The sequence below is a fragment of the Kitasatospora sp. NPDC101183 genome (assembly GCF_044767945.1).
In the GTDB taxonomy this organism is placed as follows: Bacteria; Actinomycetota; Actinomycetes; order Streptomycetales; family Streptomycetaceae; genus Kitasatospora.
The window spans coordinates 55,349-109,787 of sequence record NZ_JBIWOW010000015.1; the positions used below are offsets into that span (position 1 = coordinate 55,349).

51 protein-coding genes and 1 pseudogene (2 of these 52 cut by a window edge) are annotated in these 54,439 nt (G+C 73.3%); 19 read left to right on the plus strand and 33 right to left on the minus strand.

What is annotated here, in order from left to right; genetic code table 11:
- The 4 genes in view from ACIRRS_RS21910 to ACIRRS_RS21925 are tightly spaced (at most 2 nt apart) and all read right to left on the minus strand, a layout consistent with a single transcriptional unit that may run on beyond the window.
- Positions 1-1,635, minus strand: partial view of a glycoside hydrolase family 36 protein gene (locus ACIRRS_RS21910; RefSeq protein ID WP_402973085.1) — the 5' portion only. 90 nt of this gene lie to the left of the window's left edge; the window shows 1,635 of its 1,725 coding nt (coding positions 1-1,635); the start codon lies at positions 1,633-1,635; its stop codon lies beyond the left edge, outside the window.
- Positions 1,636-1,637: 2 nt separating this feature from the next.
- On the minus strand, positions 1,638-2,468 hold the full coding sequence (locus ACIRRS_RS21915) for a carbohydrate ABC transporter permease (RefSeq protein ID WP_402973087.1): 831 nt from the start codon (positions 2,466-2,468) through the stop codon (positions 1,638-1,640).
- On the minus strand, positions 2,465-3,385 hold the full coding sequence (locus ACIRRS_RS21920) for a carbohydrate ABC transporter permease (protein ID WP_402973089.1): 921 nt from the start codon (positions 3,383-3,385) through the stop codon (positions 2,465-2,467). Before ACIRRS_RS21920 ends, ACIRRS_RS21915 begins: the two co-directional genes overlap by 4 nt.
- Positions 3,382-4,722: an ABC transporter substrate-binding protein gene (locus ACIRRS_RS21925; RefSeq protein WP_402973091.1), complete on the minus strand. Its 1,341-nt coding sequence runs from the start codon at positions 4,720-4,722 to the stop codon at positions 3,382-3,384. Before ACIRRS_RS21925 ends, ACIRRS_RS21920 begins: the two co-directional genes overlap by 4 nt.
- 299 nt (positions 4,723-5,021) lie before the next feature.
- Between ACIRRS_RS21925 and ACIRRS_RS21930 the strand changes: the two are divergent.
- Positions 5,022-5,114: pseudogene (locus tag ACIRRS_RS21930) on the plus strand (DUF397 domain-containing protein); the annotation flags it as partial.
- A gap of 1,043 nt (positions 5,115-6,157) precedes the next feature.
- Here ACIRRS_RS21930 and ACIRRS_RS21935 read toward each other — a convergent pair.
- The 3 genes from ACIRRS_RS21935 to ACIRRS_RS21945 form a co-directional block, all read right to left on the minus strand.
- Entirely contained in the window at positions 6,158-6,736 is a 579-nt protein-coding gene (locus tag ACIRRS_RS21935; RefSeq protein ID WP_402973093.1) for a hypothetical protein, read from the minus strand.
- Between the two features lie 101 nt (positions 6,737-6,837).
- A complete protein-coding gene (lysA, locus tag ACIRRS_RS21940; protein ID WP_402973095.1) occupies positions 6,838-8,175 on the minus strand; it encodes a diaminopimelate decarboxylase in 1,338 nt (445 codons plus the stop codon).
- 26 nt (positions 8,176-8,201) lie between these two features.
- On the minus strand, positions 8,202-8,384 hold the full coding sequence (locus ACIRRS_RS21945) for a hypothetical protein (protein ID WP_402973097.1): 183 nt from the start codon (positions 8,382-8,384) through the stop codon (positions 8,202-8,204).
- A 304-nt stretch (positions 8,385-8,688) separates the two neighbouring features.
- On the opposite strand from ACIRRS_RS21945, the gene kdpB reads away from it, so the two are divergent.
- Positions 8,689-10,899 carry a potassium-transporting ATPase subunit KdpB gene (gene kdpB, locus ACIRRS_RS21950; protein ID WP_402973099.1) on the plus strand — a complete coding sequence of 737 codons (2,211 nt, stop codon included), beginning with the start codon at positions 8,689-8,691 and terminating at the stop codon, positions 10,897-10,899.
- Between the two features lie 172 nt (positions 10,900-11,071).
- The gene (locus tag ACIRRS_RS21955; protein WP_402973101.1) at positions 11,072-11,557 is read left to right on the plus strand and encodes a universal stress protein; all 486 of its coding nucleotides are present in this window, start codon (positions 11,072-11,074) and stop codon (positions 11,555-11,557) included.
- A gap of 96 nt (positions 11,558-11,653) precedes the next feature.
- Here ACIRRS_RS21955 and ACIRRS_RS21960 read toward each other — a convergent pair whose 3' ends face one another.
- On the minus strand, positions 11,654-12,778 hold the full coding sequence (locus ACIRRS_RS21960) for an alpha/beta hydrolase (RefSeq protein ID WP_402973103.1): 1,125 nt from the start codon (positions 12,776-12,778) through the stop codon (positions 11,654-11,656).
- Positions 12,779-13,089: 311 nt separating this feature from the next.
- On the opposite strand from ACIRRS_RS21960, the gene ACIRRS_RS21965 reads away from it, so the two are divergent.
- Positions 13,090-13,539 (plus strand): hypothetical protein, encoded by a 450-nt coding sequence (locus ACIRRS_RS21965; RefSeq protein WP_402973105.1) that lies wholly within the window; start codon positions 13,090-13,092, stop codon positions 13,537-13,539.
- Positions 13,540-13,565: 26 nt separating this feature from the next.
- On the opposite strand, the gene ACIRRS_RS21970 is transcribed toward ACIRRS_RS21965, so the two are convergent.
- The 7 genes from ACIRRS_RS21970 to ACIRRS_RS22000 all read right to left on the minus strand — a co-directional run bounded on the left by ACIRRS_RS21970 (position 13,566) and on the right by ACIRRS_RS22000 (position 22,590).
- Positions 13,566-14,195: a hypothetical protein gene (locus ACIRRS_RS21970; protein WP_402973107.1), complete on the minus strand. Its 630-nt coding sequence runs from the start codon at positions 14,193-14,195 to the stop codon at positions 13,566-13,568.
- A 155-nt stretch (positions 14,196-14,350) separates the two neighbouring features.
- Positions 14,351-14,800 carry a hypothetical protein gene (locus ACIRRS_RS21975; RefSeq protein WP_402973110.1) on the minus strand — a complete coding sequence of 150 codons (450 nt, stop codon included), beginning with the start codon at positions 14,798-14,800 and terminating at the stop codon, positions 14,351-14,353.
- Between the two features lie 99 nt (positions 14,801-14,899).
- Complete coding sequence (locus ACIRRS_RS21980) at positions 14,900-16,237, minus strand: nitrate/nitrite transporter (RefSeq protein ID WP_402973113.1); 1,338 nt, start codon at positions 16,235-16,237, stop codon at positions 14,900-14,902.
- Positions 16,234-16,632, minus strand: coding sequence for a nitrite reductase small subunit NirD (nirD, locus tag ACIRRS_RS21985; protein WP_402973115.1), 399 nt, complete (start codon positions 16,630-16,632; stop codon positions 16,234-16,236). The genes ACIRRS_RS21980 and nirD overlap by 4 nt, the downstream gene beginning before the upstream one ends.
- 32 nt (positions 16,633-16,664) lie before the next feature.
- The gene (gene nirB, locus ACIRRS_RS21990; protein WP_402973118.1) at positions 16,665-19,262 is read right to left on the minus strand and encodes a nitrite reductase large subunit NirB; all 2,598 of its coding nucleotides are present in this window, start codon (positions 19,260-19,262) and stop codon (positions 16,665-16,667) included.
- Complete coding sequence (locus ACIRRS_RS21995; RefSeq protein WP_402973121.1) at positions 19,259-20,512, minus strand: NAD(P)/FAD-dependent oxidoreductase; 1,254 nt, start codon at positions 20,510-20,512, stop codon at positions 19,259-19,261. The genes nirB and ACIRRS_RS21995 overlap by 4 nt, the downstream gene beginning before the upstream one ends.
- Complete coding sequence (locus ACIRRS_RS22000; RefSeq protein WP_402973606.1) at positions 20,509-22,590, minus strand: molybdopterin oxidoreductase family protein; 2,082 nt, start codon at positions 22,588-22,590, stop codon at positions 20,509-20,511. Before ACIRRS_RS22000 ends, ACIRRS_RS21995 begins: the two co-directional genes overlap by 4 nt.
- Before the next feature lie 201 nt (positions 22,591-22,791).
- On the opposite strand from ACIRRS_RS22000, the gene ACIRRS_RS22005 reads away from it, so the two are divergent.
- Both ACIRRS_RS22005 and ACIRRS_RS22010 read left to right on the plus strand, forming a co-directional pair.
- Positions 22,792-23,925: a uroporphyrinogen-III synthase gene (locus tag ACIRRS_RS22005; RefSeq protein WP_402973123.1), complete on the plus strand. Its 1,134-nt coding sequence runs from the start codon at positions 22,792-22,794 to the stop codon at positions 23,923-23,925.
- On the plus strand, positions 23,925-24,578 hold the full coding sequence (locus ACIRRS_RS22010) for a sirohydrochlorin chelatase (protein WP_402973126.1): 654 nt from the start codon (positions 23,925-23,927) through the stop codon (positions 24,576-24,578). Before ACIRRS_RS22005 ends, ACIRRS_RS22010 begins: the two co-directional genes overlap by 1 nt.
- Before the next feature lie 12 nt (positions 24,579-24,590).
- Here ACIRRS_RS22010 and ACIRRS_RS22015 read toward each other — a convergent pair whose 3' ends face one another.
- Entirely contained in the window at positions 24,591-25,472 is an 882-nt protein-coding gene (locus ACIRRS_RS22015) for an alpha/beta fold hydrolase (protein ID WP_402973129.1), read from the minus strand.
- A 57-nt stretch (positions 25,473-25,529) separates the two neighbouring features.
- On the opposite strand from ACIRRS_RS22015, the gene ACIRRS_RS22020 reads away from it, so the two are divergent.
- From ACIRRS_RS22020 to ACIRRS_RS22050, 7 genes are all read left to right on the plus strand, one after another.
- On the plus strand, positions 25,530-26,126 hold the full coding sequence (locus ACIRRS_RS22020) for a TetR/AcrR family transcriptional regulator (RefSeq protein WP_402973132.1): 597 nt from the start codon (positions 25,530-25,532) through the stop codon (positions 26,124-26,126).
- A 516-nt stretch (positions 26,127-26,642) separates the two neighbouring features.
- Positions 26,643-27,533, plus strand: coding sequence for a peptidase S1 (locus tag ACIRRS_RS22025; protein ID WP_402973135.1), 891 nt, complete (start codon positions 26,643-26,645; stop codon positions 27,531-27,533).
- 244 nt (positions 27,534-27,777) lie between these two features.
- Entirely contained in the window at positions 27,778-28,848 is a 1,071-nt protein-coding gene (locus tag ACIRRS_RS22030; RefSeq protein ID WP_402973138.1) for a serine hydrolase domain-containing protein, read from the plus strand.
- On the plus strand, positions 28,848-29,609 hold the full coding sequence (locus tag ACIRRS_RS22035) for a MerR family transcriptional regulator (RefSeq protein ID WP_402973141.1): 762 nt from the start codon (positions 28,848-28,850) through the stop codon (positions 29,607-29,609). Before ACIRRS_RS22030 ends, ACIRRS_RS22035 begins: the two co-directional genes overlap by 1 nt.
- Before the next feature lie 112 nt (positions 29,610-29,721).
- Positions 29,722-30,039: a hypothetical protein gene (locus tag ACIRRS_RS22040; protein WP_402973144.1), complete on the plus strand. Its 318-nt coding sequence runs from the start codon at positions 29,722-29,724 to the stop codon at positions 30,037-30,039.
- Positions 30,039-31,388 carry a hypothetical protein gene (locus ACIRRS_RS22045; protein WP_402973147.1) on the plus strand — a complete coding sequence of 450 codons (1,350 nt, stop codon included), beginning with the start codon at positions 30,039-30,041 and terminating at the stop codon, positions 31,386-31,388. Before ACIRRS_RS22040 ends, ACIRRS_RS22045 begins: the two co-directional genes overlap by 1 nt.
- A 1-nt stretch (position 31,389) precedes the next feature.
- Positions 31,390-31,902, plus strand: a complete 513-nt coding sequence (locus tag ACIRRS_RS22050; RefSeq protein ID WP_402973150.1) for a hypothetical protein — start codon at positions 31,390-31,392, stop codon at positions 31,900-31,902.
- Positions 31,903-31,942: 40 nt separating this feature from the next.
- On the opposite strand, the gene ACIRRS_RS22055 is transcribed toward ACIRRS_RS22050, so the two are convergent.
- On the minus strand, positions 31,943-32,872 hold the full coding sequence (locus tag ACIRRS_RS22055; protein WP_402973152.1) for a tectonin domain-containing protein: 930 nt from the start codon (positions 32,870-32,872) through the stop codon (positions 31,943-31,945).
- Between the two features lie 105 nt (positions 32,873-32,977).
- Entirely contained in the window at positions 32,978-33,343 is a 366-nt protein-coding gene (locus ACIRRS_RS22060) for a hypothetical protein (protein ID WP_402973155.1), read from the minus strand.
- 447 nt (positions 33,344-33,790) lie between these two features.
- On the opposite strand from ACIRRS_RS22060, the gene ACIRRS_RS22065 reads away from it, so the two are divergent.
- Positions 33,791-35,857: a PQQ-binding-like beta-propeller repeat protein gene (locus tag ACIRRS_RS22065; protein ID WP_402973158.1), complete on the plus strand. Its 2,067-nt coding sequence runs from the start codon at positions 33,791-33,793 to the stop codon at positions 35,855-35,857.
- A gap of 71 nt (positions 35,858-35,928) precedes the next feature.
- Here the strand turns inward: ACIRRS_RS22065 and ACIRRS_RS22070 are convergent, their stop codons facing one another.
- Complete coding sequence (locus ACIRRS_RS22070) at positions 35,929-37,437, minus strand: purple acid phosphatase family protein (protein WP_402973160.1); 1,509 nt, start codon at positions 37,435-37,437, stop codon at positions 35,929-35,931.
- A gap of 374 nt (positions 37,438-37,811) precedes the next feature.
- Here ACIRRS_RS22070 and ACIRRS_RS22075 point away from each other — a divergent pair, with 374 nt between their 5' ends.
- The gene (locus ACIRRS_RS22075; protein ID WP_402973163.1) at positions 37,812-38,459 is read left to right on the plus strand and encodes a transglycosylase family protein; all 648 of its coding nucleotides are present in this window, start codon (positions 37,812-37,814) and stop codon (positions 38,457-38,459) included.
- Positions 38,460-38,514: 55 nt separating this feature from the next.
- On the opposite strand, the gene ACIRRS_RS22080 is transcribed toward ACIRRS_RS22075, so the two are convergent.
- From ACIRRS_RS22080 to ACIRRS_RS22120, 9 genes are all read right to left on the minus strand, one after another.
- Positions 38,515-38,970, minus strand: coding sequence for a DUF5360 family protein (locus tag ACIRRS_RS22080; protein WP_402973166.1), 456 nt, complete (start codon positions 38,968-38,970; stop codon positions 38,515-38,517).
- A 7-nt stretch (positions 38,971-38,977) separates the two neighbouring features.
- Positions 38,978-39,520: a TetR/AcrR family transcriptional regulator gene (locus ACIRRS_RS22085; protein WP_402973168.1), complete on the minus strand. Its 543-nt coding sequence runs from the start codon at positions 39,518-39,520 to the stop codon at positions 38,978-38,980.
- A gap of 181 nt (positions 39,521-39,701) precedes the next feature.
- Positions 39,702-41,639 (minus strand): amino acid transporter, encoded by a 1,938-nt coding sequence (locus ACIRRS_RS22090; protein ID WP_402973171.1) that lies wholly within the window; start codon positions 41,637-41,639, stop codon positions 39,702-39,704.
- A gap of 271 nt (positions 41,640-41,910) precedes the next feature.
- Positions 41,911-43,527 carry a multicopper oxidase family protein gene (locus ACIRRS_RS22095; RefSeq protein WP_402973174.1) on the minus strand — a complete coding sequence of 539 codons (1,617 nt, stop codon included), beginning with the start codon at positions 43,525-43,527 and terminating at the stop codon, positions 41,911-41,913.
- Between the two features lie 90 nt (positions 43,528-43,617).
- Complete coding sequence (locus ACIRRS_RS22100; protein ID WP_402973177.1) at positions 43,618-44,058, minus strand: hypothetical protein; 441 nt, start codon at positions 44,056-44,058, stop codon at positions 43,618-43,620.
- Positions 44,059-44,121: 63 nt separating this feature from the next.
- The gene (locus tag ACIRRS_RS22105; protein ID WP_402973180.1) at positions 44,122-45,162 is read right to left on the minus strand and encodes a VanZ family protein; all 1,041 of its coding nucleotides are present in this window, start codon (positions 45,160-45,162) and stop codon (positions 44,122-44,124) included.
- Positions 45,163-45,316: 154 nt separating this feature from the next.
- On the minus strand, positions 45,317-45,529 hold the full coding sequence (locus tag ACIRRS_RS22110; RefSeq protein ID WP_402973182.1) for an acyl-CoA carboxylase subunit epsilon: 213 nt from the start codon (positions 45,527-45,529) through the stop codon (positions 45,317-45,319).
- On the minus strand, positions 45,526-47,097 hold the full coding sequence (locus ACIRRS_RS22115; protein ID WP_402973185.1) for an acyl-CoA carboxylase subunit beta: 1,572 nt from the start codon (positions 47,095-47,097) through the stop codon (positions 45,526-45,528). Before ACIRRS_RS22115 ends, ACIRRS_RS22110 begins: the two co-directional genes overlap by 4 nt.
- Entirely contained in the window at positions 47,094-47,369 is a 276-nt protein-coding gene (locus ACIRRS_RS22120; protein WP_402973188.1) for a DUF6059 family protein, read from the minus strand. Before ACIRRS_RS22120 ends, ACIRRS_RS22115 begins: the two co-directional genes overlap by 4 nt.
- Positions 47,370-47,546: 177 nt before the next feature.
- Here ACIRRS_RS22120 and ACIRRS_RS22125 point away from each other — a divergent pair, with 177 nt between their 5' ends.
- Positions 47,547-47,996 carry a nuclear transport factor 2 family protein gene (locus ACIRRS_RS22125; RefSeq protein WP_402973190.1) on the plus strand — a complete coding sequence of 150 codons (450 nt, stop codon included), beginning with the start codon at positions 47,547-47,549 and terminating at the stop codon, positions 47,994-47,996.
- 64 nt (positions 47,997-48,060) lie between these two features.
- On the opposite strand, the gene ACIRRS_RS22130 is transcribed toward ACIRRS_RS22125, so the two are convergent.
- Genes ACIRRS_RS22130 through ACIRRS_RS22145 form a run of 4 tightly spaced genes read right to left on the minus strand, consistent with a single transcriptional unit; the run spans position 48,061 to position 50,468 of the window.
- Positions 48,061-48,183: a hypothetical protein gene (locus ACIRRS_RS22130; RefSeq protein WP_402973193.1), complete on the minus strand. Its 123-nt coding sequence runs from the start codon at positions 48,181-48,183 to the stop codon at positions 48,061-48,063.
- A 21-nt stretch (positions 48,184-48,204) separates the two neighbouring features.
- Positions 48,205-49,122, minus strand: coding sequence for an MBL fold metallo-hydrolase (locus tag ACIRRS_RS22135; protein ID WP_402973195.1), 918 nt, complete (start codon positions 49,120-49,122; stop codon positions 48,205-48,207).
- A complete protein-coding gene (locus ACIRRS_RS22140; RefSeq protein WP_402973198.1) occupies positions 49,119-49,652 on the minus strand; it encodes a flavin reductase family protein in 534 nt (177 codons plus the stop codon). The genes ACIRRS_RS22135 and ACIRRS_RS22140 overlap by 4 nt, the downstream gene beginning before the upstream one ends.
- 27 nt (positions 49,653-49,679) lie before the next feature.
- The gene (locus ACIRRS_RS22145; RefSeq protein WP_402973200.1) at positions 49,680-50,468 is read right to left on the minus strand and encodes an SDR family NAD(P)-dependent oxidoreductase; all 789 of its coding nucleotides are present in this window, start codon (positions 50,466-50,468) and stop codon (positions 49,680-49,682) included.
- Positions 50,469-50,639: 171 nt separating this feature from the next.
- Here ACIRRS_RS22145 and ACIRRS_RS22150 point away from each other — a divergent pair, with 171 nt between their 5' ends.
- The 3 genes from ACIRRS_RS22150 (at position 50,640) to ACIRRS_RS22160 (ending at position 53,774) form a co-directional block, all read left to right on the plus strand.
- Positions 50,640-51,107 carry an SRPBCC family protein gene (locus ACIRRS_RS22150; protein WP_402973203.1) on the plus strand — a complete coding sequence of 156 codons (468 nt, stop codon included), beginning with the start codon at positions 50,640-50,642 and terminating at the stop codon, positions 51,105-51,107.
- 166 nt (positions 51,108-51,273) lie between these two features.
- The gene (locus ACIRRS_RS22155; RefSeq protein WP_402973205.1) at positions 51,274-52,404 is read left to right on the plus strand and encodes a hydrolase; all 1,131 of its coding nucleotides are present in this window, start codon (positions 51,274-51,276) and stop codon (positions 52,402-52,404) included.
- A 146-nt stretch (positions 52,405-52,550) separates the two neighbouring features.
- Positions 52,551-53,774 carry a cytochrome P450 gene (locus ACIRRS_RS22160; RefSeq protein ID WP_402973208.1) on the plus strand — a complete coding sequence of 408 codons (1,224 nt, stop codon included), beginning with the start codon at positions 52,551-52,553 and terminating at the stop codon, positions 53,772-53,774.
- Between the two features lie 145 nt (positions 53,775-53,919).
- On the opposite strand, the gene ACIRRS_RS22165 is transcribed toward ACIRRS_RS22160, so the two are convergent.
- Positions 53,920-54,439, minus strand: the 3' portion of a protein-coding gene (locus ACIRRS_RS22165; protein WP_402973210.1) for a hypothetical protein. 8 nt of this gene lie beyond the right edge of the window; 520 of the gene's 528 nt are visible here — the last part of the coding sequence; the start codon falls outside the window, past its right edge; the stop codon is at positions 53,920-53,922.

Below are 54,439 nucleotides of genomic sequence, written 5' to 3' on the forward strand. Positions count from 1 at the left end.
CCCGCGGGCGTCCCGCACGGTCGCCGTGGCCGCCCCGTGGGCGCCGGTGAGCCGGACGTCCGGGTCGGTGTCGGCGTTGGCCACCAGCAGGGTACGCCAGCCGTCGCCGGAGGCGTCCACCGGCAGAGCGGCGTAGCGGGCCACCACGACGGTGTCGGCTCCGCGCGCGACGACCATCGGGTAGCCGAGGTCGGGGCGGGCCGGGAGCAGCTCGCCGAGTTGCAGGGTGGCGGCGTGCTCGCGGAAGACGCCGAGCCAGAAGGCGATCGCCTCGCGCTGGCCCTCGCTCTGCGCGGCGAGGTCGACGGAGATCTGCGGGACGGAGAACAGCACGTTGATCAGGTGGCAGGCGACCTGCTCGGGCGGCTCGGCGGAGTGCCACATCAGCATGTCGGCGTGGACCGGGACGGGCCCGGCGGCGAGCCGCACGTCGATCGTCCGCTGCCGGTTCTCCTGCGGGCTGAGCGGGCAGTCGGTGGCGCGGATCATGGTGACGAACGGCCACAGGCCGGGGCCGACGTACGGCTGGCGGTGCTCGATCATCGCCTCCGGGTTCGCGGCGGTGATCCGGTCGCGGACGGCGGCGAGGAGGCGCTCGACGCCCTCGTCGACGCTCGCGCAGTCCGCGCCGGGGCCGGCCTCCGGGACGTCCTCGCGCTCGGCGGCTCGGGCGAACCAGTCGACGAAGTCGATCTTGAGGCCGTCCATGCCCCACTCCTCGACGGCGCGGGCGAGCCGGTCGGTGAGGAACGCGCGGACCTCGGGGTGGCGGGGGTCGGCGACGACGGCGCCCATGTGGGGGACGTCGGCGAGGGCGTGGTGGCCGATCCGCCGGTAGGCGGCGCTGTCCTTGCCGATGAACGGCAGCGCGTACCAGAGCAGGTAGCGCACGCCGAGGTCGTGCACCCGCTGCACGTGGTCGGCGGTGCCGGGCAGGGAGACGGGCTCCCAGTCGCCGCAGTGGGCGTAGCCGCGGGTGCGGTCGGCGGTCATCCAGCCGTCGTCCACGATGACGACGTCCATGCCGAGCTCCTTGCCGAGCGCGGCCTGGAACTCGACGCCCTCGGGCGAGACGTCCTGGTGCATGGAGTACCAGGTGGAGTAGGCGGGGCGGCGGGCGGCCTCGGGGATGTCGAGCGTCAGGCCCTCGCCCCACCAGGCGGCGAGGTCGGCCAGGGCGCGTCCGAAGTGCCGGCGGGAGGTGTCGATCCGGACGGTGAGCCGGTCGGCGGCCTGGGCCCAGAACCGGAACTCGCCGGTCTCCTCGACGACTCCGGCCCCGACCAGCACGTCCGGACGGCCGGCGGCGAAGGCGCAGAGCGCGACGTCCCCGGTGCCGACCAGCGCGGCGATCGGCGCCCCGAGGGCCGGTCCGGTGCGGCGCGGGGCGCTCCAGGAGGCGGGCAGCCAGCCGGTGCCGCGCGGCTCGGGCGTCCAGAGGGCGGTGGCGTCGACGCAGGGGAGGCGCCATTCGATCCGTACGTCCCCGGCGCCCGCGGCCGTCACCTCCAGGACGCCCTCGGCCACCGCGCGGGTCGTCCCGTTGCCGCTGACCCGCAGGTCCAGGCCCTCGGCGGGGAGCGGGCGCAGGCCGCCGGCGGTGGTGGGGGCGTGGGGTTCCCATACCTCGGTCATGCTCAGCCCTTCGTGGCGCCGGCCAGCAGGCCGGAGATGAACTGCCGTTGGAGGACCAGGAAGAGGACCACCATCGGCAGGGTGGACAGCGCCGTCCCGGAGAGGATGGCGCCGTAGTCGGTGTTGCTCTTGTTGCCGTGCAGGGTCGCGAGGGCGACCGGCAGGGTGTGCATGTCGGGGCTGCGCAGGGCGATCAGCGGCCAGGCGAACTGGTTCCAGGAGCCCAGGAACAGGAAGATGGACAGGGCCGCCAGCACCGGCCGCATGACGGGGACCACCACGCTGAACAGGACGCGGAGTTCGCCCGCGCCGTCGACCCGGGCGGCGTCCAGGAGTTCGTCCGGCAGGCTGCTCAGCGACTGCCGCATCAGGAAGATCGCGAACGGGACGCACAGGCCGGGCAGGATCAGCGCCTGGTAGGTGTTGAGCAGGCCGAAGTCCGTCATCATCGTGAACAGCGGTACCAGCACCACCTGTTCGGGCACCACGAGGGTGGAGAGCAGCAGCCCGAACAGCAGGGTGCGGCCGCGGAAGCGGAACTTGGCGAAGGCGTAGCCCGCGAGCAGAGCGACGACCAGCGCCCCGATGGTCTGGACTCCGGCCACCAGCAGGGAGTTGCCGACGACCCGGAGCAGGCCGATCTTGTCCTGGAGGTGGCTCAGGTTCTCGCCGAGGCTGCCGCCGGGCAGCAGGGCGGGCGGCCAGTCGAAGACCTCCGTGTCCTTGCGGGTGGCGGAGACCACCAGCCAGTAGAAGGGGGCGACGGACAGGCCGGTGACGCCGGCCAGGAGGAAGGTCAGCGGCCAGCCGCGCAGCTTCTTGAGTCGGGTCATCGCTCGCGCTCCCCCATCAGACGCATCTGGGCCGCGCCGAGCACCGAGACGATCAGGGTGAGCGCGTAGGCGACGGCGGAGGCGTAGCCGAAGTCGAAGTACCGGAAGCCGTTCTGGTACAGGTACATGGAGACGGTCAGGGTGGCGTTGTCCGGGCCGCCGCCGGTGAGCACGTAGGGCTCGTCGAAGAGCTGGAGCGTGCCGATGGTGGAGAGCACGACGGTGAACAGCAGCAGCGGGCGCAGCGCGGGGACGGTGATGGAGACGAAGCGGCGGATCGGTCCGGCGCCGTCGACCATCGCGGCCTCGTACAGCTCGGCGGGGATCGACTGGAGGCCGGCCAGATAGATGACGGCGTTGTAGCCGGTGTAGTGCCAGGTGAGCACCAGGACGACGGCCATCCGGGCCCAGAAGGGCTGGCCCATCCAGTCGACGGAGGGCAGTCCGACGGCGCTCAGCAGGCGGTTGACGACGCCGTCGTCGGTCTTGAGCAGGTAGGCGAACATCACGCCGGTGGCGACCAGGCCGGTGACGGAGGGCATGAAGACGCCGAGCCGCCAGACCGTACGCCCGCGCACGAAGAGGGAGTTGATGCCGACGGCCGTCAGCAGCGCGAGCCCGAGCATCAGCGGGACCTGGACGAGGAGGATCTCGCCGGTGTTGCGCAGGGCCGTCCAGAACAGCGGATCGTCCAGCAGGCGGCGGTAGTTGTCGAGGCCGGCGTCACGGGTGGCGGCGCCGGCGCCGGTGGTGAAGGACAGCCGCAGCGAGTCGAGGACCGGGTAGGCCTTGAACAGGCCGAAGGTCAGCAGGGCCGGGGCGAGCAGCAGGTACGGCAGGGCGGTGCGGCGCCACCGGCGGGGCCGGGGCGGCCGTTTCGCGAGGCGGCCGGGTCGGACGGCGGTGCTCACGCTCATGCGATCCCGCGCCCGGTCTGCTGGGCGAGCTGCTTGGCGGCGTCCTGGAGGACGGCGGCCGGGTCGGCGTCCTTGAGCAGGACCTTGACCTGGGCGTCGCTGACGAGCTTGAGGGCGCGGGCGTAGTCGCTGGAGTAGTTGGTGGGGTCGCCGCCGTCGCGGGCGAGGTCGGCGAAGGTCCTGAGCACCGGCTGGCCGCCGTAGTAGGCGCTGGTCGCGGAGTACAGCGGGTCGGACAGCGCCTCGGTGAGGGCGGGGAAGACGCCGCCGGCGGTGAACATGGCGTTCACGGAGGCGGGGCGGGTGACGGCGTACTCGACGAACTTCCAGGCGGCGCGGCGGCGCGGGCTGGAGGCGGCGACGGCGAGGTGGGTGGAGTTGACCAGGGCGGTGCGCTTCCCGCCCGGGGTGACCGCCGGGGGCTTGGTGAGGCGCCAGTTGCCGCTCTGGTCGGGGAACTTCTTCTCGAGGTAGTGCGCGACCCAGGCGGGCATCGCGGCCGCCCCGAGCTTGCCGGCCTTCATCACGGGCACCCAGTTCTGGACGCCGGGGGTGTCACCGACCAGCCCGGCCCCGTCCAGCCGCTTGATGATGCCCAGGGCGCGCACGGCCGCCTCCGAGCCGACGGTGATCTTCCCCTGGAGGTCGAAGTAGAAGGCCCCCTGGAGCTGCATCAGGCCCTGGAGGAAGTCGAGGTCCGGGGTGGGGTTGGCGGCCTTGTTGATCCCGATGACGGCGACGCCGGGGTTGGCGGCCTTGAACCGGTCGGCGACGGCGATGAGGTCGTCCCAGGTGGCGAGGACGGTGGGGTCGATCCCGGCCTTGTCGAAGTAGTCCTTGCGGTAGAAGAACCCGAGCGGGTTGACCTCCCAGGGCAGGGCGTAGGCGTGGCCGTCCTTGCCGGTGACGACCGGCCACAGGCCCTTGGTGAACTTGTCCTTGTGGGCGTCGGCGCCCAGCGCGCTGAGGTCGGCGAGGCCGCCGGGGAACTTCTCCTGGTAGCCGGGCAGGTAGTCGCAGCCGATGTGCAGGACGTCGCCGAGGCCCTGGCCGCCGGCCGCCATGCCGACGGTGATCTTGTCCCAGATGGCGGGCTCGCCGATGTCCTGGACGTCGACCTTGATGCCGGGGTTGTCCTTCTCGAAGGCCGGGACGATGCCGCGCAGGGCGTCGGCGGCGGTGGCCCAGGACCAGACGGTGACGGTGCCGGTGTCGGCGTCCCCGCCGGTGGCGTTCCCCGAGCCGGAGCCGCAGGCCGCGAGGGCCCCGCCTCCGGCGAGGGTGAGCAGGCCCGCTCCTGAGGCGCGGAGCAGATCGCGTCGTGAAAGGTGTGACATTGCATTCCTCTCGATGGGACGGCGCCGGAGGCAAGGGGGATGGGGTGGCGCTCGCGGATTTGAACGTTCAAATGCACAAAACAGAGCAGAACCAAACAGGTTCCAACGAGCGGGGAACAGCAAACGCCCGCCCTCCCCGTGCCGTCAAGACCTCGGCACGGGGAGGGCGGGCTCCGCAATCGTTCCGTTACCAGCCGGGCGCGCGGCGGTCTTCCTGATCGCTCGACAGGGATCGATCGACAGGAGCACCGCCACCCGGTCACTCGGGAGCCGCCCGACGCACGTAGGTTCGGGACTCCAAGGACCCCGAGGGACCGATCCTCACCTTCCCCGCCGAGGCGTGGTCCCGCTTCATCTCCGCCGTCAAGGCCGACGAGATCGCCTCTGTTTGACCGGTCGGCCCTCCCGGAATCCGGGAGGGCCGACCTCAACTCGCCCTACCACTCCGGGCACACGCGGCCGTCCCCACCGTTGGCCCCGAACCCCGCCAGGATTCCGAGCAGTTCCGTCCCGTCCCCCATGACCGTGCGAGAAGTCGACGGGGCGACTCTGCTGGCGAAGTAGCTCATCCGTCCGCCAACCCGCCCCACTCCCCTGCGCACCCACAATCCCGTGCACGAGAAGTCGGCCCCGCCGACTTCTCGTGCACGGATCACCACCCCGGCAACGGGCCCAACCCTTGTCTTCGGGCGGCCCGGCCACGTGTTGGCCGGGCCGCCCAAAAACTGCAGGAATCCAGTTTTGGGGGCCCGAGTGCCAGCGCCCAGGCCCGCCCAAGCACCCTCGCCGAAGCCGCAACCAGCCTCTCCTCGCCCCGGTCCACCCGTTCCGCGCAGGAAGTCGGCCAAGCCGACTTCCTGCGCGGGATGAGGAATCCTGCGGTCCTGCCGGGATCGATGCAGTTCCCTTTCGTCGCCCGCCGGAGGGTTCCGGCGGGCGACGGGACAAGAGCCCTGTGGCACATCAGGGGCGACAGGTCGGAATGCCCCCGAGACACGTGGCGGTGAACGAACCCCGGGCCCTGATGGTGGCGGTGACGATCCCGGTAGCCCAGTAGCCCAGTGGACGGTTGCGGAGCCGGGGCGGCGGCGCTTCGAGGTGGTTGGGGGGTGGAGGCCGCAGCCTCGCATTCTGTGGGTGCCTCAGGGGTGCGGTTGGGGTGGTGATCCGTGCACGAGAAGTCGGTGGGGCCGACTTCTCGTGCACCCGCAGGACGCGGGGTGGCAGCGGCGAGCGGGTTGGCTGTGGTTTCGGCGGCCCCGGCCATCTCTGGCCGGGGCCGCCGTCGCCGCGCGTTTCCGGAGAGGGCCCGCGGGCTGGGTACTCTCTGCGCTCGGGTGGCCTGCCCCGGGTTTCCACTTGTTCCAGCCACGGCTACCACGACAACAGCGTGAGAAGTCGGACGGGCCGACTTCTCACGCTGCGCGGGCGACCGTCAGAGCAGGCCGTCCTCGCTGCTGCACGTGAAGGAGCCGCTGGCCTTGCCCTGGGCGCCCAGCAGCTGGGCGGCCGGCAGGTTGGTGAACTTCACCGTGGTCGCGGTGCGGGTGGCGCCGGAGCCGACGTCGCCCTGCGCCGTCCAGACGGTGGCGCCGGCGCCCTCGCCCTGGGTCAGCACCATGCTCATCTTGCCCGCGCCGTCGAAGGTGACGATGACGCCACCCTTCTTCCCGCTCTTGTGCGACGCGGTCAGCACCAGCTTGCCGCCGGCAGCCTTGTCCCCCAGGCAGGCGCCCTCGCCGAAGGAGTAGGTGCCACCGCTGGGGCCGGTGACGGTCACGGTGTTGGCGCCGTCGGCCGCGCCGTCGGCCGCCGGGGCCGCGGCGCTGGGGGCGGCCGAGGTCGGGGCCGCGGCGGCGGGCGTGGTCGGTGCGGCAGCGGCAGGCGTGGTGGGAGCTGCGGCGGCCGTGGTGGGCGCGGCGTTGTCGGCCTTCGAGGAGGACGAGTCGTTGTTGCAGGCAGTGAGCAGGAGCGCGGAGGCACCGACGAGCGCGACGGCACACACACGGGTCATTCGAATCATGGTCAGACAGTAATGCTTTTGTGTGACAGCCCGATCCGCATTTACCGACGGCTCAGTCCCGATCCCGCAACAGTTGGAAAACGGAACTGACTCTACCGCCCGACCTCCCGCAGCCGGAAGTCCTCCACCGTCTCGCGGCGCAGCAGCAGCCGTGCCCGCCCGTCCCTCACCGCCGCGACGGCCGGACGGCCCACCAGGTTGTAGCCCGAGGCCATCGACAGCTGGTACGCGCCCGCCGCCGGGACGGCCAGCAGGTCGCCGGGGCGAAGGTCCGCCGGGAGCACCGCGTCGCGCACCAGGACGTCGCCGGCCTCGCAGTGCCGCCCGACCACGTCGACCCGGGCCGCGCCCGCCTCGGAGCGGCGGCCCACCAGGCGTACGGAGTACGGCGAACCGTACAGCGCGGGGCGCGGGTTGTCGCTCATGCCGCCGTCCACGGCCGCGAAGCAGCGCCCGTCCGCCGTGTGCTTCACGGAGAGCACCCGGTACACGGCGACGGCCGCCGGTCCGGCGATCGCCCGCCCGGGCTCGACGATCAGGCGCGGCACCTCCAGGTCGTGCTCGGCGCAGCGCACGGCGATCCGGTCGGTGAGGCGGACGGCGAACTCCGCGAGGTCCAACTCCCCGTCGCCGGGCAGGTAGCGGATGCCGTGCCCACCGCCGAGGTCGAGTTCGGGCAGTTCGACGCCGTGCCGGTCGCGGACCTGGGCGAGCAGGCGCACCAGCGCGTCGACGGCCTGAAGGAACGGCTCGGTGTCGGTGATCTGCGAGCCCAAGTGGCAGTGCAGGCCGGCCAGTTCCAGGCCGGGCTGGTCGAGGACGCGGGCGATCGCGTCGGCCGCGTCGCCGCCCTCGATGGGGAAGCCGAACTTCTGGCCGCCGACGCCCGTGCGCACCGCCGCGTGGTGCCCGGCGGCGATGCCGGGGACGACGCGCACGAGCACCTTCTGCGGGGTGTCGGCGGCGACCAGGGCCGCCAGGCGGGCGATCTCGGCGGGGCCGTCGATCACGATCCGCCCGACCCGCAGGCGGCGGGCGAGCCGCAGCTCCTCGGGGGACTTGGCGTTGCCGTGCAGCAGGATGCGGTGCGCGGGGAAGCCGGCGGAGACGGCCAGCCAGAGCTCGCCGGAGGAGCAGACGTCCAGGCCGAGGCCCTCCTCGGCCACCCAGTCGGCCATCGCGCTGCACAGGAACGCCTTGGCGGCGTACAGGACTTCGGCGTGCGGCAGGGCGCGGCGGTACGCGCGGGCGCGGGCGCGGACCTCGGCCTCGTCCAGGACGTACAGCGGGGTGCCGAACCGTTCGGCGGCCTCCGCCAGCCCGACCCCGCCGACCAGCACGTCGCCGCCGGGGCCGGGGCGCGCGGAGGCGGGCCAGGGGCCGCCGAGGGCGTCGGTACGGGTCTCGTCCTGGGTGATGAGCTGGGTCATGTCGGGGTCTCCCGGGGAGGTGGTGGTCAGTCCTCGAAGTGCATCGCGATGCGGCAGTGGGCCGGGCGGGTGCGGGCCCGGTCGGTGTCGGCGGCCGCCGGGGCGGGACGGGGCGGCTCGGGGGCGCCCTCGCCCGGGGTGACGAGGCGGACGGCGCGGCCCGACGGGCGGGCGGTGTCGATGTCGATGACGGCGGTGGCGGTGGTCACGGCGGGCTCCTGGGGCGCGGGGGCGTTCGGCCTTCTCTCCCAGTGGAACGCGCCCGGGGCCGCCCCGGACCGGGCCTTGACGCACGGCCTACGCATCGGGGGCGTACCTTGACGGCCTCCTGACATGCCACTCATCCCCATGTCAGGGAACTGTCAAGGATCGCCCGCCGGACGCCAAGCGCGCGTCAATACCGGCATGGCGCGGGTGGGACGGGTGGTGGGCTGAGGGCCGTCCCCGTCGACACCGAACTCGCCGCCCCCGCCCGTACCGGCGACGCGGGCGGCCCGGAAGGTCCCCGAGACGATGCGCCGTTCGGCCCTCACCCCACCGGATGCCACACCGGTCGCCACACCGGATGCCACCACCGAAGACCGGCAGAACTGGTTCCGACGCCCGGAGCCCTCACCGGCAGAGCCACCGCAGCAACCCCGCCACCGGCCCGGCCCCTCGACCGGCCGCCGCCGCCTCATCACCCGGGAGCAGCTGACCGAGGCACTGCCCGCCGCCGTGCGCAAGCTGCACCCGCGCACCATGCTCCGCAACCCCGTGATGATGGTGGTCGAGACCGGCTCGGCGCTCACCACCCTCACCGCCGTCCTGCACCCGAGCGTCTTCGCCTGGGTGATCTCCTTCTGGCTCTGGCTGACGGTGCTGTTCGCCAACCTGGCCGAGGCCGTGGCGGAGAGCCGGGGCAAGGCGCAGGCCGAGTCGCTGCGCCGCGCGCAGTCCGCGACCACCGCCCGACGCCTGCTGCACTGGCGCGTCGGCACCCGCGACCACCGCCACGAGGTGCTGCCCGCCGAGGAGTTGATGCTGCACGACATCGTGCTGGTGCCCGCCGGGGAGGCGATCCCCCGCGACGGCGAGGTGGTCGAGGGCGTCGCGACCGTGGACGAGTCGGCGATCACCGGGGAGTCCGCGCCGGTGATCCGCGAGTCCGGCGGCGACCGCACGGGCGTCACCGGCGGCACCCGGGTGCTCTCCGACCACCTCGTGATCCGGGTGACCTCCCGGCCCGGGCAGAGCTTCGTGGACCGGATGATCGCCCTGGTCGAGGGCGCGAACCGGCAGAAGACGCCCAACGAGATCGCGCTGAACATCCTGCTCGCCTCGCTCACCATCGTCTTCCTGCTCTCCGTGGTCTCGCTCCAGCCGATGGCCATCTACGCGCACGCGCCCCAGACCACGATCGTGCTGGTGGCGCTGATGGTCGCGCTCATCCCGACCACGATCGGCGCGCTGCTCTCCGCCATCGGCATCGCCGGGATGGACCGGCTGGTGCAGCGCAACGTGATCGCCCTGTCCGGCCGCGCGGTCGAGGCCGCCGGGGACGTGGACGTGCTGCTGCTCGACAAGACCGGCACCATCACGTACGGCAACCGGCGGGCCGTCGCCCTGCACCCGCTGCCGGGCGCGACCACTGAACAGCTGGCCGAGGCAGCCCAGTTGGCCTCTCTCGCGGACGAGACCCCGGAGGGGCGCTCGCTCGTGGAGCTGACGAACCGTCAGTACTGGGTGCCGCCGAGGGAACCCGGCGAGCTCGGCGAGCAGCGGCCCGTCCCGTTCAGCGCGCACAGCCGGATGAGCGGCGTCGACCTCAGCTGGCCGGACGGCGCGAGCTGCCTGATCCGCAAGGGCGCCGCCTCCGCCGTCGCCCGCTGGGTGGTGGACGGCGGCGGACGGATGCCGATGGAGGCCGAACCGCTGGTGGACCGGATCGCCGCCGCCGGCGGCACCCCGCTGCTCGTCGCCGTCCACGACCGGCACGGCGCGCGGGCGCTGGGTGTGGTCGAGCTGAAGGACGTCGTCAAGGAGGGCATCGCGGAGCGCTTCGCCGAGCTGCGGCGGATGGGCATCCGCACGGTGATGGTCACCGGGGACAACCCGCTCACCGCCCGGGCGATCGCCGAGGAGGCCGGGGTCGACGACTACCTCGCCGAGGCCACCCCCGAGGACAAGCTCGCCCACCTCCGCCGCGAGCAGGCCGCCGGGAACATGGTCGCCATGACCGGCGACGGCACCAACGACGCCCCCGCCCTCGCCCAGGCCGACGTCGGCGTGGCGATGAACTCCGGCACCCCGGCCGCCAAGGAGGCCGGGAACATGGTCGACCTCGACTCCAACCCGGCGAAGCTCATCGACATCGTCCGCGTCGGCAAGCAACTCCTCATCACCCGGGGGGCGTTGACGACCTTCTCGATCACCAACGACGTGGCGAAGTTCTTCGCGATCATCCCCGCGATGTTCGCCCACGCCTACCCCGGGCTGCACCACCTCAACATCATGGGCCTGCACAGCCCCACCTCGGCGATCGCCTCCGCGATCGTCTTCAACGCGCTGATCATCGTCGCCCTCATCCCGCTCGCCCTGCGCGGCGTGCGCTACCAGCCCGCCTCGGCCACCGACCTGCTGCGGCGCAACCTGCGGGTGTACGGGCTCGGCGGGCTGATCCTGCCGTTCCTAGGCATCAAGGCGATCGACCTGCTGATCCAGTTCGTGCCCGGGCTGGGGTGATCCCCACGGCTGTCAGGAGGCCGTCAAGAAGTGCGCGGACGGCGTCATGACGGTGTCAGAGCCGGTACGGACGGGGCGGTTCCGGGGTTCACTGGAGGCATCCGAAGCGAGGAGCACCCGAACCGGAGCAGGCACACCGGCGTGCCCGCCGGAGAGACGGAGGCGAACGGCCATGAGCGGGACGACCCGAGTGATCGTCGGCCTGAGCGGATCCCTGAGCAGCCTGGCCGCCCTCTACCACGCCGTCGGCGAGGCGGCCCGCCACCAGGCCGTCCTGGTGCCGGTCGCCGCGTGGACGGCGGGCGAGCGGGACGGGCTCCGGCCGCTGTCCGAGCTGGAGCACGCCGCCCGGCGGCGCCTGGACATCGCCTTCGAGCAGGCCTACGGCGGCTTCCCGTCCGGGCTGGTCATCCACCCGGTGGTGGTCAACGCCGAACCGGGCCCGGCCCTCGTCGCCACCGTCACCGGCCCGGAGGACCTGCTGGTCATCGGCACCGCCACCCGCCGGCGCCTCGACCGGCTGCGGCACAGCACCGTCGCCCGGCACTGCCGGCACCGGGCGGGCTGCCGGGTGGTGGAGGTCTCCCCCTCCGCGCTGCTGACCCGGCTCGAACTGCCCGCCCGGACCGGGGCCCCGCTGCCGCTGCTGGCCCGCTGAAGCAGCCCTGCGGCGCGCTCGGGCCGGCATGCTCGGGTCGGCATGCTCAGGCCGGGGCGCTCAGGCCGGCGCGCCCCGGTCGGATCAGGTGAGCGCTCAGGCCGGATCGCCCAGGTGAGCGCTCAGCCAGCTCAGCGAGGGCGGCAGCAGCCGGTTCCAGGTGGTGAAGTTGTGGCCCCCGCTGTCCACCGTCGCCTGGGCGACGACCAGCGGCGGACGGGCGGCCGCGGCGAAGGCGCTGGAGTCGGCGTACGTGCCGCCGTCCTCCTTGCTGTCCGCGAGCAGCACCGACAGCGCGGGCACCGGCAGGTGGGCCAGGCGCCAGTTCAGGTCGGCCAGTTGGCGCCGCTGGGCGCTGCCCGCGAAGAGGTCGCCGGTGGTCACGTCCTCGGCCGCCTTGAAGTAGCCGGAGAGGGAGACGGCGGCGGCGAAGGTCTGCGGGTGCGTCATGCCGAGCTTGACGGCGCAGTAGCCGCCCGTCGAGTCGCCGATCACGCCGAGGGCGTTCCCCCCGTCGAGGACGCGGTAGGAGGCGCGCAGGTCGGCGGGGACGTCGGTGGCGAAGTACGTCTGCGCCTGCGGCCCGCCGGGGACGTCCTCGCACTCGCTGTCGCGGGGCATCGAGGGCGAGGGGCGCATCAGGACGAGGACGGTGGGCTTCATCGCGCCCGTGCGCAGCAGGTCGAGCTCGTGCGCGGGGTAGCGGAGCTTGCCGACGAGGTTGGCGGCGTCGCCGGGGAAGCCCGTGAGCACCAGGACGGCCGGGAAGCGCCTGGCCTCGTTGCCGGGCTGGAAGTACTGCGGGGGCAGGTAGACGTACCCGTCCGTGCTGAGGCCGGTCGTCGTGCCGGGCAGGCGGACGCGGTCCAGCCGCCCGACCTGCGCCCGGTCCCGGCTCGCGGAGGCGGCGCCGGTGACCTCGGCCGTGCCGAGCACCTGCACGCCGGGCGGGGCCCCCGGGCCGGCTCCCTGGATGACGGCGGTGCCGCGCTCGTGGCCGAAGAGGTCGGACCAGCTGCTGTAGAAGACGAAGTAGTCGTTGACGGCGAGGCCCAGCGTGGCCAGCAGTGCCAGCTGCGTCACGAGGACGGTGCCCAGCCGCAGGAACATCGCGGGCCAGCTGCGGACGGCCAGCCTGGGCCAGACCCAGAGCGTGCCCAGCACGGTACCCACGGCGAGCAGCGCCAGCAGGGCGAGCAGCTTGTGACTGGTGAGTCCCATCGGTACGGCCTCCCCCACCACTGTGGACCACCTGCGGCATCCGTGCATCGAACTTCTACACGACTGTCGAGCACATGCCATCCCCGGAGTTATGCTGGCCCGAGCCCCGACCCCGGACCGGGGCGCACCCGACCGCGCCCGCCGCCCGGCCCCTCCGGAATCACGCCGGCCGTGAACCCTCTACCCGCATACGTGTTCTGACGCCACGTCAATTCGCTACGTGCCCCGGGCCGCCCACGGCCGTTGTACCGGAGGTGAGTCGCCGAGCCCGTCCGCAGCCGCCGGTCACCCGGCCGAGGAAGAGGTCCCGCATGTCGACATCCCGGTTCCGGTTCCGCCCGCGGCCCGGCGAGGCGGTCGCACTGATCAGCGCGCTCGGGCTGCTCCTGACGGAGGAGATCGCCCTCGGGCTGGCCGAGGAGGAGGACCGCCCGGTCATCGGCGCCTTCCTGGTCGCCGCCTCCGGCGCGGGGCTCCTGATCGCCGGCGCCGTCCTGGTCCTCCGCTGGCTGGACGTCCGCCGCCCCCTGCCCCTGCCCCCGACCGGCCCCAACGGACGCGAGTACAGCGCCCGCGCCCTGGAGGACTTCCCGATGGACGCCGTGCGGCCGCTACTGCTGGGCGAACAGGCGCCGCAGCTCGGGCAGTTGTACTCCGCCTGGATGCTCGCGCGGGCCGGCCGCCCCGCGCCCTGGATCGCCCGGCGCCTCGACATCCCGCTGGACGCGGCCCGGCTGCTGGTCGAGGCGGCCCGGGGCTGAGCCACCTCGGGGCGGAGGCGGCGGCCTCAGCGGCGCTGCTGGCCCGGGAGGGCGTTGGCCTGCGACACCAGGTACGGGACCAGGCCGCGCTCGGCGAGGGCGAGGCGCCAGTCGTCGCGGGCCCGGGCCACCTCGCCCGCGCCGCCGTTCCCCTCGGCCGCCTCGGCCTCCCGCTCCCGCGAGGCCGCGCCCAGCAGGCCCAGGCCGCCCACCAGCAGGCTCACCGCCGCCACGCCCGCCGCGATCCAGCCGGCGGCCACCAGGGCGTCGCCGAGCACCTCCAGGTCCTCGGCCAGCCCGAAGACGTACCCGAGCACCAGGAAGATCGCGGCGGCGGCCCCGGCGATGATCGGCACTATGACCCCGAGCACGCCCCACAGGCCCGACACCCGGCCCCCGCCCGGCGCGTCCACGGGCAGCCGCGACACCGCGTCCGCGTCGGCGCGCATCGTCGCGTACCGCTCGTACTCGGGCGCGGCGGCGGCCAGTACGAACTCGGCGTTCTCGCGCGCGCTCCGGCGCAGCCGCTCCGCGCCGCGCCCGTCGTCCCCGCCGTCCCGCAGCGCCGCCCGCACCTGCGGGCCGGCGAGCGCACGCCCGAGTTCCGTCTCGAAGTCGGCCCGGTCCTGCTGCGGCAGTCGAAGCGGCCTGTCCATCCTGCGTCCCCGTTCGCTGATCACCTGCGGGCCAATGTTCTACAGCACTGTAGAACAAAGGGCCAGACCGGAGCAGCCCCGGGATGGCAGCAGTCGCCGGTACGCACGCGCCCGGCGCCGCGCGGGGCGGCGCCGGGCGGTCAGGGGCGGGGCCGTCAGGAGGCCGCGAGCTTGGAGCGGCGGGCGTCGGCGGCGGCGGGCGGGGTGGCGCCGATGTTGGTGACGGTGGCGGTGAGGACGGCGTCGGCGCCGGGGATCCAGTTGACGGTCTTGGACTGGACCGTGATCTGCCGGTGCTGTGGCGTGCCGTCGCAGACGACGTCGGCCTCGGCGGTGCGGCTGGAGCCGAAGGCGCGCGAGGAGGAGTCCTCCGGGTCGACCTGGTCGACGGAGACGGTGAGGGAGCGGGCCTCCTCCGCGATCGGGCAGGTGTAGTCGACGTCCACCCGGACCTTGCCGGGGATCTTCGGGTCGATGCGGGCGTCACCCAGGGTGACCACGGTGGCCGCCGGGGCCGGGTCGTCCGCCGGGGTGAGGGCCTGGGCGGGGGCGGCGAGGCCGACGAGGGCCCCGGTGAGAACCGTCAGGGTGAACCAGCGCTGCACTGCAACCTCCGAGGTCAGGGACGTGTTGCGGCCGACGCTAACCGGACGGCCCGGCCCCCGCGCGCCGGGCCGTCCGATCGTCGTACTCCGCACCCCGCGTCACCGTCGGCGCAGCCACACCGCCCAGGTGAGCGCCGAGCAGCACGCGTACGCCGCCAGGAAGCCCCAGTAGGCCGCCTCCCCGTCGTGGCCGGACAGGAAGGACTGCCGGAAGGCCAGGTTCACCAGCACGCCCCCGAAGGCCCCGATCGCCCCGGCGAGCCCGATCAGCGCCGCGGTGCGCCGCCGTGCGTCGGTCTCGGCGGCGGCCGGGTCGGCTCCGGCGGCGACGGCCCGCCGGGCCACGTCCTGGTAGCGCGCGGGGATCATCTTGTACGTCGAACCGTTGCCGATCCCGCTGAGCACGAACAGCGCGACGAATCCGGCCAGGAACAGCGGCAGGGACCCGGCCCGGGAGGCGGCGAGGACGACGGCCGTCCCGGCGGCCATCCCGGCGAAGGTGCACAGCGTCACCCGCGCGCCCCCGTACCGGTCCGCGAGCCGCCCGCCGACGGGCCGCAGCAGCGAGCCGAGCAGCGGCCCGAGGAAGGTGAGGGCGGCGGCCTTGACCGGGGTGTCGAAGCGCTCGTGGAACTGCACCTGGAGCACCTGGCCGAAGGCGAACCCGAAGCCGATGAACGAGCCGAAGGTGCCGACGTACAGCGCGGACACCGCCCAGCCGTACGGGTCGCGGGCCACCTCGCGCAGCATCCGCCGCTCCCCCGCGCCGCCGCGCGGCAGTGGCAGGTCATCCATCCGCAGCCACGCGCCCGCCGCCGCCAGCGCGATCAGCGGCAGGTAGAGCAGCGGCAGCAGCCGGGGGTGCGCGGCGCCGGCCGTGGCGAGGACGAGGAGGCCGAGCAGCTGCACGGCGGGCACGCCGAGGTTGCCGCCGCCCGCGTTGACGCCCAGCGCCCAGCCCTTGAGCCGGTGCGGGTAGAAGGCGTTGATGTTGGCCATGGAGGAGGCGAAGTTGCCGCCGCCGACGCCCGCCACGCAGGCCACGGCGAGCAGCGTCCCGTAGGAGACGCCGGGCTCCAGGACGAGGGCGGCGAGCGCGGTGGGAACGAACAGCAGCAGGGCGCTGACCACCGTCCAGGTGCGCCCGCCGAAGCGGGCGACGGCGAAGGTGTACGGCAGTCGCAGCAGCGCGCCGAGGGCGGTGGGCAGGGCGGTGAGGGTGAACTTGTCGGCGGGGTCGAGGTGGTACTCGGGGCCGAGGAAGAGCACCAGGACCGACCAGAGGCTCCAGACGGAGAAGCCGATGTGCTCGGAGAGGACGGAGTACACGAGGTTGCGCCGGGCGATCCGGGCGCCGGAGCGGGCCCAGAACTCCTCGTCCTCAGGGTCCCAACTCGTGAGCGGCGGCGTCGACTTGTGGTCGAGGACGGTGGTCACGCGGCGGCCTCCTCGGGGGCCAGGCGCACCGGCCAGCGGCGCAGGACGGCGGGGGCGCCGTCCGGGGTGGTGTCCTCGTCCAGGCAGCGGCCGTCGGTGAGGTCGTAGACCTGCTTGTACATCGGGGAGATGAGCGTCGGGCGCTCCCCCCGGCTGCCGAGCAGGCCCCGGGAGAGGACGGGGGCGCCGCTGAAGGGGTCGAGGTTGTCGACGGCGTGCAGCGCGCCGGCGCGGTCGCGGAAGAGGGCGACCTGGGTGGCGTCGGGCATCAACACGGCGACGCCTCGGCCGGGTTGGAGGTCGGCGAGGTCGCAGACGCTGCGCCAACGGTCGCCGTCGTGGATCTGCACGTCGCGTGCCTGCACGTCGTGGATCTGCACATCCTGTTTCTGCACGTCGCGTTTTTGCACGTCGTGTTTCTGCGCGGTCATGGGGTGAGCACCTCCAGGCGGGCCCCGGCGACGAGCACCGGGGCGTCGAGGGTGCGGCCGGCCTCGCCGGGGCGGGCGGGGCGGATCTGGCCGCGTTCGGGGACGAAGGTCACGGCGGGGTCGGGGGCGCCGGGGGCGTTGACGAAGGAGGAGAAGCGGCGCAGCCGGTCGGGGTCGGCGAGGGTCTCGGCCCATTCGTCGCGGTAGGCACCGATGTGACGGGCCATCAGGTCGTCGAGCTCGGAGGCGATCCCGAGGGAGTCGTCGAGGACGACGGCCCGCAGGTGGTCGAGGCCGCCCTCGATCCGCTCCAGCCAGACGGAGGTGCGCTCCAGGCGGTCGGCGGTGCGGATGTAGAACATCAGGTAGCGGTCGATGGTGCGGATGAGGGTGTCGCGGTCGAGGTCGGCGGCGAGCAGGTCGGCGTGGCGCGGGGTCGTGCCGCCGTTGCCGCCGACGTAGAGGTTCCAGCCGGCGGAGGTGGCGATGACGCCGAAGTCCTTGCTCTGCGCCTCCGCGCACTCGCGGGCGCAGCCGGAGACGGCGGCCTTGAGCTTGTGCGGGGAGCGCAACCCCCGGTAGCGCAGCTCGAGTTCGATGGCCAGGGTGGTGGAGTCCTGGACGCCGTAGCGGCACCAGGTCTCGCCGACGCAGGACTTGACGGTGCGCAGCGCCTTTCCGTAGGCGTGCCCGGACTCGAAGCCGGCGTCCACCAACCTGCGCCAGATGGCGGGGAGTTGGTCGACGGTGGCGCCGAAGAGGTCGATCCGCTGGCCGCCGGTGATCTTGGTGTAGAGGCCGTGGTCGCGGGCGATCTCGCCGATGACGATGAGCCCCTCGGGGGTGATCTCGCCGCCGGGCACCCGGGGGACGACGGAGTAGGAGCCGTTGCGCTGGAGGTTGGCGAGGAAGTGGTCGTTGGAGTCCTGGAGGGCGCCCTGTTCGCCGTCCAGGATGTGGCCGTTGCCGAGGCTGGCGAGGACGGAGGCGACGGTGGGCTTGCAGACCTCGCAGCCCTCGCCGCCGGTGCCGTGCGCGGCGAGGAGTTCGGAGAAGGTGGACAGGCCGGTGACCCGGGCGATCTCGTACAACTCGGCTCGGCTGTGGGCGAAGTGCTCGCACAGGCCGGTGGAGGTGGAGACCCCGGCGGCCGCCAACTCCTCGGAGACGACCGTGCCGAGCTGCTTGAGGCAGCTGCCGCAGCCGGTGCCGGCGCGGGTGCACTTCTTGACGGCGGCGACGCTGTCGCAGCCCTGGTCGCGGACGGCGGCGCGCACGGCGCCCTGGGTGACGTGGTGGCAGGAGCAGAGCACCGCCTCGTCGGGCAGGGCGACGGGGCCCGCGTCGGTGAACCCGGCGGGCAGCACCAGCTGTTCGGGCGGGACGGTCAGCGGCTTGCCCGCGACGGCGAGCGGGCGCAGGGCGCCGTAGCCCTCGGTGTCGCCGACCAGGACGCCGCCGAGCAGGGCGCCGTCCGCGCCGATGACGAGCTTGCGGTAGACGCCGGTGCGGCTGTCGCTGTAGAGCACGTCGAGGGCGCCCTCGGCGCTGCCGTGCGGGTCGCCGAAGCTGGCGACGTCGACGCCGAGCAGCTTGAGCTTGGTGGAGGTGTCGGCGCCGGTGAAGCCCCCGCCGCCCTCGCCCCGCTCGGCCGCGAGGGTGCGGGCCGCCGTCTCGGCCATCTGGTAGCCGGGGGCGACCAGCCCGTACACCCGACCGTCGGCTGCCTGGGCGCACTCGCCGATGGCGAGGACCGCCGGGTCGGCGGTGCGGCAGTGGGCGTCGACGACCACACCGCCGCGCTCGCCGACGGGCAGGCCGCAGTCCCGGGCGAGCTGGTCGCGGGCGCGGACGCCGGCGGAGAACACCACCAGGCCGGCGGGCAGTTCGCGGCCGTCGGAGAGGCCGAGCGCCCGCACCCGCCCGTCCGCCCCGGTGAGCACTCCGGACGCTCCGGCGCTGGTGTGCACGGTGACGCCGAGGTCCTCGATCTTGCGGCGCAGCACGGCCCCGCCGCCCTCGTCGACCTGGACGGCCATCAGCCGGGGTGCGAACTCGACGACGTGGGTCTCCAGTCCGCCGGCCCGCAGGGCGCCCGCGGCCTCCAGGCCGAGGAGCCCGCCGCCGACCACCACGCCGATGCGGGCTCCGGCGGCGTCGGCGCGGATCGCGTCCACGTCCTCGACGGTGCGGTAGACGTGGCAGCCGGGGGCGTCCTTGCCGGGCACGGGCGGCACGAAGGGCACGGATCCGGTGGCCAGCACCAGGGCGTCGTACCGGAGTTCGGCGCCGGAGCGGGTGCGCACCGTGCGACTGTCGCGGTCGATCGAGGCCGCCGGGTCGCCCAGGCGCAGGTCGATGCCGTGCTCGGCGAGGAAGCCGGGCGGGCAGAGCGAGAGGTCCTCCGGCGTGCTGCCGTCGAAGAGGGAGCTGAGGTGGACGCGGTCGTACGCCGGCCGGAGCTCCTCCGCGAGGACGGTGATCCGCCAACTCCGGTGGCCCTGCTGATCGGTGAAGGCTTCCAGGAAGCGCTGCCCGACCATGCCGTGGCCGATCAGGACGAGGTCCCGGACGGTGCGGTCCTCGTGGGTCATCGCGCGTCTCCAGTCATTGCGGCTCCTAGGGTTCCGGTTCCGGTTCCGATACCGATTCCGGTTCCGGTTCCGGTCAGCAGGTGCAGGGGGTGGCCGGTGACGGCGCCGTCGGCGGCGAAGGCGCCGGCCAGCGCGTCCACGGCGGCGAGGTCGCCGAGCAGGATGGCGCCGACGAGCCGGTCGCCGCGCAGGACGAGCTTCTTGTAGCTGCCGCGCGTGGCGTCGGTCAGCCGCAGGACGTCCAGCCCGGGGCCCTCCTCGACGGTGCCGAAGGCGGCGTACTCCAGGCCGCCGGTGCTGAGCCGCGCGCGGGGGCGCCAGCCCGGGTAGCGGGCCCCGGGGTCGGCGCCGGAGAGGCGGCGGGCGAGCACGTCGGCCTGGTCCCAGGCGGGGGCGGCCAACCCGGGTACGGCGCCCCGGTGTTCGGCGCAGTCGCCGATGGCGTGGACGTGCGGGGCCGCCTCCAGCCGGTCGTCGACGAGCACGCCGGTGGCGACGGCGAGACCGGCGGCGTGGGCGAGCGCGGTGCGCGGGCGGGTGCCGCAGGCGAGGACGACGAGGTCGCAGTCGAGCCGGTAGCCGTTGGCCAGTTCGACGGCCTCCACGCGCGGGTCGCCGTGCACGGCCCGGGCCCGGTTGCCGGGGTAGCAGTCGACGCCGAGGGCGCGCAGCCGCTCGCGCAGCACCGCCGCCGCCTCCGCGTCCAGGTGCCGCTCGACCAGGTACGGCCCCTGGTGGACGATCTCGGTGCGCACGCCGAGCGCGGCCAGCGCCCGGGCGGCGCTCACCCCGAGGACCCCGCCGCCGATCACCACGGCCCGCTTCGCGCCGACGGCCTCCTCGGCCAGCCGGGCTCCGTCCTCCAGGGTGCGCAGGGTGTGCACCCCCTCGGCCAGGCCCCGGCCGTCCGGGCGGCGCAGCCCGCGCACGGGCGGCAGCACGGGGTTGGCGCCGGTGGCGAGGACGAGTTCGTCCCACTCCTCCTCGGAGCCGTCCGCGAGCCGCAGGGTCCGGGCGGCGGGGTCGAGCGCCACCACCTCGCAGCCGGGCCGGGCCCGCGCCGCGCCGAGCGGCAGGGCGATCGACTCGGTCTCGTAGCGCCCGGCGAGCACCTCGGCGAGCAGCACCCGGTTGTACGGGGCGCGCGGCTCGGCGCCGTACAAGGTGACGGCGCCCTCGCCGCCCAGCGCGCCGTGGCGTTCGGCGAAGCGGGCGGCGGCCATCCCGGCGCCGACGACGGCGATCCTCATGCGTCCACCGCCTCGACCCGGACGGCGCACAGCTTGAACTCGGGCATCCGCGACACCGGGTCCAGCGCCGGGTTGGTGAGGCTGTTGGCCCGGCCGGCGCCCGCCCAGTGGAAGGGCATGAAAACGGTGTCCGGCCGGATCGCCCCGCTGATCCGCGCCGGGGCGACGGCCCGGCCGCGCCGACTGGTGACGGCCACCGGCCGGCCGTCGGCGATCCCGAGGCGGGCGGCGAGGCCGGGGTGCAGTTCGACGTACGGGCCGGGGGCGGCGGCGTTCAGCTCGGCGACGCGGCGGGTCTGGGCGCCGCTCTGGTACTGGGCGAGGACGCGGCCGGTGGTCAGGTACAGCGGGTACTCCTCGCAGGGCTCCTCGGCGGCGGGCCGGTGGGTGACGGCGGCGAAGCGGGCACGGCCGTCCGGGGTGGCGAAGCGGTCGAGGAACAGCCGTGGCGTGCCGGGGTGTTCGGGCGTCGGGCAGGGCCAGAAGACGCCGTCCTCGGCGGCGATGCGGGCGTAGTCGATGCCCGCGTAGTCCGCATCGCCGCCGGCCGAGGCCCGGCGCAGCTCCTCGAAGACGGCCTCGGCCTCGGCCGGGAAGCCCTCCACCACGCCGAGCCGGGCGGCGAGTTCGCGCAGCACCCACAGTTCGCTGCGGACGCCCTCGGGCGGGTCCAGGGCGCGGCGGCGCAGGATGACCCGGCCCTCCAGGTTGGTGGTGGTGCCGTCCTCCTCGGCCCACTGGGTGACGGGCAGGACGACGTCCGCGAGCCGGGCCGTCTCGGAGAGGACGAGGTCGGCGACCACCAACAGGTCGAGCGCGCGCAGGCGTTGGGAGACGTGACCGGCGTCGGGCGCGGAGACGGCCGGGTTGGAGCCGGCCAGCAGCAGCGCGCGGACGCCTCCCGGCTGCCCGAGGCCGTCCAGCAGCTCGTAGGCGGAGCGGCCGGGGCCGGGCAGGTTGTCCGGGTCCACCCCCCAGACGGCGGCGACGTGTCGGCGCGCGGCCGGGTCCTCGATCGAGCGGTAGCCGGGCAGTTGGTCGGCCTTCTGCCCGTGCTCGCGGCCGCCCTGCCCGTTGCCCTGGCCGGTCAGACAGCCGTAACCGGCGTACGGGCGGCCGCAGTTGCCGGTGGCCAGGCACAGGTCGATCCAGGCGCCGACGGTGTCGGTGCCCTTGCTGTGCTGCTCGGCTCCCCGGGCGGTGAGCACAATGGCCGTGGAGGCCTCGCCGAACATCCGCGCGGCCTCGCGCAGTTGGTGCTCGGGGACGCCGGTGATCCGCTCCACCCTGTCCGGCCAGTGCGCCATCGCGGAGGCCCGGGCGGCGTCGAAACCGGTGGTCCGGCGCTCCACGAACTCCTCGTCCACCAGGCCGTCCGCGATGACGAGGTGCAGCAGGCCGAGGGCGAGCGCGAGGTCCCCGCCGGGGCGGGGCTGGAGGTGCAGGTCGGCCAGCTCGGCGGTGCGGGTGCGGCGCGGGTCGACGACGATCAACCGGCCGCCGTTCTCCCGCAGTTCGCGCAGGTAGCGCACGGCGGGCGGCATCGTCTCGGCCGGGTTGGCGCCGACGAGGACCAGGCAGCCGGTGTGCGGGACGTCCGCGAGCGGGAACGGCAGCCCCCGGTCCAGGCCGAAGGCCCTGCGGTGCGCGGCGGCGGCCGAGGACATGCAGAACCGGCCGTTGTAGTCGATGTTGGCGGTGCCCAGCACGACGCGGGCGAACTTGCCCAGCAGGTACGCCTTCTCGTTGGTGAGCCCGCCGCCGCCGAACACCCCCACCGCGTCCGGCCCGTGCTCGGCCCGCGTCCGGGCGAGCCCGGCGGCGACCCTGTCCAGCGCCTCCGGCCAGGACGCCGCCCGCAGCGGCCCGCCGGGCGCGTCGCGCAGCAGCGGGCCGTCCAGCCGCACGCCCCGGGCGAGCAGCGCCGGCGCCGTCCGGCCCTTGGCGCACAGCGCGCCCCGGTTCACCGGGAACTCCGGGCGCTCCAGCACCTCGCCCGGGCGGGCCCGGTCGAGCCGCATCCCGCACTGCAGCGCGCAGTACGGGCAGTGCGTGTCGGTGGCGGCGGTTCGTGTCATCCCGGTCATGCCGAGAACCGTCGCCGCCTGCTGTTTCGCGGCCGGGTCGCGGTTGTTGCGGGCACGGTACGCCTCGCTCACGCCGCCCCCGGGGCGGGGTGCGGGCGCGGACATCCGCCGTAACCGCAGCGGCACCTTCGCTTACCGGCAGGTGACGGGCGGGCAATGCCCCCGTAACACGCGCGCCGGAGGCTGGGCCGCATGGCCGCCACCCTCACCACGCCAGGACCGCCGGGAGCCCTCACGGGCTTCACCGTCGGCGTCACCGCCGCCCGCCGCCGCGAGGAGCTCACCGCGCTGCTCACCCGCCGGGGCGCCCAGGTGGTCGAGGCGCCCGTGCTGCGCATCCTCCCCCTCGCCGACGACCAGGCGCTGCGCGAGGCCACCGAGCGCTGCCTGGCCGCGCCGCTGGACTACGTGGTCGCCACCACCGGCGTCGGCTGGCGCGGCTGGATGAGCGCCGCCGAGGGCTGGGGCCGGGGCGCCGCCCTCGCCGGGGCCTGCCAGGGCGCGGTGGTGCTCACCCGGGGGCCGAAGGCCACCGGCGCCGTCCGGGCCAGCGGCCTGCGCGAGAGCCACTCCCCCGACAGCGAGGCCACCGACGAGCTGCTCACCTGGCTGCTCGCCCGCCCCCTCGACGGGCGCCGCATCGCCGTCCAGGAGCACGGGGTCCGCCTGGACGCCTTCGCGGCAGCCCTGCGCGAGCGCGGCGCGGAGGTCGTCTCCGTCCCCGTCTACCGCTGGGCCCCGCCCGAGGACCCGGGCGCGGTGCGGCGCCTCCTCGACCAGACCGTGCGCCGCCGGCTGCACGCCCTCACCTTCACCAGCGCCCCCGCCATCACCGCGCTGCTCGCGGCGGCCACGGCCGAGGGCCTGTACGGGGAACTGGTGGACGCGCTGCGCGAGGACGTCCTGCCGGTCTGCGTCGGCGCCCTGTGCGCCCGGCCGCTCACCGACCTCGGGCTGCCCGCCGTTCACCCCGAGCGGGGGCGCCTCGGCTCGCTCGTCCGGCTGCTGGCCGACACCCTGCCGCCGCGCACCCGACGCGAAGTCCCCCTGGACGGCTTGGTGTTGACGCTCCAGGGCAACGCCGCCCTCGTCGACGGGGACGGCCGGCTGCTCAGCCCGCGCGGCGCCGCCGTGCTGCGCGCCCTCGCCGCCCGGCCCGGCCACGTCCTCAGCCGCGCCGACCTGCTGCGGGCCGCCTGGCCGGACGCGACCGCCGACGAGCACGCCGTCGAGGCGGCCGTCGGACGGCTGCGGGCCGCGCTCGGGCCGCACGCCTCGCTGATCCGGACCGTGCCCAAGCGCGGCTACCGGCTCGCGGCGCTCTGATGCTGCTCGCGGTCGGGCACGGCAGCCGCGATCCTCGGGCGCTGGCCACAACCCGCGCCCTGCTGCGGCTGGTTCGCGCCATGCGCCCCGAACTCACCGTCCGGCACTGCTTCCTGGACCACGCCGAGCCATCTCTCCCCCGGGCCCTCTCCCAACTCGACGGCCTGCGGCCCATCGTGGTCCCGCTGCTGCTCTCCACCGGCTACCACGTGAAGGTCGACCTCGCCGCCACCGGCCTCCCCCTCGCCCGCGCCCTCGGCCCGCACCCGCTGCTGGCCGAGGCCCTCGCCGACCGCCTCGCCGAGGCCGGCGCCCCGCCGCACGCCCCCGTCCTCCTCGCCGGGGCCGGCTCCTCCGACCCGGCCGCCCGCGCCGACACCGCCCGGATGGCCGAACTGCTGGCCGCCCGCCTCGGCCGCCCCGTCACCCCCGCCCACCTGTCCGGCCCCGGGCCCACCCCGCAGGTCGCCCCACGCTCCGAACTCGCGCTCGCCACCTACCTGCTGGCCCCCGGCCACTTCGCCCGCCGCGCCGCCGCCGTCCCCGCCAGCTGGACCAGCGCCCCGCTCGGCGCCCACCCGGCCCTCGCCCGGCTCGTCCTCCACCGCTACGACCGGGCCCGCGCCGCCGCCCGCCTCCCGGCCGCCGCCTGACGCACGCGGTGGTCAGCGCCCGGCGGCGAAGGCCAGCAGCCGCTCGTTGACCAGCTCCGGCTGCTCCAGGTTCAGCCCGTGCCCGGCGCGCTCCACCGTCTCCGCCCGTACGCCCGGGATGAGCCCGGTCACCCGCTCCACCACCTGGCGCGGGCGCAGCAGCGCGCTGCGGCGGCCGACCAGGACCATCACCGGCAACCCGATCGACGCCAACTCCTCGTCCGTGAACGGCCGGGCGGGCGGGCGCGAGCCGGGCCTGTAGCTGCGCATCGCGAGCATCAGCGGGGCGATCATCTCGCGCGGCGCGCTGAGCGCCGGGTTCGCCAACAGCCGCCCGAGGGCCGGGCGGTAGCGCCTCGGGGCGAGCATGCCGAACAGGCCCGCGACCATGTGCGCGTAGAAGCGGGCGGGCACCTTCTCGATCCCGCCCGGGTCGAGGGCCGCGACGGAGGCGAGACGGTCCGGGCCGTGGATCGCCTGGTTCAGGGCCAGCCACCCGCCGTACGAGACCCCGACGAGGTGCACCCGCTCCAGGCCGAGGCCGGCGAGGGCCTCGCCGAGCCAGGCGGCGTTCTCCTTCGAGCCCGCCGCCACGACTCGCTGCACGCTGCGCCCGGGGTCGTCCAGGGTGTCGATCGCGTACACGGGGTGGTGCTCGCCGAGTGCCGCCACCTGCGGGTACCAGTTGGACGGGTGCCCGGCGTGGCCGTGCAGCAGCACGACCGGCTCGCCGGTCTCCGCCCCGTACCGATGGACGTGAACCGTGCCGTACGTGGTCTCGACGTCCAACTCTGCGCGCGGGCTCGGCCACAGCTCCATCGCCCGGTCGTACGCGTCGAGGAACGTCGCCCGGGCCGCCTCATCGACGAAGCGCCCGACACTGGTCCTGGTCATGATCCCTCCCCGTTTTGATGGTATGGTTGTACCACAAAAACATCCGGAAGGAACCCGATGCCGAAGCTGGTGGACCACGAGGAGCGGCGGGCCCACATCGTCGACGCCCTGCTCCGCTCGGCGGCGAGCACAGGCCTGCACTCCGTCACCATGCGCTCGGTCGCGGTGGAGGCGGGCGTCTCCGTACGCCTCGTCCAGTACTACTTCGACACCAAGGAGCAGCTGCTCCTCGCCGCCATGACGCGCCTGGCGACCCGCATGGGCGAACGGATCCAGCTGCGCCTGCGCGCCACCGGCCCCGCGACCTCGCCGCGCGCCGTCATCGAGGCCGTACTCCTCGAAGCCGTCCCCACCACCGAGGAGAGCCGCGCCTTCCACCTCATCTACACCGAGTACGCCGTCCTCTCCGTCACGGACCCCACCCTCGGCCCCCTCGCCGCCCCGGACGAGATGGAGGCCTTCCTCACCGCCCAACTCACCGCCGCCCAGGCCTCCGGAGAAGCCGACCCCACCCTCGACGCCCACCACGAAGCCGTCGTCCTCCTGGCCACCTCCGCCGGCCTCGGCCTCAGCGTCCTCCTCGCCCAACGCACAGCCGAGGCCGCAACGGCCGTCCTGCGCTACCACCTCAGCCGCGTCTTCCCCGGCGCATAGACGACTTCGGGCCCGGACGTTCGCCGTTGTCCAGACGCTCGGGGAGGACGACGAGTGGGTCGCCGCCCGGGGCTGCGCACTGGTGCCGTACCGCGATCTGACGGCCGGAGCCGGGTTGACGCTCGAAGCCCGTCATGCACTGCCGCTGGATGTGACGCTCCTGACGGCCGTCCGTACCCCGGCCGCGTGACGCCGGTGCGGGCGCCACGGTGACGATCGTCCTGCAGGAGGCAGCGGTGGCATCTCGTGATCGGCGAAGCGTCCGGCCGCCTGCGGCGACGTCGATCGTCCATGCAGGTGATCACGGAGCGGCGGCCGGGTGATCTTGAGTGTCGGGATGGATCGGCCCGGGCCCTGAGCGCAGCACAGAAACGCTTCTGCGCCGTGCCGTCGCGGCCCCCGGGCCCTGATCGCGTGTGATCTTCTTCTGCCCGCCAGTGAGCAGTGTGCCCGGGTACGCGGCGTCGGTCGTGGGTGGCCACCGGTGCCCGAGGCGTTTCCGGACGGAGGATCTCCATGAAGAAGTCGCTGACGGCCGCCATGGTCGTGGCCCTGACCAGCGTGCCCCTGATGACCACCGCGGCGGCCGCGGCGACGGTCGTGCCGGGCACGGTCTCCGGTGACGGCGGTGACCGGATCGGGATCGTGAAGGGCAGCGGCGCCGCCTTCGCCAAGGAGGGCGCCCTCGACGCGCTGTGGAAGGGGCAGGCCGACGACGTGAAGCAGATCGTGCTGTCCGGCAGTCGCATCGGCGTCCTCAAGGACGACGGCTCGGCCTACGTGAAGGAGGGCGCCCTCGACGCCCAGTGGGTGTACGAGGCCGGCAACGTCAAGCAACTCGCCCTGTCCGGCGACCGCATCGGCATCGTGAAGGGCAGCGGCACGGCGTACGTGAAGGAGGGGGCGCTCGACGCCGCCTGGAAGGGCGAGGCCGACAACGTCAAGGAGCTCCAGCTCTCGGGCGACCGCATCGGCATCGTGAAGGGCAACGGTTCCGCGTACGTGAAGGAGGGCGCGCTCGACGCCCAGTGGACCGGCGAGGCGGACGACGTCATCCAGCTGGCACTGTCCGGCGACCGGATCGGCGTCCTCAAGGGCAGCGGCGCGGCGTACGTGAAGGAGGGCGCCCTCGACGCCGCCTGGAAGGGCCAGGCCGACAACGTCATCCAGCTCGAACTGTCCGCCGAGCGGATCGGCATCCTCAAGGACACCGGCGCGGCCTTCGTGAAGGAGGGCGCGCTCGACGCCCAGTGGACGGACGAGGCGGCGGGCGTGATCCAGATCGCGCTCTCCGGCGACCGGATCGCCATCGTCAAGGACACCGGCGTCGCCTACGCGAAGGAAGGCGGCCTGACCGCCCAGTGGACCACGGAGGCCGACCACGTGGCCCAGCTCGCCCTGTCGTGATCCGCCGCGAACCGCTCGTCGAGATCTAGCGGTTCGGCCTCCGTACGACCGGTTCCCCCCCGCCAGGACACGTCCTGGCGGGGGGGAGGACCGAAGCGGAGTCCGAGCACCGAGGAGCGCGACGGCCGTCGGCGCACGGGGTGACGACCCCACCGGGCGCCGTGACCCACGTCACAGTTGAGGTTGACCCCGGGGCAGGGTGGAGGCTCCTTCATGTCAGAGAACGACGCGAAGGAGAACGACCATGAACGACCGTCCCGAACTGCTCAAGGCCATCGACGAGTTGACCGCCTCCGGCTTCCTCGGCATCCAGCTCCGCGTGAACGACGAGCACGGCGAGTGGGTCGGCGGTGCCGGCGCGCGGGAGCTGGAGTCCGGCGACAGGCCGCTGACCGACGGGCACTTCCGGATCGGGAGCAGCACCAAGAGCTTCGTCGCCACCACGGTGCTCCTCCTCGTCGCCGAGGGCCGGATCGGACTGGACGCGCCGGTGGCCGACCACCTGCCCGCCTTCGGGCTGGACCGCCGCATCACCACGCGCATGCTGCTCCAGCACACCAGCGGGATCTTCAACCACACCGGCGAGCTCTACGAGGACGGCACGATCGTGCTCGGCGTGCCCTGGCGGGGGAAGGAGTGGGTGGACAACCGCTTCACCACCTACCCGCCCGAGGAGCTGGTCCGGCTCTCCCTCTCCCACCCGCCGCGCTTCGCGCCCGGTGCGGGCTGGAGCTACTCCAACACCAACTACGTCCTCGCCCGGCTGATCGTCGAGGCCGTCACCGGCCGCTCGTTCGCCGAGGAGTTGCGGCGCCTGATCCTCGACCCCCTCGGGCTCACCGGCACCCTCGCGCCCGGCGCCTCCGCCAAGATCCCGGCCCCGCGCAACCACGGCTACTACCGCTACGAGGACGAGGGCCAGGAGCGGACGATCGACGTCACCCGCCAGAACCCGAGCTGGGTGGGCGCCGGCGGGGACATGATCTCGACCACCGCCGACCTGCACACCTACTTCTCCGCCCTCATCGGTGGCCGCCTCCTCCCGCCCGACCTCCTCACCCAGATGCGCACCCCGGAGGAGACGGTCGGCTACGGCCTCGGCGTCTTCGCGCAGGAGACAGCGGCCGGCACCGTCTTCCACCACAACGGCGCCGTCATGGGCTCCGCCGCCCTGATGTACGCCTCCGCCGACGGCCGCACCACCCTCACCGCCGGGCTCACCTGGGTGGACGACGCCGCCATGTCGATCGCGCCCGCCTTCCAGGAGGCCCAGAGCCGCTTGGTGGGCGAGGTGTTCTGCGGCAAGCTGAGGTGATGAGCAGCGGAGTGACGATCGGGCAGGCGGCGGCGTTCGTCGGCATCACGGTGAAGACGGTGCGGCACTACCACCGGATCGGCCTCGCCCCGGAGCCGGAGCGCGACGCCTCCGGCTACCGTCGGTACGGCTCCGCCGAGTTGCTGCACCTGGTCCAGGCGCGGACCCTCGCCGCCGCCGGCGTGCCGCTCGCCGAGATCGGGCCGCTGCTCGACGCCGACCCCGACGCCTTCGCCGCCACCCTCGCCGAGGTGGAGGGCCAACTCACGGACCGGATCGCCGAGTTGACCGCCCGCCGCGACACCCTCCACCGCCTCGCCGACGGCGACCGGGCCCTCCTCCCCGACCGCGCCTGCGCCCTCCTCGACCGGATGCCCGCGCTCGGCTTCGGCCCGGACTACGTGGCGGCGCAGCGCGAGGCCCTGATCCTGGCCCGGGCGATGGTGCCGGAGGGCTTCGAGGGCTTCCTCGACCGGCTCGAACAGGGCCTGGACGAGCCCGAGTTCGTCGCCCTGACCCTGCGCGCCCTGGAGGCGGAGGGCTGGGCGCCGGACGACCCGAGGCTGGAGGAGCTCGCCGCCGCCCTGGCCGACCACCACCTCCGGAGCGACCCGGAGGCCCTGCGCGCCTGGTCCAGGGCCTCGGCCCAGTACCAGCTGATCAACACCCACCGCGAGGACGAGGCCCCGATCGCCGCCCGCCTGACCGCCCTCACCGAGGCCCGGCTCCGCGCGGCGGGCGTCCGCACGCCGCGCGGCTGAGACCGCCGAGACCGCCGAGACCGCCACACGATTCCCGGCGTTCAGCCGCCCGACGCCTCCCTGATCGTTAGCCTGAGAACCGGGCTTTACCCGATCTTGGGGAGGACATGGGGTGAGCGGGTACACAGCGGAGCCGGAGCGGTTCCCCGTGGCGGCGAACAGGTTGGAGGAGGGCGCGAACACGATCTCGCAGGCGGACACCGGCTTCGGCGAGTCCGCCGCCGCCGCGACCCGCCACAACGGGTGGGACATCGGCTCGTCCCTGGGCACCTGCACGACCCGCTGGTCGGCGGAGACCGGCAAGGTCACCAAAGCGATGCGCAAGATCGCCGAGGGGCTGCGGGCCACCGCCGCCAACTACGACCGCCAGGAGGCCGGGATCGCGGAGCAACTGCGCACCGCCGCCGATCTGTTGGAGGGCAAGGCCTGATGCCGTCCCCGTACCAGCAGGAGCAGCCCGACGGCCGCGACACGGTCGTCACCCCGCCCCACCAGCGGCGCTTCGCGACGCCGGTCACCCTGAAGCAGGTCCGCTCCTGCGACCCGCAGGCGTTCCACCGGGCGTCGGAGGAGTGGGACAAGGTCGGCACGGCCATCAGCTCCGCCCGGTTCGTCGCCGTCGACGTCCTCTCCACCCTCCAGGAGGGCTGGAGCGGCGAGGCCGCGACCCTCGGGCGGCGTGCGCTGAAGGAACTGCTGGACGAGATGTCCATCGCGGAGCAGGAGTTGGAGGCCGCGAAGCTCACCCTCGCCACGGCTGCCACCGGACTGACGCTCGCCCGCCGCTGGGTGGCGGAGGCCGACGACCTGGCCCGCGACAACAGCCTCACCATCGCGGAGGACGGCGGGATCGGGTACCCCTCCTGGGCGAGCGGGAACGACCCGGACGGTGCGGGCGAAGCCCGGCGGCTGGCCGGCGTCGCAGGGGACATCCGCAACCTCCTGAAGGCGGCGACGACCTACGCCGCAACCGTCAGCAGCACGGCGGCGCACGAACTGGACCGCATCAACAGCGCGGTGGACTACCGCGTCTTCGACGAGTGGACCAGGCGCGTCGTCGGCGAGGACCTGGCGGGCGCACGCGACATGGCCAAGGCCATCGGCGGCGAGGGCGGCGTCCTGCTGCCGCCCGACGCGTACGACCGGGGCTCGGGCGACTACGGCACGGAGACGCCGACCGACGCGGACCGCCGGCTGAAGGCGATGCTGGGCGCCGGGATCGCCGGGATGCCGTTCACGGCCGGGGGCACCAACGCCAGCGCCAACATGGCCCATTACCTCTCCGGCAGCGGCGAGCCGCTGGCGCTGAACGTCGAGGACATGCTGAAGGAGATCCCCGATTTCAAGGAGAGCGTGTCCACCACTCTGGACGGCAACCTGCCGGGCTGGGAGGCCGAGGCCCTCGCGGAGTACCGGCGCACGGGCAAGCCGGTCGCGCTGGTCCAGCAGACCGGCTGGCAGCCCATGTCCGCGACCCCGTACAGCAGCAAGGACTGGTTCTACGCGGTCGGTTCCTTCCACTACAACACGGAGGCGAAGGTCGAGGTCAAGCCGACCTCGCCCGGCGCCCCGCCGGAGGTGACGGTCACCTACAAGACCCACGTGCGCGACCGGTACAACTGGGACTTCGACAGGAACGACCCGCTCCACCAGAAGGGGACGGAGGTGCCGGGCGTGGGGTACGTGTCGGACGGGGACCTCCAGCGCCTCCACAGGACCGGGCTGGCCCGGGAGTTCGACATGGGAGGCGCCAGCGATGCCCGGACGAGGAAGCTCTGAGGTGGCATCGGCCGGGAGCACCGGACGTCGGCTCCTCATCGCCTTCGAGGTGCTCTGCGGGCTGGTGATCGTGGGGTGCCTGTGGTGGGGCGTGGACGCGTTCCTGGGGGCCCGCGAGTCGCGGGACGGGACGGAGGCCGCGCGCGCGGAGCGGCTGGCGGGCCTGTCCCACCAGCAGCACCCCGGGAAGGGGCGGTACTACGCCCCGGCGGCGGCCGTACTGACCGTGGGCCCTGACGGGGCGCCGGTCACGTACCTGCGGTACGGGGCCGCCGACACCGCCGACAACAACGTCGAGGACTTCCTGCGCACCTACGACCTGCCGACGGCGGGTACCCCCGCCATCCTGCCGGAGGACCTGCGGATCGCACTGCACGTCGAGCAGCCCGCCGGGGCCGTGCTCCTGCCGGACGTACGGGCGGGGCGGCAGGTCTTCGTGGTTCCGCGGCCCCCGACGAAGGCCTCGGCCGAGGGTGTGGCCGCCGACGTCTACGTCCGGGCGACCGGCGACTGAGCGGGCCCGCCGCGCTTCCCCGCGCGGCGGGCCCGGGGCCTCAGGAGGCCGCGAGCCAGGAGGCCGGGCCGCCGACCTGCGTCCAGTTGGTGCCGCCCTGCCACTGGAAGACGGCGCCGCGGTCCGGGGTCAGCCCGTAGACCGTGCCGTTGCCGTCGATGGTGAACTCCGCACCGGGGCCGCCGATCCGGGCCCAGTTGTTCGGGCTGCCGCCGTAGCGCCAGACGTCGCCGGTGCTCGGGTTGGTGGCCAGCAGGGTGCCGCCGCCACCGGCGACGATGCTGCTCGCCGGGCCGCCGACCTGGATCCAGTTGGTGCCGCCCTGCCACTGGAAGACGGCGCCGCGGTCCGGGGTCAGCCCGTACACGGTGCCGTTGCTGTCGACGGAGAACTGGGCACCGGGGCCGCCGATGCGGGTCCAGCTGTTCGGGGTGCCGTTGTAGCGCCAGACGTCGCCGGTGCTGGGGTTGGTGGCGATCAGGGTGTCGCCGCCACCGGCGTAGATGTCGGTGGCGGGGCCGCCGATCTGGATCCAGTTGGTGCCGCCCTGCCACTGGAACACCCCGCCGCCGTCCGGGCTCAGCCCGTACACGTGGCGGTTGCCGTCCTGGGCGAACTCCTTGCCGGGGCCTCCGATCCGGGACCAGTTGTTGGGGCTCCCGTTGTACGCGTAGAGGTCTCCGCTGGACGGGTTGGTGGCGATCAGCCCGCTGCCGCCGGAGACGATGGTGGAGGCCGGGCCGCCGACCTGCGTCCAGGTCGAGCCGTCGAAGTAGAAGACGCCGCTGCGGTCCGGGTTCTGGGCGAAGAGCGCGTGGTAGGCGGAGATCGAATCCGCCGGCCGGGCCGTGGCGGCGGCGGTCACGGACGCGGTGTCGGCCTGGGCGGGCACCGCCGCCAGCGGCGCGGTGCCGATCGCGAGCGCGAGGCCGGTGAGGAGGAGCTTGCGGGAAGTGGCACGGAGAAGCATCGCTTCCAACCTTCTGAGTGGCGTGGGAGTGATCCGAGCTACAGAATCAGGGGGGCGAATGCGCCGAAATGAATCCCCTGCTCAGGGGGAACAGGAATTCGCTGCCTACGGTTCCAGCGTGATGGAATTGATCGGCGTCATGTCCTTGTCGATGTACCAGCCGGCGGGCAGGTAGCCCTCGCAGCCGACGCCGTCGTAGCCCGTGCAGGTGCGCATGGTGGCACCGCCGGTCTGGTTGTTGTAGATGCGGTAGGTGCCGTACATGTTGCTGAGGTTGTAGGTGCCGTACCGGTAGTAGGTGGAGGTCGGCTGGTTGTTGTTCCACCCGGCGCCCGGATAGAGACAGACGTACCCGGACGGACAGCCGTAACTGTCGTCCGCGGTCCGGGCCGTGGCGGTCGTCGCCCCGACGGTGGCCACCGCGCCGACGGCGAACGCGAGTGCGACGGTGGTCCTCACGATCCTGCGCATGGTTGTGCTCCTGCCCGGTGAACGAATCGGGCCCCTCCGGTTTCGCCGTCCGTCGATGCGTTCGATGAAAGCATCCGGAATCGGATTCCGGAAACAGGGAGGAAAATGCTCCGTGAGCACACTCGCACCCGTAACCGAGACATGTCAATGGACTCGCACCGCAGGCCCCGGGGCACCCTCCCGGCACTCCTGGAACGTCTTTCCCGCGATTCCCGGAAATTGTCGGTACCCGATTCCCGGGCCGAATGAATGCCCGGATGTCGAAAAGGCATCGGAATCCTTCGTCGTCGACGACCCGATGCGCCGGGGCGGGGCCCGATCGCGATCCGGAACACCCTCTCGGACGAACACGGCACCCACGGCTGCGCGTTGGCGTCGGAGACGGAAGCTCTGACGCGCGGTGTCGGGTGGCACGATGTCGGTGCCGCAGTGTGCGGTTGTTCGTCCATGGGGGTGTTGGCGGTGCGGGTTCTTGCCGGACGCTACGCGTTGGTGCGGTTTGTGGGGCGCGGCGGGATGGGGGAGGTGTGGGAGGGCCGGGACCGGATGATCGAGCGGCGGGTCGCGGTCAAGCTGCTTCCGCACGAGAAGCGCGACGACGCGGGCGCGGCACTGTTCTTCCGCGAGGCGCGTACCGCCGGCGCCCTGCAGCACCCGGGCGTGGTCACCGTGCACGACCTGGGCCAGGACGAGGCGGACGGTTCGCTGTTCCTGGTCATGGAGTTCGTCGAGGGCCGCAACCTGGCCGCAGTGCTCCACGAGGACGGCCCCCCGCCGGTCGCCTCCGCCGTGGAATGGGCCGCCCAGGCCGCCGCGGCACTCGCCCGCGCCCACGACGCGGGCATCGTCCACCGTGACCTGAAGCCGGCGAACCTCATGCTCACCACCGAAGGGCGGGTCAAGGTCCTGGACTTCGGGATCGCCCGCTTCATGGAGTCCACGAACCGCTCCAGCAAGGTGATGGGCACCCTCGCCTACATGCCACCCGAACGGTTCGAGGAGCACCCCGGGGACGCCCGCTCGGACCTGTACTCCTTCGGCTGCGTCCTGCACGAACTCCTCACCGGGAAGCCGCTGTTCGAGGCCAGCAGCCCGATCTCGATGATGAACGCCCACCTGTTCACGGCCCCCACCCGTCCCGGCGGACAGCGCGCGGGCATCCCCGCCGACCTCGACGACCTCGTCCTCGCCCTCCTCGCCAAGGACCCCGCCGACAGACCCGCCACCGCCGAAGACGTCCACCGACGCCTCGCCGCCCTCACCCGCCACCGCACGACGGCCCCCGCCCCGGTCCCCGCCCCGCCGCCCGGCCCGGACCACGGCACGCCGAAAACCGGTGCCGAGGGGCGCCCGCCCCAAGCGCCGTCGCCCGGGCGCCGCCGATTCCTCCGGCTCGCCGCCGGCGCCACCGTCGCCATCGGTGGCGGAATCGCTGCGGCGCTCCCCTTCACCGACCGCGGCGCCGCCACCGACGACCCCGGCCAGGCCGTCGGTACGAGCCCGTCGACCGGCATCAGTCCGTCGACACCCCTACGACCCCAGTGGCCCTTCGCGACCGGCGGCTTCGTCACGGCGGCGCCGGCTGTCGTGGGCGGTGTGGTGTACGTCGGCAGCTACGACAAGAATCTGTACGCCCTCGACGCCGCCTCCGGCACCAGGAAATGGGCCTACACCACCGGTGGCAACCTCCCCTCGTCGCCGGTGGTCGCGAACGGCGTGGTGTACATCGGCAGCGACGACAAGACCGTGTACGCCCTCGACGCCACCACCGGCACCAAGAAGTGGGCCAACTACATCGACGCCGGTGGCGGCTGCTCGCTGGTGGTCACGGACGGCGTGGTGTACGTCAGTTCGGGCCACAACGTGTACGCCCTCGACGCCGCCACCGGCACCAACAGGTGGACCTGCACCACCGGCGGCCTCGTCGACCGGTCGCCGACGGTCGTGGGCGGTGTGGTGTACGTCAGCAGTGTGGACAAGAACGTGTACGCCCTCGACGCCGCCACGGGCGCCAGGAAATGGGCCTACACCACCGGCGGCAACGTCTACTCGTCACCGGCCGTCGCGGACGGCCTGGTGTACGCGGGCAGTACGGACAAGAACGTGTACGCCCTCGACGCCGCCTCCGGCGCCAGGAAATGGGCCTACACCACCGGGGGCATCGTCGAATCGTCGCCGGCCGTCGCGAGCGGTGTGGTCTACATCTCCGGCGGCGACAACAACGTGTACGCCCTCGACGCCGCCACGGGCGCCAGGAAATGGGCCTACACCACCGGGGGCCGCGGTCTCTGCCCATCGCCGGCCGTCGCGGGCGGCGTGGTGTACATCTCCAGCGACGACAACAACGTGTACGCCCTCGACGCCGCCACAGGTGCCAGGAAATGGGCCTACACCACCGGCGGCAACGGCCTCCTCTCGACGCCGACGGTCGCGGGCGGCGTGGTGTACGTCGGCGGTGCCGACGACAAGAACGTGTACGCGCTCGACGCCGCCACGGGTGCTGTCGTGAAGTAGCGCAGCATCAGCACACCGCCCCGCCGCGACCGTGGTCGCGGCGGGGCGGTGTGCTGCGGGGTGAACGGGCGTCAGCGGCCGGCGTGGGCCTTGGCGCGGGCGGCGGAGCGGTCGTCCTCGCCCTGGTCGTCGTTGTCGTCGGACCAGCCGTCGCTGCGGTCGCGGTAGAGCGTGAAGCGGTCGAACAGGACCGGCGTCGGGACGGGGTTGGCGGCGGTGGCCGGCACCGAGTGGTAGTAGGAGACGGTGATCGTCGTCCGGCCGCCGGGCACCAGGCCCGGGTCGACGTCGAAGACGGCGACGCCGTACGGGAACGCGGTGTCCGGGTCCGTCACCGCCGACCAGAGGGCCTTCTCCTTGGCGTCCGGGTCGGCCTTGAAGGTGAGGCGCTGGGTGCGGACGGAGGCCTGGCGCACGCCGTCCTCGTCGACCGGGAGGTAGACGTCGTCGTGGCCCGCCGTGCCGCCGCCGCCGAGGATGAGGTGGACGGTGCCCTCGGAGGTGTCGATCCGGCGCAGGTCGTCGTCCGCGACGGCCGGGGTGAGCAGGCCGCCCGGCTCGGTGCCGCGCACGGGGTGGGTGCGCTCGTAGTCGTGGTCGTGGCCGGCCAGGACGAGGTCGACGCAGTAGCGGTCGAGCAGCGGCAGCAGGTGCTCGCGCAGGCCCATGTCGCCGCCGTGGCTCGCGGCCGAGGAGGACATCGCGAACTGGTGCAGGTTGACGACGATCCAGTCGATCTCACTGCCCTTGCGGGCGCGCTTCAACAGGCTCTCCAGCCAGCGCAGTTGGGCGCCCTCGCTGTAGCCGCTGATGTAGATGGACTGCCCGGTGGCCGGGTCGAGGCTGGCGTCGTCCTCGACGGCGATCTCGTTCCCGTCGAGGCTGACGAACAGGACGGAGCCGACCTGGAAGCTGTACCAGTTGCCGCAGTGGTCGCGGGTGCCGTTGCCGGGCAGCTCGAAGCGCGTCAGGTAGGAGGCGTAGCCGAGGTCCCCGCCGCCGGCCTCGACCTCGTGGTTGCCGGGGGCCGGCATCCACGGGCGGTTGGCGGCGGACTTGCCCATGTTGTTCATGAACGCGTTCCAGGCCTGCGGCTGGAGCTGCGGGTTGTTGTTGGCGTACGCGAGGTCGCCGTTGAGCAGGTGGAACAGCGGGGCGAACTGCTCGACCTGGCGGACGGCCGCGTTGCCGTGGATCGAGGACTTCTTGAAGACGTTGTCGCCGGTGCCGAGGTCCCCGAAGCTGGTGAAGCGGAAGGAGGCCCGGCCGCGGGCGGGCGCGGTGCGGAAGGTGCCGCGCACCGGCTCGGCGCCGTCGTGGAACACCTCGTAGACGTACGTGGTGTCGGGGCGCAGCCCGTCCAGGCGGGCGTGGTGGGTGAAGGTCTCGACCTTGTTGAGGCCGTCGACGTAGCTGCGGCTGCGGGCGTCGACGGTGCGGCCGGCGCCGGTGCGCGGGGTGCCGATGCGGACCCGGGGGCGCCGCACGGTGGCGGCGGTGGCCCAGGAGACGGTCATCTCGCGGGAGGGCTCGTCACCCCACTGGAGGTGGATCTGCTCGGGCCCGGGCGTGCCGGCCACGGCCGGCTGCGTCCAGAGCAGGGTCGAGGCGGGGATCGCCGCGAGTGCGCCGACCGCCGTACCCGTCCGAAGGACCGTTCTACGCGAAGGTTGTGCCACCACTGCTGCCTCCTGTGCTCCGAGAAACGCCGAGGAGGTTCCCAGTCGGATCGCACGATCGGACCAATGCCGACCGTGCGTACGGCGAACGGAAGTTGAACACCACTCCGGCGGGGGACGGCCGGATGGCGGCGGGCCGCCCGGGTGGTCCCGGGCGACCGACCGGGTGACCCGCCGGACGTGTCGTCGGCGCCGCGCCCCACCCGGCGTGCGTCGGTTGGGAATGCGCCGTCTCCGGACGGCGCACGCCTTGTCCCCTGACCTGAGAGCCGCCGATGCCTCCCACCGCCCGTTCCTCGGCCCGCTTCCGCCGCCGCTTCCTCCCCACCGCGCTGTGCGCCGTCGCCGTGGCCCTCGCCGCCCCCGCGGCCCAGGCCGCGCCACCGGGCGGCGAGGGCGACGGACCGGGAGGCGGCGGCGCGTACGACTGGGAGAGCGTGGCGGCCTGCGAGAGCAGCGGGAACTGGCACGTCAACACCGGCAACGGCTACTTCGGCGGCCTCCAGTTCGACGACCCGACCTGGCGGGAGAACGGCGGGCTGACCTACGCGCCGCGCGCGGACCTCGCCAGCCGCGAGGAGCAGATCGAGATCGCCGGGCGCCTGGCCGGGCGCCGGGGGCTGAGCCCCTGGCCGGTCTGCGGCGTCCGCGCCACCCGGGACCACAGCCGTGGCAACGGCCCGGACGGGGGCAACGGCCGGGACAGCGGTCCGGGCCGGGCGCCCGAGGCCGCGCCCCCGAAGCCGGCGGCCGCGGAGGGCGGGCAGTGGACCGTCCGCGAGGACGACACCCTCACCGACCTCGCCGTCGCGCTGCGCGTGCCCGGCGGCTGGCCCGCCCTGTACGCGCTCAACCGGACGGCCGTCGGCGAGGACCCGGACCTCATCCGGCCTGGCCTGGTCCTGCGCGTCCCCTCGGAGTGATCCAGCCGCCGCCCGCGCCCGACCCCCGTACGGGCGCGGGCGGCGTCATGCCCCGTCAGGCCTCGGGCTTCAGGGCCTCGGGCTTCAGGACCTCGGGCTTCAGGCCTCGGGCCTCGGGCCAGCCCAGGTCGCGCCGCGCCAGGTGGACGATCCCCGGCAGCGGGAAGAGCAGCAGGAACAGGTTCGGCGCCCACCATCCGGGCGTGAAGTCCCCGCGCAGCGCCCAGAAGGCGACGGCCTGCAGCCCGGCGGCGCTGGTGAGCGCGAGCGAGAGCAGCATCAGCGACCGGACGGCGGCGCGCCGGCCCCGGCAGCCCGTCAGCAGGGCGGCGATCCCGGTGAGGCTGGCGAGCAGGTCCAGCGGCAGGAACGAGTAGTTCCAGTCGGCGAGGACCGGGTTGTCGTAGTCCCGGTACGCGTACTCGGCGGGCAGCAGCGCCGTCACGGTGACCGCCCAGTAGACCAGGAAGCCGAGGTCGGTCAGCGCCATCGACGCCTTGGTGAGCGTCATCAGTCGGTCAGGCCTGGAGCGCACGGTCACGGTTCACCAACTCCACGATCAGGGCCCGCAGTTCACGGTGCAGCCCGTCGTGCGGCGGGCTGAGGTCGAGCAGCCTCGCGGACCACCAGCCGTCCACGGCCATCCGCACCAGCGTGGCCGTCGCCGGGCTCAGCCCGTCCTCCTCCAGCCGCCGCTGCCAGCGGGCGTACCGCTCGCGCAGCCCGTCCAGCACCTCGGGCCCGCCGGCGGCGGCGAGCAGGGCGACGGGCACCTGGTCGACGCCGCTGGTGTCCCCCGCCGGGGACTCGGGCGGGATGGTCGCGTCCAGCCAGGCCAGCGCGAACGCCCCCGGCTCCGAGCCGGGCCCGGGCAGCACCGCCTCGAAGCGGTCGGCCAGCCGGGCGACGACCCCCTCCACCAGCGCCCGCTTGCTCGGGAAGTGGTGCAGCAGCCCGCCCTTGCTCACCCCCGCCTCGGCGGCCACCGCGTCCAGCCGTACGGCGTCCACGCCGCCCCGGACGAGCAGCCGCTCCACCGCGTCCAGCAGTTGGTCCCTCATGGGCCCCCACCCTGTTCGTCACCGTCGGACCGTCCAGACGGTCGGTCCCGTCGAAGCGCCACCCTAGCAGCCGCCGGCGCGGCTCAACCACCGTCGGCCGCAGGCAGTTTGGAGAATGGGAGAAGGCGAAGGGCCCGCCCGGTCGAGGTGACCGGGCGGGCCCTTCGGGTGCGGACGGGCGTCAGCCGACGTGGACGCGCGGCCGGCGGCTGCGGTCCGGCTCGGCCTCGCGCAGCACCTCGCGGGTGACCGGCGCGACCTCGCCCTGCCCGAGCAGGAAGAACCGCATGAACTGGGCGAAGGGGTTGCCCTCCGTCCACTCGAAGTAGAGGTGCGGCTGCTGGCCCGTGCGGTCCCGGACGGTGAGCGCCAGGGCGGCGATCGCGTTGGGGATGCTGGAGCTCTCCAGGGTGAGCACCCGGTAGCGGCCGTGCAGGACCTCGCCGCGCACGGTCAGTTCGGCCTCGAAGTCGGAGGCGTCGCGGACGGTGACCTCGACGAAGACCAGGTCGTCCTCGCCGGGGATGTCGTTGTCGGCGCGGATCTGGCGGATCTTGTCCCGGTACTCGGCCACGTCGCGGTTGCTGGGCTCGTTGGCGATCAGGCGCAGCGGACGGTGGGCGTAGTCCCTGATGAAACGTTCCGCCACATCGTCCAGCACCACGTTCGTCACGCGCAGCTCGAAGGCCCGGCGCAGGCGGGAGAGCAGCGAGAGCAGGATGATGCCGGCGATGAAGCAGGCGCCGATCTTGAGGCCGTCCGGGCGCTCCATCACGTTCAGCACGGTGGTGTAGAGGAAGATCGCGGCGATCGCGCCGAAGCCGTACGTCCAGCCGCGCTGGCCCCGCTTGTGCGCGGCGATGGTCACCGCGATGGCCGCCGAGCTGATCAGCACCAGCACACCCGTGGCGTAGGCGCCGCCCTGGGCGTCCACGTCCGCGTCGAAGATCCAGGTGACCAGGAAGCCGATCAGCGTCAGCACGATCACCATCGGGCGCACGGCGCGGGCCCAGTGCGGGGCCATGCCGTAGCGCGGCAGGTAGCGGGGCAGCAGGTTGAGCATGCCCGCCATCGCCGAGGCGCCGGCGAACCAGAGGATGGCGATGGTGGAGAGGTCGTAGACGCTGCCGAAGGTGCCGCCCAGGTACTCGTGCGCCAGGAAGGCCAGGGCGCGGCCGTTGGCCTCGCCGCCCGGCTTGAACTGGTCGGCCGGGATCAGCAGGGTGGTGATGAAGCTGGTGGCGATCAGGAAGACGCTCATGATCACGGCGGCGGTGGTGAGCAGCTTGCGGGTGCCGCGGATCCGGCCGGCCGGGTTCGCCTCGGTGTCCGTGGCGTCACCCTTGATGTGCGGCATCACGGCGACGCCGGTCTCGAAGCCGGACAGGCCCAGCGCCAGCTTCGGGAAGGTCACCAGGGCCACGCCGACCATGACGATCGGGTTGCCGTGCTGGGCCGTCAGCGCGTCCGTCCAGTCGGTGACGACGTGCGGGGCCTTCGCGATCTCCCACAGGCCGACGGCCACCACGACCACGTTCAGCACGAGGTAGGCGCCGACGAGGAAGACGGCCAGGCCGATCGCCTCGCCGAAGCCCTTGAGGAAGACCGCGCCCAGCAGCGCGACCAGCACCATGGTGATCAGCACCTGCTTGTTGCCGAGCAGGCTGTTGAGGTGCGGGTTCTCCACCAGGTGCGCGCTGGCGTCCGCGGCTGAGAGGGTGATGGTGATCAGGAAGTCCGTCGCCGCGAAGCCCAGCAGGGCCAGGACGAACAGCTTGCCCTTCCAGAAGGACAGCAGCCGCTCCAGCATCGCGATCGAGCCCTCACCGCGCGGGCTCTCCTGGGCGACACGGTGGTAGACGGGCAGCGCGCCGAGCAGGGTGACGACCACCAGCACGATCGTGGCGATCGGCGAGAGCACGCCCGCGGCGAGGGCGGCGATGCCGGGCTGGTAACCGAGCGTGGAGAAGTAGTCCAGGCCGGTCAGGCACATCACCCGCCACCAGCGCTGGCCGGTGTGCGCGCCCTGCGCCGCCTGCGCCGTCGTGGAGTCCCCCGACTCCACGGCCTCCGCGGCCTGGCCCTCGCCGGACGTCTGCGCGGGCTTCTCCGCGCTCATGTCCTCCAGCATCCAGTTGCGGAAGCGTATTCGCGCCGACGGCGTCTCCGCCGCCCGGCCCGTCGAAGTGTCCGTCGAACCCGACGAAGTCACCTTGCACCTCTTGTTTAAAGACCCCGTAAAAACGCCGTCGGGCGACGGCAGTGCGTCAGGCTATGCGACAGGCGTTAAGGACACGTCATCGCCCCGCGTTAAGAAAACGTCAGTGAGATCGGCGTCAGGACGCGGCTCCCGGGGCAGGGGTGTTCCCCGCCCCGGGAGCCTCAGTTCGTCACGCTCGGTAGCCGAGCACCGTCATCATGCCCGTCTCCGCGTGGTACACGTTGTGGCAGTGCACCATCCACAGGCCCGGGTTGTCGGCGTCGAAGTCGACGGCGAGGGTCGCGCCCGGCAGGACGATCGCGGTGTCCTTGCGCGGGCCGTCGCCGGACCCGCCGCCGGGCAGCGCGAAGGTGTGTCCGTGCAGGTGGACGGGGTGCCACATCTGCGTCGCGTTGCGGAACTCCAGGCGCACCCGCTCCCCCGCCGCCACCGGGTAGCGCTGGGCGGGGTCGTAGCGGCGGCCGTTGAACGCCCAGTCCGCCGTGGCCATGCCGCCGGTCATCTCCAGCTTCACGGTGCGGTCCGGCCGCCGCGCCGGGAGGCGGACGCTCGGGTGGGCCTTGAGCCTGTCGGCGGTCAGCAGCCGCCCGTCCAGCTCGGACGGGCGGACGGCCGCGTCGGGGGCGGCGCCGCCTCCGGTGCGCAGCACGGCGAGGGCGGTCGCGTTCTTGCCCTCGGCGAGGGCGGTCAGCGGGAAGACCCCGTCCTTGACGGTGACCAGCACGTCGTAGCGCTCGCCCATGCCGAGCAGCAGGGCCTCGGTGGTGGCGGGCTCGACGGGGAAGCCGTCGGTGTGGGTGACCGTCAACTCGTGCCCGCCCAGGGCGACCCGGTACGCGGTGTCGCCGCCCGCGTTGATCAGGCGGATGCGGACGCGGTCGCCGGGCTTGGCGGCGAAGGTCTCGGGGGCGGCGGGGAGACGGCCGTTGACCAGGTGGAACGGGTGCGCGACATCGCCGGCGTCGCCGCCGAGGAGGGCGCTGCGGGCGCCCATGAGCATGCGGGAGGGGCCGGTCCCACCTCCTCCGCCCATGCCCGGCATCCCGGGCATGTCGTGGCCGGAGTGGTCCGTGCCGCCCGTGCCTCCCATGCCGCCCATGCCCTTGGCGAGTTCGGCGAGCACGGCGTCCGGGGTGCTGCCGTCCACGCCGTCCACCCAGTCGTCCAGGACGACGACCCACTCCTTGTCGTACGCGAGGGGCTCCTTCGGGTCCTCGACGATCAGCGGGGCGTAGAGGCCCCGGTCCTGCTGGGCGCCGGAGTGGGGGTGGAACCAGTACGTGCCGGGGTGGGTGAGGGCGAAGCGGTGGTCGAAGGAGGCGCCCGGCTTGATCGGGGCCTGGGTGACGCCCGGCGCGCCGTCCATGTCGTTGCGCAGCGCGAGGCCGTGCCAGTGCAGGGAGGTGGGCTGCGGCAGGTGGTTGGCGAGGGTCAGCGCGAGCGTCTCGCCCGCCTTCGCCCGCACCTCCTGGCCGGGCAGGCGGTCCCCGTACGTCCAGGTGCGGACGGTACGGCCGCCGCCGAGGTCGACGGTGGACTCGGTGGCGGTGAGCGCGACCTTGCGCTCGGGGCCCGGGTTGCGGCGCGCCTCGGCGGCGGCGACCTCGGGGCCGCCGGGGGCGACGAAGCCGGCGGGCGGGGCGGCGGGGCTGCTCGGGCCGCCGTGGTCCATGCCCCCCGTGGAGCCCATGGAGCCCATCGAGTCGGAGGAACAGGCGGCGAGCAGGCCGGTGGACGCGGCGGCGAGCGCCGCGCCGAGGACGGTACGGCGGGTGGGTGTGCGCATGACGGAGTGCACCTCGTGCGGTGTGGTGTGGGTGTACGGGCAGGGCGCGTCGGCCGCTCCGCGCGCGGGCGCGGGGCAGCGGGCGCGCGCCTACTGGCGCAGCACCGACAGCCGGTTGAGGAGCGTCCGCCCGCCCACGGGCGGGGGCAGCGCACGGACGGCCCGCAGGAGGCGGGCCCGCAGCGCGGCGGCGGGGTCGCCGCTGCGGTGGAGGAGCGGGGCGGCGGCGAGCAGCACGAGGGTCCAGCCCGCGAGGACGGCGAGGCAGACGGTCATCGGGTCCATGCCGTCGGCGGGCGGGGCGGCGTGCGCCGTCGGCCGGTCGGGCACGGCGAGGGGCTCGACCTCCGCGGGCTGTGCGGCATGCGCGGCGAGCGCCGTCGGACGGTCGTGCATGCCGTGCGTGCCGTGCGCCTCCCAGGGATGGCCGAGGGTGTGCATCGTCACGACGCCCAGCACCAGCGCGGCCAGGAGCAGCAGGCGCGGCAGCCAGGGCAGCGACGCGCCGATCGGCCGGAACCCCCGCCCCATCGCCCCGCCTCCTCGCACCCCGATGCCGACACGTACCCCCGCAGGGTATCCCGTCCCACGCGCCTACCGGGCTCCGGTGTCCACCGCGAGGAGGTGGCCGGTGCCGGAGACGGTGACGGTGATGCTCAGCGGGGGCCGCCCGGCCTCGGCCGGGCGGCGGTAGGTGAGGGTGCGGGCGGTGTCGTCGGAGGGGACGGGCGTGACGGTGGGGGTCACGCCGGCGACGCGGTCGCCGAACCAGACGTGGGCGAACTCGGCCCCGGCGGCGACCACCTTCTCCGGCGGGAGGACCACCCCGATCACCCCGCCGTCCGCGACGGCGGAGAGCAGGTCCCCCGACGGGAGGTCGATGCGGAACGAGCCCCGGTCCGTCGTCACCTCCATGACCGCCGGCCCGCCCGCCGACCCGGGCTCGGTCTTCGTCAGGCTCACTCGGGTGTCCGGCCCGAACAGGCTGTCCGCGACCTCCTGCGCCCGCAGCGGGTCACCCATCGCCACCGGCTCGAAGCCGGGGCCGTCCTGGACGATCCGGATGCCCAGCCCCAGCACCAGCCCGACGACCCCCAGCCCCGCCCCGGCGATCGCCGCGCCCTGCCGCAGGTCGCGCAGCACCCCCTGGGGCCCGCGCCGCAGCGCCAGCAGCCACCCCACCCCCAGCAGGGTGCCGATCAGCGCCCCCGCCGAGTTGTCGAGGAAGTCGGCGGCGTCGCAGGCCCTCCCGGTGCGCAGCAGCGTCTGGGTGATCTCCGTCCCCGCCGAGAGCACGACGAGGCCGGCCAGCCCGGTCAGCGGGCGGCGGAACAGCAGGACGGTCAGGAACGCCGGCGGCACGTACAGGGCGATGTTCATCAGGCCCTGCTGCGCGGTGAGGTCGTACCAGACGGACGGGCCGATCGAGCAGTACGGCGTCCCTGCGTACCCGGACGCCGTCGGCGTGAGGGTGACGGCCGCCTCGCCCGCCAGGCTCACGCCCCACAGCGCCGCCGTCACCACGGGCCGTCCGTCCCGCCGGGCCCACCACCAGGCCCCGGCACCGAAGAGCACCCCGAGGACGCCGAAGACCGGGAACAGCAGGGGCGTGCCGTTGAGAGCGGCTTCTGTCATCTGAGCTTCCAGTCGCGAGAGTTGACGGTACGGAGCAAGCCGACAGTCAAACAGACGCACACGACCGGACTCACACGCCCCCCGGCCCACCAGCCGGACCCGTCATGCCCGGGGCCCGGCTCGGTGGTGCGAGCCGGGCTCACCTCGGGTCGGGTCAGACGGCGGTCCGCCAGACGGTGGCGTCGGGTCCGGCCCAGGAGCCGGCCTGGTCGAGACGGGTCACCGTCCAACCGGCACGCGAGAGTTCGTCCGAGCCCGGCCGCTGCCCGCGCAGCCGGCTGAGCAGGACGGCGGTGACAACGGCGAGCTCCTCGGGCGAGGGCCGCCCGTGCTCGATCGTGAACAGGGTTTCGGTCGTCTGGTTCATTGCGGTTGGTTCCCATGCTTCCTGGAGGGGATGGCGGTGACCTTGCCACGCAGCATGCTCAGGGCGTCGATCAGCCGGATGCGGGTCTCGGCCGGGTCGATGACGTCGTCCACGAGGCCGCGCTCGGCCGCGTAGTACGGGTGCATCAGCTCGCTCTGGTACTGCTTGACGAGCTGGGCCCGGGTGGCGGCCGGGTCCTCGGCGGCGGCGATCTCGCGGCGGAAGATGACGTTGGCGGCGCCGTCGGCGCCCATCACGGCGATCTCGTTGGTGGGCCAGGCCAGCGAGAGGTCGGTGCCGATGGACTGCGAGTCCATCACGATGTACGCGCCGCCGTACGCCTTGCGCAGGATCAGCGAGATCCGGGGCACGGTGGCGTTGCAGTACGCGTACAGCAGCTTGGCGCCGTGCCGGATGACGCCGCCGTGCTCCTGGTCCACACCGGGCAGGAAGCCCGGCACGTCGACCAGGGTGACCAGCGGGATGTTGAAGGCGTCGCAGAACTGGACGAAGCGCGCAGCCTTCTCGGAGGCGTGGATGTCGAGCACACCGGCCAGCACGGACGGCTGGTTGGCGATGATGCCGACGACCTGCCCGCCGAGCCTGGCCAGTGCGCAGATCACGTTGCCGGCCCACTGCTCGTGCACCTCGAAGAAGTCACCGTGGTCGGTGATCTCCCGGAGGACCGCCCGCATGTCGTACGCGCGCGAGGGGTCGGCGGGGACCAGGTCGATCAGGGCCTCGCAGCGGCGGGTGACCGGGTCGCCGGCCTGTTCGGCGGGCGGAAGCTCGCGGTTGTTGGAGGGCAGCAGCGAGAGCAGGAAGCGGACCTCCAGCAGGCAGCTCTCCTCGTCGTCGTACGCGGTGTGGGCCACGCCGGAGAGGGTGGAGTGGACGTCGGCGCCGCCCAGGCCGTTCTGGGTGATCGCCTCGCCGGTCACGGCCTGCACCACGTCGGGGCCGGTGATGAACATCTGCGCGATGTCCCGCACCATGAACACGAAGTCGGTGAGCGCCGGGGAGTAGGCCGCGCCGCCGGCGCACGGGCCGAGCATCACGCTGATCTGCGGGATCACCCCGGAGTTGCGGACGTTGCGCTGGAAGATGCCGCCGTAGCCGGCGAGCGCGGTGACGCCCTCCTGGATGCGGGCGCCGGCACCGTCGCAGAGTCCGACGATCGGGCAGCCGGTGGTGGCGGCCATGTCCATGATCTTCTGGATCTTCTGCGCGTGCGCCTCGCCCAGCGCGCCGCCGAAGATCCGGAAGTCATGGGCGTAGACGAACACCCGACGGCCGTCCACCAGACCCCATCCGGTGATCACACCGTCGCTGTGCGGGCGCTTGTCCTCCAGGCCGAAGCCGGTGGCGCGGTGCCTGCGCAGGCCCTCGATCTCGGTGAAGGTCCCGGGGTCGAAGAGCAGCTCGATCCGCTCCCGCGCGGTGAGCTTGCCCTTGGCGTGCTGCGCCTCGGTCGCCTTGGCGCTCGGCCCGACCAGCAACTCGGCCTTGAGCGCCGCGAGTTCGGCCGCCCGGTCCGCGGTGCGCGGGCTCTCGTCCATCATGGTCATGTGCGTCCTCCGGTTCTGTTCGGCACCAACTGCCGGAGCAGGGCGGTTTCCTGGTGGCTCAGCGGCAGATCCGGACGGAGCCGCTCGGGGTGGCCGGGCGGCGGCCCGTACGGCAGCGGCAGCAGCGGTGGGAGGTACCCCGACTCCCGGTATGCCGAGAGCGCTTCCTCGTACCGGTGGAAGTCGAACCCGCCGATGGTCATCAGCCCCTCCCCCAACGGTCTGAGGCAGTGGCGGACGACTGCGGACAGCAGCCGTCGTGGAACGGACATCGGGCCCCCTCTCTGTTCGAAGAGACCGCGAGGATGCAAGTCCTCGCTCGAGACCCGGTCGAGCCCCGGGCAGCGGCAGCGAGTCCGGCTCCAGCGCAACTGCAGGCGTTCCAGGCAGGGTTGACGGCATTCATGCCCCCCGCTCGGGGTGGCAGAGCGTCGTCGAAGGGAGTCGCCGTGTCTCAGGCGGTCCAGACAGCCAGCAGTCAGGTCACCGGGGATCTCTACGCGGAGGTGCGCACGTTCTACGCCCAGCAGATGCGCCGTGTGGATTCGCTCGACATCGAGGGCTTCGCCGACACCTTCACCGATGACGGTGTGGTGATCCACGCCAACGGCGCCAAGGCCGAGGGCCGGGCGGACATGGTCGAGGGGATGCAGCGCAACCTCCCCCGCTACCGGGACATCGCCCCCCGCCACTGGTTCGACCACCTGCTGATCGAGCCCGGTGAGAAGGACGACGAACTCAACGTCTCCTACTACACGCTGGTCACCCTCGTCGACCGGGAGGGGAACCTCACCTTCGAGCCGACCTTCACCGTGGAGGACGTCCTGGTGCGCCGGGACGGCCGGCTGCTCACCAGCAAGCGGGTCATCCACCGGGACCAGCCGGTGGACTTCTTCTGAACCACCCCACACGGATGCGGCGGGGACGTCCTTGACGTCCCCGCCGCATCCGTCTGTCTTCTTCTCAGTCGATCCCCCGGCAGATGTGGCTCTCGCCCTCGTCCTCCTCGTACCCGGGGAAGCGCAGCTCCGGCCACGGAATCTCGTGTCCGGCCCCTCTGACGTACTCGATCGGTGCGGAAATCATCGCCAACCTTCCTTCGACTGCTCAGGCGTGGCAGACCGGCAGGCCTCCGTTGAACTCGACCATCTCCCGGAACGGCGTCACCACGTCGATCCTCGCCCCGGGCGGCAGCCCCCGCAGCTCGGCGTAGGCGCGGTGCAGGTTGCCCACCAGGCGCTCGGGGTCCAGCAGGCCGGAGAACTCGCCGGGACCGGCCGCCCTGGCGGCCTCCAGCGGTGACCGGCCGTCCCGCAGCCCCTGCTCGGCGAGGCCGCGGATCCAGCGCAGGTACGCCTCGGTGGCGTCCAGCACCTCCGGTCCGCCGACGGCGCCGTGCCCGGACACGACGATCTCGGGGCCGAGCGCCCTGAACCGGTCGATCGCCCGCAGCGAACCCTCGATGGAGCCCATCAGGACGAACGGGGTCACCCCCGACCAGGCCACGTCGCCGGTGAAGAGCACCCGGCGCTCCGGCACCCAGGCCACCACGTCACTGGCGGTGTGCGCCGGCGCGAGCTCGAAGAGCTCGACCGTCAGCCCGCCGGCCCGCAGTGTCAGCGAGTCGCGGAACGTCAGGTCGGGCAGGGCGAGTTCGGTGTGCCCCCAGTCCACGTCCGGCCACAGGTGGCACAGGCCGAGGCCGGACTCGGCCATGTCGGAGCGGGTGCCCTCGGCGGCCACCACGGTCGCGCGGGGCACGAAGTGCGAGTTGCCGAAGACGTGGTCGCCGTGGAAGTGGGTGTTGACCACGATGTCGGGGCCGCCGGGCGCGATCGACTCGACCTCCTCGCGCAGCCTGCGGGCCCGCGCCTCGGTCGCCACCGTGTCGATCAGGATCGCCCGGCCGCCGCCGGTCACCAGGCCGGCGTTGTTGATGCACCAGCCCCCCGGCAGCTGTTCGAAGACGTGCACGCCGTCGGCGATCTCGCGCAGCGCCGGCAGGGGCAGGGTCGCGGTGGTCACGCGGCCTCCCGGGCGAACGGCAGGCGGGCGTAGCGGCCGCGGTGGAACAGCAGCGGACGCTGGTCCTGCCCGCCCTGGTGGATCGCGACCACCCGGCCGATCAGCAGGACGTGGTCACCGGCCTCGAACTCGGCGTGCAGCCGGCACTCGAAGGAGGCGACGGCGCCCGGCAGTACGACGTTGCCGGTGACCCCCTCGACGGCGCGCATCCGCCGCACCGCGAGCTCGCCGGTGGGGCGGTCGGGCCGTGCGAACTCGGTGGACAGCTCCTGGTGCTCCTCGCCGAGGACGTTCACCGCGAAGCTGCCGGAGCCCACCACGCGCGGGCGCATCCGCCCGTCCGACTTGACCGATACCAGCAGCAGCAGCGGGTCGAGCGAGACCGAGGTCAGGCTGTTCAGGGTCATCACGATGGTCTCGTCCCCGGTGCCCTGCGTCAGTAGGGTGACCCCGGTGGGGAAGGCGCCCATCGCCGCCCGGAAGGCGGCGGTGTCCGGTTCGGCCATCAGGGCCTGGGCAGTGTTGGTCATGGTGCCGGCTCCGTCTCTTCGGACCTCTTAGTAGTTGCCGAGCCCGCCGCAGACGTTGAGCGCCTGCGCGGTGATCGAGGCGGCCGTGTCCGTCACCAGGTAGCCGACCAGGCCGGCCACCTCCTCCGGGGTGGAGTAGCGGCCCAGCGGGATCTTCGCCTCGAACTTCTCCTGGATCTGCTCCTCGGTGACGCCGTAGTAGCCCGCGTAGCCCTGGCGGACCCGCTGCGCCATCGGGGTCTCCACGTAGCCCGGGCAGACCGCGTTGACGGTGACCCCGGTCTTGGCCAGCTCGATGCCGACCGCCTTGGTGAAGCCGACCACCCCGTGCTTGGAGGCGGAGTACGGCGCGGCCATGGCGACGCCCTGCTTGCCGCCGGTGGAGGCGATGCTGATCACGCGGCCCCAGCCGTTGGCCAGCATGCCGCCGGTGCTCAACACCTCCTTGGTGACGCGGAAGACGCTGTTGAGGTTGGTGTCGATGATGTCCAGCCAGAGGGACTCCTCCAGCTTCGCCGTCTCACCGCCGCCGCCGCGGCCCGCGTTGTTGACCAGGATGTCGATCCGGCCGAACTCCTCGACGGCCCTGGTGACGGCCGCCTTGATCTGCTCGGTGTCGGAGACGTCGGCCGCGGTGCCGCTGACCTCCAGGCCCTCCTCGTCGCGCAGGCGCTTCACCAGGGTCTGGACGTTCTCCGCGTTGCGGGCCACGCCGAACACCGCGATGCCCTGGCGGGCGAGCAGCTCGGTCACGGCCAGGCCGATACCGCTGGTGGCTCCGGTGACGAAGGCGACCCGCCGTCCCGTGTCAGTCATGGTGTTCTCCTGTGTCGTCCGTCGAAGTGGGACGACGGTGGCCGCGCACCCTTGGGCGGACCTCGACTCCCGGTCGAGGTGCGGCACTTCGAGGCCGCCTCGACGCGCGGTCGAGGCCCGGGGGCAAGGGTGTCGGCGTCCATCGCGCACCGCGACCAACGAGGAGTGACCATGTCGGATCAGCCGATCCCGGACGTACGGAAGTCGGTGACCGTGAACGCCTCGGTGGATCACTGCTTCACGGTGTTCACCGAGCGCCCGAAGGACTGGTGGCCGGAGACCCACGTCCTGGTCAAGAAGGAGCGGGCCGGCCTGGCCTTCGAGCCCGGGGTCGGCGGCCGCTACTACGAGTGGGACGTCGAGGGCAACGAGATCGCCTGGGGCAAGGTGCTCACCTGGGAGCCGCCCTACCGGCTGTCGATGACCTGGCGGATCGACGGCCACTGGCAGTCGATCACGGACGACGAGCGGGCCAGCGAGATCGAGGTCGAGTTCACCCCGGTCGACGAGAACACCACCAGGGTGGAGCTGGCGCACGTCAAGCTGCACAAGCACGGCGAGGGCGCCCTCGGCATCTTCAAGGCGCTCGACGGGCCGAGCCCGGGCGAGACCCTGGAGCGGTTCGCCAACGCGATCTGACGGACCGTCACACATCCTGCGGGGCCCCGGTCAGCGGCGACCGGGGCCCCGTTCGCGCGCCCGGGGCCGGCCGTCACGGTCCAGTGCTGGTGCACCCGTGTTCGAGCGGCGGGCGCCAAGCTCCAGCGGCCATCGATGAGCCCGTCACCGCAGGAGGTCAACGAGGATGCCCGCCGTCACGCACAAGGACCCCGGCACAGTGGACACCGGGCTGGCCACAGCCGCCGAGAAGGTGAGCCTCCTCGCCGGACAGCGCGCGGCCGAGGCCGACGCCACCCGCAGGCTCTCCCCCGAGGTCGTCGCCGGGATACGCGAGGCCGGCTTCGCCCGGCACTTCGTGGCCGCCGAACTCGGCGGCACCGAGGGCTCGTTCGACGAGCTGACCCGCGCCGTCGTCGCCATCGGCCAGGAGTGCCCGGCCACCGCCTGGTGCGCCTCGCTGAGCGCGTACTCGGCCCGCTTCGCCTCCCACCTGCCGGCCGAGGGGCACCGGGCGATCTGGGGCGCGAGCCCCGACGTCGTGATCGCGACCGCCCTGATGCCCGCGGGGCGCGCCACGGCCGTCGACGGCGGCTGGCGCTTGAGCGGTCGCTGGAGCTACACCAGCGGCATCGACTTCGCCGACTGGGCGCTGGTCTGCGGCTCGGTGGCCGGCCAGGACGGTCCGCCGCAGCTGCGCTTCTTCGCCCTGCCCAAGGGCTCGTACGGGGTCCAGGAGACCTGGGACAGCATCGGCATGCGGGCCACGAGCAGCCACACCCTGACGGTCGACGAGGTGCTGGTGCCCGCGCACCTCTCCTACGACCGCACGGACATGCTGACCGGCGTCAACGCGACCTCCGCCGTCGCCGCCCACAACGTCCCGTTCCAGGCGGTCGGCGGGCTGACCTTCATCGCCCCCGTGGTGGGCGCCGCCGTCGGCGCGCTGAACGCGACCGCCGCCGCGCTCACCGGGCGCAAGCGCGGCCAGGCCGCCGAACTCGCCGTGGTGCGCGCCTCCGGGCGTGTCGACGCCGCCCGGTTCCTGGTCGCCCAGAACGCCGGGGTGCTCGACGGCCGGCTGTTCACCCCCGAGCACATGGCCCGCAACGAGCGCAACGCCACCTACGCCGCGGAGGCGGCGGTGGAGGCGGTCGGCCTGCTGATCAAGGCGGCCGGCACCGGCGGTCTCGGCGAGGGCCACGCCCTGCAGCGGTTCTGGCGGGACGTCACCTCCGCGGCCAGCCACGTCGCGCTGCAGTACGACACGGCCGCGCGGAAGAACTACTCGGCGGTCCTGCTGGGCCCCGAGGTCTGACGACCGTCGCACAGGGCCACCCCGGAGGAGCGCGACGGACCTCCGGAGTGGCCCTCTTCGGTGCTCCAGCACCGAGCGAGACCCTCTCCAGCCCGCGCTCCTAGCGTGCTGCGTGACCGTGACCGGAAGCTCCCGGAGGTGCCACCGTGCCCGCTCAGCAGGATCAGTCCGTCTTTCCCTTCGAGGGGTCCTCCTACCGAGGCCCCGCACCGCAGTACGCCGAACTCCGGGCCTGCCCGCAGTCGGTGGCGAAGGTCCCGACCGCAGGCGGCGTCGACGCCTGGCTGGTGACCCGGTACGAGGACGTCAAGGAGGCCTTCGCCGACCCGAGGATCAGCCGGGCGGCGGCCTGCGGGGCCCACGCCCCGCGGGTGGGCGGCTCGATGCACACCACGCCCGAGATGATCATCTCCATGGACGGCGCCGAGCACGCCCGGCTGCGCAAGCTGGTGGCCGGCTCGTTCACCGTCCGCCGGGTCGAGAAGATGCGGCCGCGCGTCCAGGAGATCGTGGACGAGCTGCTGGACGAGATGGCCGCCAAGGGCCCGAGCGTCGACCTGGTGCAGCAGCTCTGCCTGCCGATGCCGCTGACGGTCATCGGCGAGCTGCTCGGCGTCCCGCGCGAGGACCTGCAGACCTTCGAGCGCCACGCCCGGTCCTTCGCCACCGTGGACGACCGCTCGGGCGGTGAGGCCGCGCTGGCGGGGCTGGCCAAGCTCAGCGAGTACATCGTCGGCCTGATCGCCGACAAGCGCGCCAACCCGACGGACGACATGCTCTCCGAGCTGATCGCCGCCCGTGACGAGGGCGACCGGCTCAGCGAGGAGGAGCTGGTGACCTTCGGCTTCACCCTGATCGGCGCCGGCTTCGACACCACCGCCAACCAGCTCGGCAACTCGGTGCTGGCGTTGATCACGGACCACCGCGACCAGTGGGACCTGCTGGTGGAGCAGCCCGGGCGCATCCCGGTCGCGGTCGAGGAACTGCTGCGGCACGTCAACCTGTTCGCCACCGACACCACCGGCTTCCCCCGGGTCGCCCTCGAGGACGTGGAGATCGGCGGCGCCGAGATCAAGGCCGGCGACGCGGTGGTGATCGCGCTGGCCTCGGCCAACCGGGACGGCTCGGTGTTCCAGGACCCGGACCGGCTCGACGTCACCCGCACCCACAACCCGCACATCTCCTTCGGCCACGGCCTGCACTACTGCCTCGGCAAAACCCTCGGCCGGATCGAGATGCAGGTGGCACTGGAAGGCCTGGTCCGGCGCTTCCCCGACCTCCGGCTGGCCGGCTCGATCGACGACCTCCCCTGGCACACCGGGGAGATCAACCACACGCTGACCAGCCTCCCGGTCACCTGGGGAAGCTGACGGAACGTCAGAACGAGGCGGCAGGGCACCGGCGCCCTGCCGCCTCGTCGCCGTTTCACCCGAGCCGCCTCGTCGCCCGGACCACGCGGCGGCGCCCGCAGCCTGCCCCTGGGGGCCTGCTGCGGGCGCGGAGGGTCCTGCTCGGTCACCGAGTGGCGTCGGAGACCTTGGTGCCCACGGCCGTCACAGTCACCGGACCGGTCAGGGCGCTGGAGCCCGGGTTGGCCACGAAAGCCTCCGCGTGCGTGCGCAGGGAGGTGCCGGTGATCCGGCCCTGGTGGATCGCCTGGATGGAGCCCGGTATCGGCCCCAGGTCCGAGGTCGGGTGCGTGATGTAGAAGGCGATCGAGCCGTCCTGCTCCGACTCCCAGAAGCCGGTGCCGGTGAAGTACGGCTTGCCGTCCGGGCCGGCCGGGCCGTCCATGACGAGCTCGTGGTCGGGGCGGAAGACGAACACGTCGACGGCCACCGACGGGCCGCTGGGGGCCTGGACGGTGACCGTGACGTTCCAGGTGCCGGCGAGCGATCTCCTGGCGTGCGCCTCGGCCTCCGACGGCGCTGCGCCCAGGCTCAGCAGGGCCAACGGCAGGGCGGCCGCGAGGACGGCCGCGCCGTAGCCCAGGCGGCGGGTCCGGCGCGGGCGCGTGGAGACGGTTGCTTCTCGA

What these genes read in the sequence shown, in the direction of transcription:
- ACIRRS_RS22110 (WP_402973182.1), bottom strand. Translation starts at nt 45,529, where the DNA reads ATGAACCAGACGACCGAAACCCTGTTCACGATCGAGCACGGGCGGCCC.
- ACIRRS_RS22140 (WP_402973198.1), bottom strand. Translation starts at nt 49,652, where the DNA reads ATGACCAACACTGCCCAGGCCCTGATGGCCGAACCGGACACCGCCGCC.
- lysA (WP_402973095.1), bottom strand. Translation starts at nt 8,175, where the DNA reads ATGACCCAGCTCATCACCCAGGACGAGACCCGTACCGACGCCCTCGGC.
- ACIRRS_RS22155 (WP_402973205.1), top strand. Translation starts at nt 51,274, where the DNA reads ATGCCCGCCGTCACGCACAAGGACCCCGGCACAGTGGACACCGGGCTG.
- ACIRRS_RS22055 (WP_402973152.1), bottom strand. Translation starts at nt 32,872, where the DNA reads ATGCTTCTCCGTGCCACTTCCCGCAAGCTCCTCCTCACCGGCCTCGCG.
- ACIRRS_RS22095 (WP_402973174.1), bottom strand. Translation starts at nt 43,527, where the DNA reads ATGCGCACACCCACCCGCCGTACCGTCCTCGGCGCGGCGCTCGCCGCC.
- ACIRRS_RS21925 (WP_402973091.1), bottom strand. Translation starts at nt 4,722, where the DNA reads ATGTCACACCTTTCACGACGCGATCTGCTCCGCGCCTCAGGAGCGGGC.
- ACIRRS_RS22120 (WP_402973188.1), bottom strand. Translation starts at nt 47,369, where the DNA reads ATGTCCGTTCCACGACGGCTGCTGTCCGCAGTCGTCCGCCACTGCCTC.
- ACIRRS_RS22060 (WP_402973155.1), bottom strand. Translation starts at nt 33,343, where the DNA reads ATGCGCAGGATCGTGAGGACCACCGTCGCACTCGCGTTCGCCGTCGGC.
- ACIRRS_RS22085 (WP_402973168.1), bottom strand. Translation starts at nt 39,520, where the DNA reads ATGAGGGACCAACTGCTGGACGCGGTGGAGCGGCTGCTCGTCCGGGGC.
- kdpB (WP_402973099.1), top strand. Translation starts at nt 8,689, where the DNA reads ATGCGCCGTTCGGCCCTCACCCCACCGGATGCCACACCGGTCGCCACA.
- ACIRRS_RS22115 (WP_402973185.1), bottom strand. Translation starts at nt 47,097, where the DNA reads ATGACCATGATGGACGAGAGCCCGCGCACCGCGGACCGGGCGGCCGAA.
- nirB (WP_402973118.1), bottom strand. Translation starts at nt 19,262, where the DNA reads ATGACCCACGAGGACCGCACCGTCCGGGACCTCGTCCTGATCGGCCAC.
- ACIRRS_RS21915 (WP_402973087.1), bottom strand. Translation starts at nt 2,468, where the DNA reads ATGACCCGACTCAAGAAGCTGCGCGGCTGGCCGCTGACCTTCCTCCTG.
- ACIRRS_RS22035 (WP_402973141.1), top strand. Translation starts at nt 28,848, where the DNA reads ATGAGCAGCGGAGTGACGATCGGGCAGGCGGCGGCGTTCGTCGGCATC.
- ACIRRS_RS22105 (WP_402973180.1), bottom strand. Translation starts at nt 45,162, where the DNA reads ATGACAGAAGCCGCTCTCAACGGCACGCCCCTGCTGTTCCCGGTCTTC.
- ACIRRS_RS22010 (WP_402973126.1), top strand. Translation starts at nt 23,925, where the DNA reads ATGCTGCTCGCGGTCGGGCACGGCAGCCGCGATCCTCGGGCGCTGGCC.
- ACIRRS_RS22065 (WP_402973158.1), top strand. Translation starts at nt 33,791, where the DNA reads ATGGGGGTGTTGGCGGTGCGGGTTCTTGCCGGACGCTACGCGTTGGTG.
- ACIRRS_RS22005 (WP_402973123.1), top strand. Translation starts at nt 22,792, where the DNA reads ATGGCCGCCACCCTCACCACGCCAGGACCGCCGGGAGCCCTCACGGGC.
- ACIRRS_RS22025 (WP_402973135.1), top strand. Translation starts at nt 26,643, where the DNA reads ATGAAGAAGTCGCTGACGGCCGCCATGGTCGTGGCCCTGACCAGCGTG.
- ACIRRS_RS21970 (WP_402973107.1), bottom strand. Translation starts at nt 14,195, where the DNA reads ATGGACAGGCCGCTTCGACTGCCGCAGCAGGACCGGGCCGACTTCGAG.
- ACIRRS_RS22030 (WP_402973138.1), top strand. Translation starts at nt 27,778, where the DNA reads ATGAACGACCGTCCCGAACTGCTCAAGGCCATCGACGAGTTGACCGCC.
- ACIRRS_RS22075 (WP_402973163.1), top strand. Translation starts at nt 37,812, where the DNA reads ATGCCTCCCACCGCCCGTTCCTCGGCCCGCTTCCGCCGCCGCTTCCTC.
- ACIRRS_RS22130 (WP_402973193.1), bottom strand. Translation starts at nt 48,183, where the DNA reads ATGATTTCCGCACCGATCGAGTACGTCAGAGGGGCCGGACACGAGATT.
- ACIRRS_RS21995 (WP_402973121.1), bottom strand. Translation starts at nt 20,512, where the DNA reads ATGAGGATCGCCGTCGTCGGCGCCGGGATGGCCGCCGCCCGCTTCGCC.
- ACIRRS_RS22150 (WP_402973203.1), top strand. Translation starts at nt 50,640, where the DNA reads ATGTCGGATCAGCCGATCCCGGACGTACGGAAGTCGGTGACCGTGAAC.
- ACIRRS_RS21965 (WP_402973105.1), top strand. Translation starts at nt 13,090, where the DNA reads ATGTCGACATCCCGGTTCCGGTTCCGCCCGCGGCCCGGCGAGGCGGTC.
- ACIRRS_RS21960 (WP_402973103.1), bottom strand. Translation starts at nt 12,778, where the DNA reads ATGGGACTCACCAGTCACAAGCTGCTCGCCCTGCTGGCGCTGCTCGCC.
- ACIRRS_RS22145 (WP_402973200.1), bottom strand. Translation starts at nt 50,468, where the DNA reads ATGACTGACACGGGACGGCGGGTCGCCTTCGTCACCGGAGCCACCAGC.
- ACIRRS_RS22020 (WP_402973132.1), top strand. Translation starts at nt 25,530, where the DNA reads ATGCCGAAGCTGGTGGACCACGAGGAGCGGCGGGCCCACATCGTCGAC.
- ACIRRS_RS21920 (WP_402973089.1), bottom strand. Translation starts at nt 3,385, where the DNA reads ATGAGCGTGAGCACCGCCGTCCGACCCGGCCGCCTCGCGAAACGGCCG.
- ACIRRS_RS22000 (WP_402973606.1), bottom strand. Translation starts at nt 22,590, where the DNA reads ATGACACGAACCGCCGCCACCGACACGCACTGCCCGTACTGCGCGCTG.
- ACIRRS_RS22045 (WP_402973147.1), top strand. Translation starts at nt 30,039, where the DNA reads ATGCCGTCCCCGTACCAGCAGGAGCAGCCCGACGGCCGCGACACGGTC.
- ACIRRS_RS22080 (WP_402973166.1), bottom strand. Translation starts at nt 38,970, where the DNA reads ATGACGCTCACCAAGGCGTCGATGGCGCTGACCGACCTCGGCTTCCTG.
- ACIRRS_RS21935 (WP_402973093.1), bottom strand. Translation starts at nt 6,736, where the DNA reads ATGACCCGTGTGTGTGCCGTCGCGCTCGTCGGTGCCTCCGCGCTCCTG.
- ACIRRS_RS22015 (WP_402973129.1), bottom strand. Translation starts at nt 25,472, where the DNA reads ATGACCAGGACCAGTGTCGGGCGCTTCGTCGATGAGGCGGCCCGGGCG.
- ACIRRS_RS22100 (WP_402973177.1), bottom strand. Translation starts at nt 44,058, where the DNA reads ATGGGGCGGGGGTTCCGGCCGATCGGCGCGTCGCTGCCCTGGCTGCCG.
- ACIRRS_RS22090 (WP_402973171.1), bottom strand. Translation starts at nt 41,639, where the DNA reads ATGAGCGCGGAGAAGCCCGCGCAGACGTCCGGCGAGGGCCAGGCCGCG.
- ACIRRS_RS21955 (WP_402973101.1), top strand. Translation starts at nt 11,072, where the DNA reads ATGAGCGGGACGACCCGAGTGATCGTCGGCCTGAGCGGATCCCTGAGC.